The organism is Streptomyces sp. NPDC059957 (assembly GCF_042730015.1).
Taxonomy (GTDB): domain Bacteria; phylum Actinomycetota; class Actinomycetes; order Streptomycetales; family Streptomycetaceae; genus Streptomyces.
Genome location: NZ_JBHWMB010000003.1, coordinates 200167 through 241251, shown reverse-complemented (window position 1 = coordinate 241251; position 41085 = coordinate 200167). Strand labels below are relative to the sequence as shown.

The 41085-nt window shown below is 72.0% G+C and carries 36 protein-coding genes and 1 pseudogene (1 of these 37 only partly in view); 15 read left to right on the top strand and 22 right to left on the bottom strand.

The window, feature by feature from the left end; translation table 11 throughout:
• Positions 1-90 precede the first annotated feature (90 nt).
• On the top strand, positions 91-951 hold the full coding sequence (locus tag ACFWBW_RS03900) for a 3-hydroxybutyryl-CoA dehydrogenase (protein ID WP_385368066.1): 861 nt from the start codon (positions 91-93) through the stop codon (positions 949-951).
• A 132-nt stretch (positions 952-1083) separates the two neighbouring features.
• Positions 1084-1716 carry a TetR/AcrR family transcriptional regulator gene (locus ACFWBW_RS03895; RefSeq protein WP_385368064.1) on the top strand — a complete coding sequence of 211 codons (633 nt, stop codon included), beginning with the start codon at positions 1084-1086 and terminating at the stop codon, positions 1714-1716.
• Between the two features lie 70 nt (positions 1717-1786).
• Here the strand turns inward: ACFWBW_RS03895 and ACFWBW_RS03890 are convergent, their stop codons facing one another.
• The 11 genes from ACFWBW_RS03890 to ACFWBW_RS03840 form a co-directional block, all read right to left on the bottom strand.
• Positions 1787-3202 (bottom strand): ATP-binding protein, encoded by a 1416-nt coding sequence (locus ACFWBW_RS03890; RefSeq protein ID WP_385368062.1) that lies wholly within the window; start codon positions 3200-3202, stop codon positions 1787-1789.
• Positions 3199-3930, bottom strand: coding sequence for a response regulator transcription factor (locus ACFWBW_RS03885; protein WP_385368060.1), 732 nt, complete (start codon positions 3928-3930; stop codon positions 3199-3201). Before ACFWBW_RS03885 ends, ACFWBW_RS03890 begins: the two co-directional genes overlap by 4 nt.
• A 27-nt stretch (positions 3931-3957) precedes the next feature.
• On the bottom strand, positions 3958-4554 hold the full coding sequence (locus ACFWBW_RS03880; RefSeq protein WP_385368058.1) for a hypothetical protein: 597 nt from the start codon (positions 4552-4554) through the stop codon (positions 3958-3960).
• Positions 4555-4650: 96 nt separating this feature from the next.
• Positions 4651-5421 carry a cytochrome c biogenesis CcdA family protein gene (locus ACFWBW_RS03875; RefSeq protein ID WP_385368082.1) on the bottom strand — a complete coding sequence of 257 codons (771 nt, stop codon included), beginning with the start codon at positions 5419-5421 and terminating at the stop codon, positions 4651-4653.
• 50 nt (positions 5422-5471) lie between these two features.
• Positions 5472-6101, bottom strand: a complete 630-nt coding sequence (locus tag ACFWBW_RS03870) for a TlpA disulfide reductase family protein (protein ID WP_385368056.1) — start codon at positions 6099-6101, stop codon at positions 5472-5474.
• Positions 6098-6859: a thioredoxin family protein gene (locus tag ACFWBW_RS03865; RefSeq protein ID WP_385368054.1), complete on the bottom strand. Its 762-nt coding sequence runs from the start codon at positions 6857-6859 to the stop codon at positions 6098-6100. Before ACFWBW_RS03865 ends, ACFWBW_RS03870 begins: the two co-directional genes overlap by 4 nt.
• Before the next feature lie 331 nt (positions 6860-7190).
• The gene (locus tag ACFWBW_RS03860; protein WP_385368052.1) at positions 7191-7754 is read right to left on the bottom strand and encodes a hypothetical protein; all 564 of its coding nucleotides are present in this window, start codon (positions 7752-7754) and stop codon (positions 7191-7193) included.
• 248 nt (positions 7755-8002) lie between these two features.
• A complete protein-coding gene (locus ACFWBW_RS03855) occupies positions 8003-8884 on the bottom strand; it encodes a CAP domain-containing protein (RefSeq protein ID WP_385368051.1) in 882 nt (293 codons plus the stop codon).
• Between the two features lie 86 nt (positions 8885-8970).
• A complete protein-coding gene (locus ACFWBW_RS03850) occupies positions 8971-9513 on the bottom strand; it encodes an ATP/GTP-binding protein (RefSeq protein ID WP_385368049.1) in 543 nt (180 codons plus the stop codon).
• On the bottom strand, positions 9494-9931 hold the full coding sequence (locus ACFWBW_RS03845) for a DUF742 domain-containing protein (RefSeq protein ID WP_385368048.1): 438 nt from the start codon (positions 9929-9931) through the stop codon (positions 9494-9496). The genes ACFWBW_RS03850 and ACFWBW_RS03845 overlap by 20 nt, the downstream gene beginning before the upstream one ends.
• A gap of 70 nt (positions 9932-10001) precedes the next feature.
• Positions 10002-11516 carry a CehA/McbA family metallohydrolase gene (locus tag ACFWBW_RS03840; protein ID WP_385368046.1) on the bottom strand — a complete coding sequence of 505 codons (1515 nt, stop codon included), beginning with the start codon at positions 11514-11516 and terminating at the stop codon, positions 10002-10004.
• A 279-nt stretch (positions 11517-11795) separates the two neighbouring features.
• Between ACFWBW_RS03840 and ACFWBW_RS03835 the strand changes: the two genes are divergently transcribed.
• On the top strand, positions 11796-13826 hold the full coding sequence (locus ACFWBW_RS03835) for a glycosyl hydrolase family 8 (RefSeq protein ID WP_385368044.1): 2031 nt from the start codon (positions 11796-11798) through the stop codon (positions 13824-13826).
• A 231-nt stretch (positions 13827-14057) separates the two neighbouring features.
• Here ACFWBW_RS03835 and ACFWBW_RS03830 read toward each other — a convergent pair whose 3' ends face one another.
• Positions 14058-15158, bottom strand: a complete 1101-nt coding sequence (locus ACFWBW_RS03830; protein ID WP_385368042.1) for a serine hydrolase domain-containing protein — start codon at positions 15156-15158, stop codon at positions 14058-14060.
• 254 nt (positions 15159-15412) lie between these two features.
• Here ACFWBW_RS03830 and ACFWBW_RS03825 point away from each other — a divergent pair, with 254 nt between their 5' ends.
• The 11 genes and pseudogenes from ACFWBW_RS03825 to ACFWBW_RS03775 all read left to right on the top strand — a co-directional run bounded on the left by ACFWBW_RS03825 (position 15413) and on the right by ACFWBW_RS03775 (position 26092).
• Positions 15413-16963, top strand: a complete 1551-nt coding sequence (locus ACFWBW_RS03825) for an alpha/beta hydrolase (RefSeq protein ID WP_385368040.1) — start codon at positions 15413-15415, stop codon at positions 16961-16963.
• A gap of 12 nt (positions 16964-16975) precedes the next feature.
• Positions 16976-18580: an alpha/beta fold hydrolase gene (locus ACFWBW_RS03820; protein ID WP_385368038.1), complete on the top strand. Its 1605-nt coding sequence runs from the start codon at positions 16976-16978 to the stop codon at positions 18578-18580.
• A 42-nt stretch (positions 18581-18622) separates the two neighbouring features.
• Positions 18623-19507, top strand: coding sequence for a DUF4436 family protein (locus ACFWBW_RS03815; RefSeq protein ID WP_385368036.1), 885 nt, complete (start codon positions 18623-18625; stop codon positions 19505-19507).
• A 163-nt stretch (positions 19508-19670) separates the two neighbouring features.
• Entirely contained in the window at positions 19671-21302 is a 1632-nt protein-coding gene (locus ACFWBW_RS03810; protein WP_385368034.1) for a hypothetical protein, read from the top strand.
• 90 nt (positions 21303-21392) lie between these two features.
• The gene (locus tag ACFWBW_RS03805) at positions 21393-21575 is read left to right on the top strand and encodes a hypothetical protein (RefSeq protein WP_385368032.1); all 183 of its coding nucleotides are present in this window, start codon (positions 21393-21395) and stop codon (positions 21573-21575) included.
• 108 nt (positions 21576-21683) lie between these two features.
• Positions 21684-21866 (top strand): annotated as a pseudogene (locus ACFWBW_RS03800) (MerR family transcriptional regulator); the annotation flags it as partial.
• 218 nt (positions 21867-22084) lie between these two features.
• Positions 22085-22237 (top strand): hypothetical protein, encoded by a 153-nt coding sequence (locus tag ACFWBW_RS03795; protein WP_385368084.1) that lies wholly within the window; start codon positions 22085-22087, stop codon positions 22235-22237.
• A gap of 174 nt (positions 22238-22411) precedes the next feature.
• Positions 22412-22777 (top strand): SAV_915 family protein, encoded by a 366-nt coding sequence (locus tag ACFWBW_RS03790; protein ID WP_385368030.1) that lies wholly within the window; start codon positions 22412-22414, stop codon positions 22775-22777.
• Positions 22778-22790: 13 nt separating this feature from the next.
• Positions 22791-24125, top strand: a complete 1335-nt coding sequence (gene lysA, locus ACFWBW_RS03785; RefSeq protein WP_385368029.1) for a diaminopimelate decarboxylase — start codon at positions 22791-22793, stop codon at positions 24123-24125.
• Between the two features lie 477 nt (positions 24126-24602).
• Positions 24603-25205 (top strand): hypothetical protein, encoded by a 603-nt coding sequence (locus ACFWBW_RS03780; protein WP_385368027.1) that lies wholly within the window; start codon positions 24603-24605, stop codon positions 25203-25205.
• 218 nt (positions 25206-25423) lie between these two features.
• The gene (locus tag ACFWBW_RS03775) at positions 25424-26092 is read left to right on the top strand and encodes a hypothetical protein (RefSeq protein ID WP_385368025.1); all 669 of its coding nucleotides are present in this window, start codon (positions 25424-25426) and stop codon (positions 26090-26092) included.
• Positions 26093-26165: 73 nt separating this feature from the next.
• Here the strand turns inward: ACFWBW_RS03775 and ACFWBW_RS03770 are convergent, their stop codons facing one another.
• The 8 genes from ACFWBW_RS03770 to ACFWBW_RS03735 form a co-directional block, all read right to left on the bottom strand.
• Positions 26166-27203 carry an aldo/keto reductase gene (locus ACFWBW_RS03770; protein ID WP_385368023.1) on the bottom strand — a complete coding sequence of 346 codons (1038 nt, stop codon included), beginning with the start codon at positions 27201-27203 and terminating at the stop codon, positions 26166-26168.
• Positions 27200-31123 (bottom strand): ABC transporter ATP-binding protein, encoded by a 3924-nt coding sequence (locus tag ACFWBW_RS03765; RefSeq protein ID WP_385368021.1) that lies wholly within the window; start codon positions 31121-31123, stop codon positions 27200-27202. The genes ACFWBW_RS03770 and ACFWBW_RS03765 overlap by 4 nt, the downstream gene beginning before the upstream one ends.
• Complete coding sequence (locus ACFWBW_RS03760) at positions 31120-32505, bottom strand: LLM class flavin-dependent oxidoreductase (protein WP_385368019.1); 1386 nt, start codon at positions 32503-32505, stop codon at positions 31120-31122. Before ACFWBW_RS03760 ends, ACFWBW_RS03765 begins: the two co-directional genes overlap by 4 nt.
• The gene (locus tag ACFWBW_RS03755; protein WP_385368017.1) at positions 32489-33364 is read right to left on the bottom strand and encodes an ABC transporter ATP-binding protein; all 876 of its coding nucleotides are present in this window, start codon (positions 33362-33364) and stop codon (positions 32489-32491) included. Before ACFWBW_RS03755 ends, ACFWBW_RS03760 begins: the two co-directional genes overlap by 17 nt.
• A complete protein-coding gene (locus tag ACFWBW_RS03750) occupies positions 33340-34323 on the bottom strand; it encodes an ABC transporter permease (protein ID WP_385368016.1) in 984 nt (327 codons plus the stop codon). The genes ACFWBW_RS03755 and ACFWBW_RS03750 overlap by 25 nt, the downstream gene beginning before the upstream one ends.
• Positions 34320-35384, bottom strand: a complete 1065-nt coding sequence (locus ACFWBW_RS03745) for an ABC transporter substrate-binding protein (RefSeq protein WP_385368014.1) — start codon at positions 35382-35384, stop codon at positions 34320-34322. Before ACFWBW_RS03745 ends, ACFWBW_RS03750 begins: the two co-directional genes overlap by 4 nt.
• Before the next feature lie 44 nt (positions 35385-35428).
• Positions 35429-35935: a flavin reductase family protein gene (locus ACFWBW_RS03740; RefSeq protein WP_385368012.1), complete on the bottom strand. Its 507-nt coding sequence runs from the start codon at positions 35933-35935 to the stop codon at positions 35429-35431.
• A gap of 424 nt (positions 35936-36359) precedes the next feature.
• Positions 36360-37613 (bottom strand): ROK family protein, encoded by a 1254-nt coding sequence (locus ACFWBW_RS03735; protein WP_385368010.1) that lies wholly within the window; start codon positions 37611-37613, stop codon positions 36360-36362.
• 632 nt (positions 37614-38245) lie between these two features.
• Between ACFWBW_RS03735 and ACFWBW_RS03730 the strand changes: the two genes are divergently transcribed.
• Positions 38246-40309, top strand: coding sequence for a SpoIIE family protein phosphatase (locus ACFWBW_RS03730; RefSeq protein ID WP_385368008.1), 2064 nt, complete (start codon positions 38246-38248; stop codon positions 40307-40309).
• 61 nt (positions 40310-40370) lie between these two features.
• On the opposite strand, the gene ACFWBW_RS03725 is transcribed toward ACFWBW_RS03730, so the two are convergent.
• Both ACFWBW_RS03725 and ACFWBW_RS03720 read right to left on the bottom strand, forming a co-directional pair.
• On the bottom strand, positions 40371-40508 hold the full coding sequence (locus ACFWBW_RS03725; RefSeq protein WP_385368006.1) for a hypothetical protein: 138 nt from the start codon (positions 40506-40508) through the stop codon (positions 40371-40373).
• A 43-nt stretch (positions 40509-40551) separates the two neighbouring features.
• Positions 40552-41085 carry the 3' end of an extracellular solute-binding protein gene (locus tag ACFWBW_RS03720; protein ID WP_385368080.1) on the bottom strand. Its footprint extends 720 nt past the window's final position, so 534 of the gene's 1254 nt are visible here — the last part of the coding sequence; its start codon lies off the right edge, out of view; its stop codon occupies positions 40552-40554.

Here is a 41085-nt window from a genome sequence, read left to right as displayed (position 1 = left end):
CCGCGGCCCGGACCGCCGCCGCATCCGTCGATACGAGAACCGTCCGAGTCCCAACCCGAATCCGAGTCCGAGTCCGAAGAGGGAGAGCCGATGACCGATGTCGAACGCGTCGGGATCGTGGGGTGCGGCCTGATGGGATCCGGCATCGCCGAGGTCTGTGCCCGCGCCGGGCTGGACGTGGTGGTGGTGGAGACGAGCCGCGGTGCCGCGGACGCCGGCCGGGAGCGGATCGCCCGCTCCCTGGCCCGCGCCACGGCCTCCGGAAAGCTGACCGGCGCCGAACGCGACGCCGCTGTGGGCCGGATCGCGATGACCACGGACATGGACCGGATGGCCGACCGGGACCTCGTCGTCGAGGCGGTGGCCGAGGACGAGCGGGCGAAGCTGGAGGTCTTCGCCCGGATCGACCGGGCTGTCGGGCGCAGGGACGCGGTCCTCGCGACGAACACCTCCTCCATCCCGGTGATCCGGCTGGCGGCGGCCACGTCCCGGCCGGAGCAGGTCGTCGGCCTCCACTTCTTCAATCCCGTCCCGGTGCTGCCCCTGGTCGAGCTGGTGCCCTCCCTGCTCACCTCCGCGGAAACCGTCCGGCGCGCGCGGGAGTTCGCCTCCGGCGTGCTGGGCAAGCAGGTGGTCCACGCCGAGGACCGCGCCGGGTTCGTGGTGAACGCGCTCCTCGTCCCGTACCTGCTCGCCGCCGTGCGGATGGCCGCGTCGCGGACCGCGTCGGCCGAGGACATCGACCGGGGCATGACCTTGGGTTGCGCCCACCCGCTCGGGCCGCTGGCCCTGGCCGACCTCATCGGACTGGACACCGTCCAGGCGATCGCCCGGTCGATGTACGCGGAGTACCGGGAGCCGCTCTACGCACCGCCGCCCCTGCTGGCGCGGATGGTGGACGCGGGCCTGCTCGGCCGCAAGACCGGCCGGGGTTTCCACACCTATTCCTGACCGCGGTGCCCCGACGACCGCGGCCCGCAGGCCCCATGCGCGAGGATGGGGGTCCGGCGGGCGGGGCCGCCGGGGCCCTTCCACCCACCCACGCACCCCATCCGACGGGTGCCGACACGGGGAGCAGCCCACGTGACCAAGGCCGAGCGGGCACTAGAAACGCGTGAGCGGATCCTGACGGCCGCGTGCGAAGTGATCGCCGACATCGGTTTCGAGCACGTCAGCATGCGCAAGGTGGCCGAGGCCGCCGGTGTCTCGAAGGCCCTGCTGCACTACCACTTCGACACCCGCGAGAAGCTCTTCGCCGAGGCGATGACGCACTCCTTCGCCAAGACCGGTACGGACACCGGCAGCGAGGACGATTCGCTTCCGGCGGCCGCCGTCCTGGCCCGGATCGTACGGAGCATGCTGCCCACGGACGCCGAGCTGCGCCAGGACTGGAAGCTCTGGCAGGAGCTGTGGGTGCGGGCCCTGCGCGACGGCACGGCCCGGGACCTCGCCGTCGACCTGTACGACCAGCTGCACGCCTGGGTCGCCGGAGTCGTGGAACGGGGCATCGCTTCGGGCGAGTTCACCGAGTGCGACGTCGCCGAGGTCGGCACGCTGGTGCTGGCCCTGTGCGACGGGCTAGGCAACCGGCTGATGCTGGAGGATCCCCGGATCGACATCGCCACGGCCCAGTCGACGATCTGGCGGGCGATCGCGCCGGCCCTCGGGATCGCCCCCGTCTTCCCCGAGGTCGCGCCGGGGGTCCCGGCGGTCTGACGGCGCGGTGCGCCGCGGGGCTTCGCCTGTGGGCCGTCGCGGCGCTTCACCCGCGGGCCGCCGCGGGGCTTCACCGGCCGCGCGGCCAGCCCGTACGCCGCCGGGAGGCGCGCGGCCCGCGCCGGGACGGCAGGGGTGCCGCCAGGCCGAAGACCACGGTGATCCGTGCGCCTCCGCGGGGGCCGCGGGAGATGCGCACCGAGCCGCCCGTGACGGAGCCGGCCCTGCGGGCGATGTCGAGGCCCAGCCCCGAGGAGCCGGTGCTGCTTCCGCGGGAGAGGGCCTGGTCCGGTTCGGGGATGCCCGGACCGTCGTCCTCCACGACCAGTTCCACGGCCTGGGCGGTGCGGGCGACGCGCACGGCGAACGGGGTCCCGGGCGGGGTGTGCCGGAAGACGTTGCCGATGAGCGCGTCCACCACGGCTGCCACGTCGTCCTCGCAGAGGCCGACGGCCGCCGGCTCCTGGGTGAGGTCGAGGGAGCAGGGGCGGTTCTGCTGCTCCGCCAGGACGGCCCAGAAGGCGGTCCGGCCGCGTACGACGTCCGCCGCCTCACAGCGGGGTCCGGCCGGTCCGGGGCGCGCGGCCTGGTGTTCCGTACCGGCTTCCGTGCCGGTTTCCGGGCCGAGCATGCCCTGCCCCATCGGGCCCACGGCGAGCGGGGTGCGGGCCGCGGTGATGATGGCCCGGAGTTCCGTCTCCAGTGCGCACACGGCGGCCTCTACCCTGGCCGACTCCGGTGAGCCGGCCATGCGTTCCGTCGCCAGGTGCAGGGCCGTCAGCGGGGTGCGCAGCCGGTGGGACAGGTCGGCGACCAGTTCGCGTTCGACGGCGAGCAGTTCGGTCATGCGGTGGGCCATGGTGTTGAAGGCGATGCCCGCGTCGCGCAGTTCCCGTGGGCCCATGGGGTCCACACGGGCGTCCAGATTGCCCTGACCCAGGGCCTGGGAGGCGTGGGAGAGCCTCTTGGAGGACCGGACGACCTTCGCTCCGAGGCGGTCGGCGACCAGTACGGAGCCGCCGACCAGTCCGACGGCGAGGAGGAGCATGACCGCCCAGGAGGCCGTGACCCCGCGGGTCAGCTCCCGTTCGGGGACGAAGTTCTCGATGACGGCGACCTGGTCGCCGGGCAGTACCACCGGCTGCAGGCAGATCCAGCCGCCGGGAATCCGCTCGGATATGGACTCGCGGCCCTGCTCGGCCCGTTCGAGCAGCGCCGCGGGGGCCCGGGACGTGCCGAGGACGGGGGCGTCAGGCAGGTGGACGACCACGTACTCGGCCGCGTCCAGGCTGGCGGCGGACTCCCGCAGGGCGGACGGATCCGTGGTCAGTGTCAGTACGGGGGCCAGGGCGGCGGCCCGCTGCTCGGCGGCGGTGACGCTCTGCTCCTTGACGAGCGACATCACCAGGGCGGCCAGCGGTATGAGGAAGGAGAGGGCGACCATGGACGTGACGGCGAGCGCCACTCCGGCCAGGGAGCGTCTCACCGCGGCGCCACCAGCTTGATGCCGACGCCGCGGACGGTCAGCAGGTAGCGCGGGGCGGCCGCGCGTTCGCCGAGCTTGCGTCGCAGCGAGGACAGGTGCACGTCGACGGTCTGGTCGTCCACGTACGGCTCGCGCCAGACCTCGGTCAGCAGCCGGCGTTTGGAGACGACCTGGCCGGTGTGGTGGGCGAGGAAGGCCAGGAGGTCGAACTCGCGCCGGGTGAGCCGGAGCTCGCGGCCGGACAGGTGTGCGGTACGGGCGCCGGGATCCACCGCCAGCTCGCCCACGGTGGTGGGGCGCAGCGGTTCGGCCGCCGCTGCCGGGCGCGGCCCCCCGACCCCGTGCGCGGCGCGCACGGGCGGCAGGTGGCTGGTGCGCCGCAGGACGGCGGAGAGGCGGGCGATGAGCTGTCCCCCGGAGAAGGGCTTGACCAGGTAGTCGTCGGCGCCCGCGTTGAGGAGCCGGATGATTTCCGCCTCGTCGTCGCGTGCGGTGGCCACCAGCACCGGAACGGAGGAGATGCCCCGGATCATGCGCAATGCGTCTCCTCCGTCCAGATCGGGCAGTCCCAGGTCCAGGACCACCGCGTCGAAGGGCGACTGGGTGACCTCGCGCAGGGCACCGAACCCGTCGCCCGCGCTGCGTACGGCATACCCGTGCTCCGCCAGGACTTCGATCAGTGACTGGCGGATGCTGGGGTCGTCTTCGACGACCAGGACGCTCGGCATGGGCACACCTTAAGTGAACGTTCGTTCCTATCGGTCCGCGAAGGCCGGGCCCTCGTCTGTGACGTGCAGGTGGACGGGGCGGTCGGAGACCGGAATGGTGCAGCCCTCCTCGGAGCTGCAGCTCGCGTACCCGAGCAGGACGGTCGCGTCGCCGCCGGCGTTCCCGTCCCCGTTGCCCTTGCCCTTGCCCTTGCCCTCCAGGCGCACGGCCAGTGTGGTGGTGACGGGTCCGTCCGGGTAGACGGGGACCGGGGCGTCGACGCCGGGCACGCTGATCGTCCGTACGTCCGCCGCGGCCTTCAGCTTCCCGTCCGCCCGCAGGACGCCGGTGACGTCCATCGAGGTCGGCCGGCCCACGCCCTCGATTCCGGTGGCGGGCAGCTCGGTGCTGTAGAGGTGGAACCCCTTCTCCTCGGGGGTGAACACCGCGGTCAGGGTGGCCCGCGGCGGCTGCCAGTCCGAGACCGAGAGGGTGACGGTGACCCCGTTCTCGGTGAAGCTCGTCGTGGGCGCGGAGCCGGTCTTCGCGGGCTGCTCGCCGCAGGCCGTGAGCGCCGTCAGGGAGAGCAGGGCGGCCGCGAGGCGGGCCTTGCGGGAGTGGTGCGCGTACGGGGACACGTTCATGGCCGTGCTTTCGTCAGGGAAGGGGGAAGGGAGGGGCGAGGGAGGGCAAGAGGGGCTGAGGGAAGGGCAAGGGCGGCGGAAGGGCCGGGCCCGGCGCTAGACGGCCGTGGTGTACGCCGCGCTCCACAACTGGAGCCGGTACACCAGGTCGTTCCACACGCCCGTGGCCAGCAGGACGCCGACGAGCACGAGCATGCCGCCGCCGGTCCGCAGGACCCACTGGTAGTGCCGTTTGACCAGGCCGAAGGCGCCCAGGGCCCGGCGGAAGGCCAGGGCGGCGAGGATGAACGGGAGGCCCAGCCCGAGGCAGTAGGCCGCCATCAGCAGCGCTCCGCGGGCCGCGCTCGCCTCGCTCCAGGCGAGCGCCTGCACGGCGGCCAGCGTCGGGCCGATGCACGGGGTCCATCCGACCGCGAACACCGCCCCCAGCAGCGGCGCGCCCGCCAGACCGAGCACGGGCCGCCGGTGGCTGCGGAACTCCCGCTGGGTGAAGCCCGGCAGGAACCCCATGAAGGACAGTCCCATCAGCACGGTGAAGACGCCGAGCACCCGGGTGACCACCTCCTGGTGGGCCAGCAGGCTGCGTCCGGCGTACCCGAACAGGGCGCCTCCGGAGACCAGTACGGCCGTGAAGCCCAGGACGAAGAGCAGCGCGCCCGCCGCCATGCGGCCGCGCTGCCCGCCGCGGGCGTCCGCGAGGTCGGACACCGACAGGCTGGTCACGTAGCTCAGGTAGCCCGGCACGAGCGGCAGTACGCACGGCGAGAGGAAGGAGACGAGTCCCGCGAAGAACGCCACGGGGGCGGCGACGGCCGGCGTCCCGTGGAGGAGGGAGGGGGCGGCGTCCGCGGGGGCGAGCGCCACCATCTCCGCGACCGTGGCCATGCCGGTCAGCGCCGTCACGCCGGTGAGCGCCGTCATGACGCCTCCTGCGCGACGCGGGTGAGCAGGGGCCTCAGTTCCTCGTCGGTGACCGCTCCCCCGATGCTGACGGCGATCCGGCCGCGGCGGTCGATCACCAGCGTCGAGGGGATGGTCTGCGGGTTGAGGAGCGCGGGCGGAAAGCGGAGCAGGAGCTCGCCGGCGGGGTCGTGGAGGCTGGGGAATCCCAGGCCGTGCGCGCGGACGAAGGACTGCGCCGCCGCACGGTCCCGGTCGCGGGTGTTGATCCCGAGGAACCGGACTCCCTGCGTACGGGTCTCCCCGCTGAGCCGCTCCAGGTCGTCGGCCTCCGCGCGGCAGGGCCCGCACCACGATCCCCAGACGTTGAGGACGACGACCTGGCCCCGGAACCCGGCGAGGCCGACCGGCTTTCCGTCCAGGTCCGCGCCCGCCAGCGCGGGCGCCTGCGGCCGGGCGCCCGCATCGACGACCGCGGCCGCGGACATGGGCCTGACGGCGGCGCTCCCGGAGCCGGGCGGCCCCCCGCCGTCGCTGCCGTCACCTCCGTCGGAGGCGGCGCCCGCAGCGGCGTAGACGCATCCGGCGAGCGCCACCGCGAGGCCGGCGCCGGCCAGGGCGGTGGTGCGTGGGACCGCACGTCTCATGACGCCCACTTGCGGAGGAAGGAGCCGATGCCGTCCGAGGTCAGGGCGGGATTGCCGGTGACGTGCGTGTCGGTGCGCACGGTGCCGGACGGCGAGACCACGACCAGGACGGGCATCTTGTACGTCCCGCCGGAGGGGCTGTACTTGCGCAGGAGGGCGGAGTTGGCGGAGCTGTTGCCACCGATGTCCACCTTGACCAGGTGGTACGAGGCTCCGAGGATCGATGCCGTCTTCGGCTGGGCGAACACCTTGTCGGCGGCCTTGCAGTTGCCGCACCAGTTGGCGCCGAAGTCGAGCAGCACCATGCGCCCGTCGGCCTTGGCCGCGCGCAGCGCCGCGTCGATCAGCTTCTGCGCGTCGGCCGAACTGTCGTAGCCGGGGCCGGGGATCCGGGCCGCCGGGGCGGGCGCGGCGGAGGTGCGGGACGGCTTGGGGGCGGGCTTGGCGGGCTGTGCGCGCGAGGGGGTGGGCGAGGCGCCGGCCGAGGCCTTGGCCGACGCGGAGACCGATGCCGAGGGTGACGGCGTGGCGGACGCCGACGGGGACGCCTCTGCGGACGCGGAGGCGGACTCCGTCGTGGCCGAGAGGGTCTGCGACGACTGCCCGGCCGTCGCCGGGGCGGCGGCGCCGGTGGGCTGGGTGGACGGGCCGCACGCCGCGGTCAGCCCGGCGGCGAGCACGGCCGCGGTCACCAGGGCGGAGCGCGGGCGCGTCGTGCGGCGGGCTGCACGGACGGGTCGGAGTATGCGAGAAGTCATGGCGAAGACACCCCAAGGCACGGTTCGGAGGACGGGAAGCGCGAGACGCCTTCCGGATCGGTGATCCGGTGGATCCGGTGGATCCGGTGGCGTGACGGCTCGGTGGCGCGGCGGCTGGACGGAGTTGCCCGGGCAGCCGTGCCCGGGCGCCGAAGGCCGCTCGACTGACGCGAGCATAGGACCGCTGGGGGCCGCTGGAACGGGGTGAGCGCGATCTTGAGGTTCCCCTAAGGAACAGCTCACCTTCCGCTTCATGAAGCTCGGGCGATGAGCGTGCACAAGGGTGCGAAACCCGTAAAAGGGGATGAGGGGGTCGAGCGGCGCGGACCGGTCAGAAGGACGTCTCGCGCACGCTGGCCCTCGCCGACGGGGTGATCGTCGCCGTGATGACCGAACGGTGGTCCGAGCTGGAGAACGTGACGGTCAGGGTGTGGTCCGCGGTCTGCGAGGTGGCGGCCTTGTAGCCCCGGCTGGGCACCGCGGAGATCAGGCACACGCCGCGGCTGCCGTAGCGCACGGTGACCTTGCCGCCCTCCGAGGGGACGGTGTGCAGGCCCGGGCCGCCCTCGTCGCAGTCGACGCGTGGTTTGGGTGCCGGCGGTCGCGGCGTTCCCGTGGTGGCCTTCGGGGACGTGGGCGTCGAGGCCGGGGGTGACGTCCGCCCGGTCGCGGAGGGCGAAGCACCGGGGGTGGCGCTCGGGACCTGCGGGCTCGCGGACTGGCCCTGCGCCGCCTGCCAGGCCGGCGGGGTGTCGACGACCATGGGGGCGGACCGCGCGACGGGAGGCGTATGCCTGGTCGAACCGACCACGAACTGCACCGTGGCGAGCACGGCGGTCACGCTGGCGGCGGTGCACGACAGCCATATGAGCAAGTAGCGCGGAATTCGGGGCACGGCCCCATAGTGACCGACCCGCCGGCCCGCGCGTCACCGCCTCCCCCGTAAGAACGCGGCCGTCCGGCCCGCACCCCGGCCGGACCCCGATCCGGCCCGGAACGCACACGTCCTCCTGACCCGTGTTCGGGCCGGAGGACGTGTGCCGGGCCCCGCGGGGAGACGGGGGGTGTGCACGGCAGGTGAAAGCTGTGGGGGGGAGGGCGGGAAGGGTGGGGTGGGGCGGGGTGGGAGTCCCTGCTTCGGCGCTACCTCGGGGTTCCGAAGTTCTGGGTCCACCAGGGCCCGCCGTCGCCCTTGTGGAAACCTATGCCGATCTCCCGGAACCCGCAGTTGAGGATGTTGGCCTTGTGGCCGGGGCTGTTCATCCACGCTTTCATGACCGCGGCGGCGTCCGCCTGACCGCGGGCTATGTTCTCGCCCAGGCTGGACCAGCCGTATCCGGCGGCTTCCACGCGGCTGGTCATGGTGGAACCGTCGGGCCCGGTATGGGACATGACACCGCTGCGGGCCATGGTGTCGCTGTACGCCCGCGCCGCGGCGCTCAGCTTGGCGTTCGCGCTCAGCGCGCCGCAACCGGCAGCGGACCGCTCCTTGTTGACCAGGGACAGGACCGCGGACTCCACGCCGGACGCACCGGAGGAGCCACCGGAACCACCGGTGCCACCCGAACCGCCGGAACTGCCGGAACCGCCGGAACCGCCGGAACCGCCGGAACCGCCACCGGTGGTCGCGGCGGGCGTACGGGTGGGGGGCTTGGGCGGCTTGACGGCCGGGGTCGATGCCGCGGGGGCCGGGCGGCTCGCCGCCGACTTCGTGGGAGCGGCGGATCCGGTGGCGGCGGAGGAGGGCGTCGCGGACGGCAGCGCGCCCGACGCGGAAGCGGCGGCGGCGGCGGAGAGCGTGGGGGCGGCGGGCGTGGGGGTTGCCGCGGCCTCTTCGCTACCGGAGCCCGCCGCCCGGGAGTTCGGCCCGGTCGCACGGCCACCGTCGTCGGGGGCGGCCACCGCGACCCCGACCGCCACCGCCGCGGCCGCCGTCGTGAGGGACAGCACGATGCGCGTGCGCACCGTCTTCTTCCGTCGCGCCTCGACGCGGGACGGGGCTCCGGGGGTTCGGCTGCGGCTCATGCCTGTGGCACCTCTCGGCGAGAAGGAAGGACGGGTCCCTGAGCGTAGGCCGATGACCAGCGAAAATGGCGGGCCGGAGGCGTTCTTCAAGGTCCCTTAAGGAAGCCCGCAGACTCGGCACAGGTCGGCGCCGTCAACCGGGCCGGCTCGACCAGGCTGATGAGGACTTCCTTGCCCGACTCCCGCTCCCGCGCGCTGTAGTCGCGGGCATCGTCGAAGCAGTTGACGGCGACGACGAAGGGCAGGCCGCAGCGCTCGAAGTAGTCGACGGCGGGGAAGCAGTCCTCCAGTCGCCGGGTGTCCGCGAGGACCACCGCGCCCAGCGCGCCCCGCGCGAGTTCCTCCCAGAGGAACCAGAAGCGGTCCTGTCCGGGTGTACCGAAGAGGTAGAGCGCCAGGTCGTCGGCGACCGTGATGCGGCCGAAGTCCAGGGCGACCGTGGTGGTGCGCTTCCCGGCGACGCCGTCGAGGCTGTCCGTCGGCCGGCCCGCCTCGGTCAGGTCCTCCTCGGTGCTCAGCGGCCGGATCTCGCTGACCGAGCCGATCAGGGTGGTCTTGCCGGCCCCCAATCCGCCGGCCACCAGGATCCTCAGCGCGAGGAAGGGGATGTCAGAGGGCGCGGAGTCCATCGATCACTCTCCTGAGGATTCCCGGGTCGGGGAGTTGGGCGGCGGGAACGGGCGGGCTGACCCGGACCAGTCCGGCCTCGAGCAGGTTGCCGAGCAGGACCCGCACGACGACGAGCGGCAGGCCCGCGTCGGAGGCGATGTCGGCCACCGGACGTGGACGTGGCACGCAGAGTCGGTGGATCCGCCTCTCTTCGGGCGAGAGCGGCGTGACCGGTCCCGGGTGCGGCCTACCGTGGACGACGATCATCAGGTCCAGCGGCTCGCCGCCGACGGGCCGCGCCCGGCCCGAGGTCATCGCGTAGAGGCGCACCAACGGGCCCGCTTCCCACGAGGGCTGGATCTTCTTGATGCGGTGGCCGGTACTTGGGGCGTGGCCACCGTCGGCGACCGGGGCAAGTGGGTCTGGTTCCAGGTCCACGCCGCCTGAACCCGGCCGCCCCGCGGCCGACGGCACGGCGCAGCCGTCCGAGACGTACGCCGAGTCCTGATCAGGCGTCCAGCCAGATCGGATTGGTGAAGGCCGCGGGCGCGCCGGGCAGCGGTGGCGCCTGCGCCGGGTGGCGGACCTCCGCGCGGACGTACGCGGCCCGCGCGGGCGTCGTGCGCCACTCCAGGGAGGTCGCCCCCGGGGCGGTGAAGACCAGCCCCTGGTCCGTGACCAGCCGCAGGTCACACCCCTCGGCCCCGGTCACCGACAGCCGTACGAGGACCTCCGCGCCCGGGTCGGCGGACCGCAAGCGCTCCCCTGTGCCCGCGTGGGCGCCGCGCGGGCCGACAGCGGTGAAGTCGACGGAGACGGCGGAGGATTCCGCGGCGTAGGCACGGCCGGCGCGCAGGCCCGCCAGGATCGCCGTACGCGAAAGATCATCGGCCAGGACCACGGTCTGGGGTCCGCCCAGGCGGTCCGGCTCGCGGTGGTAGTCGCTGTGCGCCAGCGCGGGCAACCAGCGGTCGCCGTGAGCGCCGCGCAGGGTGGCGTCCCAGGAGGCCAGGGAGACCTCGTCGTCGGGGGTCCAGGCGCCGTTCCACACTTCCACGGCGTCGGCCTGGCCGAAGCCGAACTTCCAGGCGCAACCGATGCAGGTGGCGTGCGGGTGGGCGGGTACGACGAGTCCGCCGGCCTGCCGGACGGTGCGGGCGAAGCGCTCGAAGCGGCCGTCGCGGGAGCGGTAGCGCCAGTCGACGAACGTACCCGGATCGGTGCCGACGGCAAGGACGTGGCCGGTGCGGGTGGTGACCTCCTCCCCGGCCAGGACGAGCAGGCCCTGGCCGGCGGCGCCCGCCCAGGCGGTGTGGGAGCTGTGGGTGTTGTGTTCGGAGGTGTTGACGAAGTCCAGGCCCGCGGCCCGGGCCAGGCCGGTGATCTCGGCCGGGGTGCGGCGGCCGTCGGAGTGCACGGAGTGCACGTGGCAGTCCCCGCGGTACCAGGCCCGGCCGCGGCCGGGTATGCGCTCGGGAGGGTAGGCCACGGGTGCGGGGGCCGCCGGTTCGCCGTAGGTGAGGGCAACGTCGATCTCGTACGGCATGCCCTGGGGGGCCACGGTGTAGGGGCCGAGCGCGATGTGCCAGCGGCCGGGCTCCAACGGGCCGGGCAGGTAGCCGGGGGTGGCCTCGTCGGCGCGGAGGAAGAACTCGCTGCGGGCGCCTCCGGACCACCCGCGGAAGCCGCGGCCGCCGAGCGCGGTGCCGCGCTGGTCGAACAGCCCTATGTCGAGGGCGTTGCCCGGGGTACCGGGCGGGGTGGGCGGTTTGTCGTAGCGGTAGGAGACGCGCAACTCGCGTATGCCCGGAGGGATGTCCAGGGCAACGTACACGAAGTCCGGGGCGCCGGGCGGGATCGTGCCGCGCAAAGTCGTTGTGGTGGTGGGGGTGTTGGGGGTGGTGGTCGGGGTGGTCGTCGGCTCCGTGCCCGCGGCCGTGTCCGCGGTCGCGACGGAGGGGGTGGCGGCGATGGTGGCCGCCGCGGTCGCCTGTGCCAGCAGTGCTCGTCTACTGAGGGCCATGGTGCCGAGCCTTGCCGGTCAAGGTGAATCCGGCGTGAACGCCACCGCGTCCGGGGGCCGGGCGTCGCACGCTCCACCCCGAACCGGCCACCCCCGCAGGGACCTTCGGACGCATCTGTGGATGCACATCGCGCTGATGAATCAGGCCCGGGGTCTTGCGCGAAACCCTGTTCCGTTTCTACTCTCCCGGCCAATGGTTAGGAACTTTTCCTAACGATTGATCGATGCTCCGAGCCGACCGCTCCCCCCACTCGCGCCACACTCACCCGAGGACGCCCGATGTCACGAGCACTTCAGCAACGCTCCACACACAGAGACCGCCACCGCCCCCGCTGGCACCGCCCGCTGGCGGGCCTCGCCGCCGTCGCCGCCATGGCGGGCCTCACCGGCCTCGTCGTTCCGGCCGCGACGGCGGCCGGAACCAGCATCTCCGCCTCTGCCACCGCCGCCGGCGCGGCCGAGGCCGCCCCGGTGCTGGTGTCGACCGGAAAGCCCGCGACCGCGTCCTCGGTCGAGGCGAGCGGCTTCGAGGCGGGCAAGGCCGTGGACGCCAACGCCGCGACCCGCTGGGCCAGCGCCGAGGGCGTGGACCCGCAGTGGATCCGCATCGACCTCGGAGCGGCCCACACCATCAGCCGGGTGAAGCTCAACTGGGAGGCCGCGTACGGGAAGACGTACAAGATCCAGACCTCGAACGACGGGACGAGCTGGACCGACGTCTACTCCACCAGCACCGGCAACGGCGCGACCGACGACCTGACCGTCACCGGAACCGGACGCTACGTCCGCATGCACGGCACCGCGCGCGGCACCGCGTACGGCTACTCCCTCTGGGAGTTCGAGGTCTACGGCTCCCCCGTCTCCGGCGGCTCCGACACCACCCCGCCCAGCGTCCCGGGCAGCCTGCGCTCGACGGCCATCACCGCGAACAGCGTCTCGCTCGCCTGGAACGCCGCCACCGACAACGTCGGCGTCACCGGCTACGACGTGTACCGGGGAACCACGCGCGTCGCAGTGGCGACCGGGACCACGTACACGGACACCGGCCTCACGGCCTCCACCGGCTACGGCTACACGGTCAAGGCGCGGGACGCGGCGGGCAACGCCTCCGCGGCGAGCAACGCGCTCAGCGTCACCACCCAGCCCGCGAGCGGCTCCGGTCCGGCGGTCCCGTTCGGCAGCCACACCCGCCCCTACGCCTCCGGCACGCTGAAGCCGACCGGAGCCCAGGGCACTCTGGACCAGAAGACCATCGACTACTACACCAATTGGAAGTCCGCCTTCGTCCGCCAGAACTGCGGCAACGGCTGGTACCAGGTCATCTCCCCCGACGCCGACCACCCCTACGTGGCCGAGGCGCAGGGGTACGGCATGGTGATAGCCGCGACGATGGCCGGTGCCGACCCGGATGCGAAGAAGATCTTCGACGGTCTGACCAAGTGGATGATCGACCACCCTTCGGCGATCAACCCGGACCTGCTCGCCGCGGAGCAGGACACCGCCTGCCGGAGCGTCAACGGCGGTGACGGCGCGACCGACGGCGACATGGACGTCGCGTACGGGCTGCTGCTCGCCGACAAGCAGTGGGGCAGCACGGGCACGTACAACTACAAGGCGCTCGCGATCAAGCACATCAACGCGATCAAGAAGGACGAGCTCAACCCGTCCACCAACCTGCTGAAGCTGGGCGACTGGAGCAGCTCCGGGGACCAGTACTACTACATCTCCCGCACCTCGGACTGGATGGTCGACCACTTCCGGGCCTTCCGGACCGCGACCGGCGACGCGGCCTGGGACACCGTCCGCACGGCGCACCAGAACCAGATCACCGGCCTGCAGGGCTCCTACGCGCCGAACACCGGGCTCCTGCCCGACTTCGTCGTCAACACCAACACCACCCCCAGGCCCGCCCCCGGGCAGGTTCTCGAGGACCCGAACGACGGCGCCTACTGGTGGAACGCCTGCCGGACCCCGTGGCGCATCGCGGACGACGCGGTGACCAGCGGAGACGCCAAGTCCCTGGCCTCGGCCCGCAAGCTCAACAGCTGGATCAAGGCCAAGACCGGCGGTGACCCGAACAAGATCGCCATCGGCTACAAGCTCGACGGCACGCAGATCTCCTCCGGGAGCGAGGCGGCGTACTTCGCCCCGTTCGCACTGGCGGCCATGACCGACCCGGGCAGTCAGGCCTGGCTGGACGCGCTGTGGAACAAGATGCTGGCCGCCCCGATCGACACCAGCAGCTACTTCTCGGCGAGCATCCAGCTCCAGGTCATGATCACCGCCTCCGGCAACCACTGGGTCCCGTAGCCCGGGCCGGCTCGCGGCCGGGGAGTACCGGGGCGCCTTCGTGACCCGGCGGGCGCCTGACGAACGTTCCCGTCACTCCCTGACCCGCTCCTGCCTGCCCTGGGCCCTGTCCTGCCCTGCCCCGTCGGGCCGGGCAGGGCAGGCCCAGGGCTCATCTGATCCGGTGGCGCCGCAGCATCGCGGCGAGGGCTCGATCCGGACCACGTGGACGCCCGCTACGTCGGCGGCACCTCACCCTGTCCAGATGTCCAGCAGCTGATTTGCCGCGCGGAAGTGATCGGGCGAATCCACGTTGCACACGACGCTGACGGCGGTGTCACGGTCCGGACTCACCTTGAAGGTGCTGTGGAACCCCTCCCAGTCGCCTCGGTGTACCAGGCTCTTGTCGGGGAGAACGAGGATTCCGGCCCCGTACCGGCCTTCTTCGATCCCGCGCTGGCGCAGCACGTCGCCCACGCTCACCGATCCCTCCGTGACCCCGTCGAGCAGTTCTGTTCCACCGATCCGACCCGTGCGGTAATTGTCGGCCCAGCGGACGAACTCCCCGGGGGTGCTTTGGACGGACCCGTCTCCGTACTGCTTCCAGGGAGACGAAGTGGGAGTGAAGGAACCGTCCTTCTCTTCGTACGACTTCGCCTTGCCGGGAACGTCCACCGCCGGGGCCAGCGTCATGCGCAGGTTCAGCGGCGTGAAGAACTCCTGCTGGATGAAGGCCGGGAACGGCTTGCCGGTGACCCGTTCGACGACATGGGCCAGGAGGATGTAGTTGGAGTTGGAGTAGGAGAAGCGCTCGCCCGGCGGATCCTCCGGCTGTGAGGCGAGGACGGCCGCGATCGCTTCCTTCTGGCCGGCCGGATCCGTCAGCGCGATGCCCTTGTCCTCCAGCAGATCCTGGTAGTCGGCAATGCCGCTGGTGTGACGCATCAGGTCACCCAGGGTGACGTTCTTCATCCAGGCGGGCGGGTCTGCGAAGTAGTCGGACAGGGGGTCGGTCAAAGCGAGTTGATCCCGCCCGGCCAGCAAGAGGACCGCGTCCGCGGTGAATTGCTTGGAGTTGGAGGCCATGTCGAAGACCGTCTTCGAGGTGATGGCGCGCCCGCTCTCCAGATCGGCCTTCCCCCGCCCCGCCTCCCAGACGACGTTTCCCCGCTTGCCGACTGCTGCCGCACAGCCCGGGCCTTCGGGAGAGGGCACCAGCTGCTGGAGCACGTCCGCACTGCGCTTCTCGCGGTCATCCCCGGTCGCGTGCGCCTGCGCCGGGCTTGCGGCACCAGCCAGTACGACCATGACCACGGCGCCCCCGACCGCGCACAACGACACCTTCCGATTCATGGACACCACCGTCTTTCCGCCGGGCCGTCTACGCGCGGAATCGCCTGGGCGATCGAAGGGTTCGGCGATGCGGCGCCGTCGCAGACGGCCGTCACCGGGTCACGATCAACGCTACCGGGCGTCCCGAAGACGCGCATGCCTGCGGGTGCGCGCGCGTGTGCCCCGGCGTAGCGTGGAAGAGATGCGTTCCGCCCAAACCCCGCGGCCAGGCCCCGGAAGGGCCGCCGCCGATGTCGGCAGAGGAACGGGATCACATGCCGAAGCACACCCTCCCCGCGGTGACCGCCGCAGCTGCTCTGGCCTGCCTGGCAGCCTTCGGCCCCACACCCGGCAGCGCCGCGCCACGGACATCCCAGCCCGCCGGTCAGCCCGGCGCGGTGGCCCCGCGGTTCGTGCCCGGTGCCTGTCCGAAACCGCCCGAGCCGATCGAAGCGCTGAGTACCGCGCAGTGCGGCTACCTGGAGGTCCCCGAGAACCGCTCCGGCTCCGGCAGCCGCGCCATAAAGCTGGCCGTCGCGCGCATTCCGGCCGCCTCCGCGCAGCCCGAAGCGGACCCGGTGGTTTTCATGGCGGGCGGCCCCGGTGCCGACACCTTCGACGACATCCCCTTCCTCGTCGACTCCGGCCTCAACAAGGACCGCGAGCTGATCGTCATGGCCCAGCGCGGCAACCTCTACGACCAGCCGAACCTCGCCTGCCCGGAGGTCGACCGGTTCAACGCCCAGGCCGTGGGTCTGGGCTATGACGCGCAGCAGGCAGAACAGATCATGCTCAAGGCGGTGACGGACTGCCGGGCCCGTCTGGTGGCCGACGGCGTCGACCTGAGCGCCTACAACAGCACGGAGAACGCGGCCGACTTCGCCGACCTCCGCAAGGCGCTGGACATCCCCGAGTGGAACGTCTACGGGTACTCGTACGGCAGCAACCTGGCCCTCACGTACCTGCGCCTGCACCCCGAGGGGATCCGCGCAGTGGCGATCGACTCGGTCGCGCCCTCCCAGTTCGTGACCCTGCCGTGGACGTGGGGCAGCACCGCGGAGGGAATCCACAACATCTTCGAGGCGTGCGCGGCCCAGCCCGCCTGCAAGGACCGGTACCCGGACCTGCCGCGACTTCTGACGGAACAGGTCAACAAGCTGGAGGCGCGGCCCCTGACGCTGAACGTCACGCCGAAGGACGGAGGGGAGCCCGTCAAGACCGTCCTCGACGGGGGCGCCCTGCTGAACCTGATCGTCGCCTTCACCCCCCGGCCCAAGGACATGCCCGCAGCGCTGGACGAACTCGCCCGGGGGAACCCGGAGCGCTTCGCACAGGCCCGCGCGGCCGGTTCGGTCCAGAAGGTCGGCGAGTTCGCGCACGGCCTGACGAACTCGATCGCGTGCAGTGAGTGGGCACCGGGGTACTCGGAATCCGACGTGCTGAAGGCGGGACAGAAGGCCTACCCCGGGTGGCCGGACACGGTCCTGGCCCAGGCTCCGCAGCTGCCCTTCCAGTACCCGGTGTGCGGGGTCTGGGACGTTGCGGACCGCGCGTCCGTGCAGCGGGTGCCCACGTCCAGTTCGGTGCCCGCGCTCGTGGTCTCCGGCACGTTCGACGTGAAGACCGGGGCGAGCTGGGCGAAGGGCGTGGCCGACAACCTGTCGCGCTCGACCTCCGTTCTGGTCCCCGGAATCGGCCACTGGGTGGTCCCGCAGTCGCCTTGCGCGCAAAGCGTGCTCGCTTCGTTCCTCGCTCGCCCGACCGCGCCCGACACCAGCTGCGTGGACGACCTCGAGCCCCAGCCGTTCACGATCATCCCGAAATAGCCGGGAGTGCAGATGCCCTTCCACCGAGCGCCCCGTCGTCTGCGCACCCCACGACGACTCCTGGCCACATCGGCCGGCATGATGACCGGCCTCCTCGTCACCGGCCTGCTCACGGCCCCCGCCCAGGCACAGTCCCGTACCGAGACCAGCCCCGGAGGGCCCATCGGCACGGTCGCCCGTACGGCGGGCGACGCCGCCTTCGAACCGGGTCCCTGCCCGAGGACGACGGACCCGATCGAGGAGCTGGAGGGGGCCCGTTGTGGAACGCTCACCGTCCCCGAGAACCGCGCTCGCCCCACCGGCAAGACGATCAGACTCGGTGTCGCGATCGTGCCCGCCGTGGCGGACACACCGAAACCCGACCCCATCGTGTGGCTCGCGGGCGGCCCCGGGGACGACGCCGTGGGAGAGGCGAAGATGGCCGTGGACGGCGGTCTGAACCGCGACCGCGACGTGATCCTCATGTCCCAGCGCGGTACGTACTCGGCCGACCCGGAACTCCTCTGCCCCAACGTCGACGAGTTCAACGCACGCGTGGTCGGCCTCGTCTACGACGCCCCGTCCACCGAACGCCTGCACGTCGAGGCCACGAAGGCCTGCCGCGACAAGCTGGCGGCCCGCGGAATCGACCTGAGTGCCTACAACGACACCGAGAGCGCCGCCGACTACGCCGACCTGCGCACCGCGCTGGGCATCGAGCAGTGGAACCTGTACGGCATCTCGTACGGCACCCACCTGGCGCTGGTCTCCATGCGACTGCACCCCGAGGGTCTGCGCTCGGTGGGCATCGACGGCATCCTGCCGCCGTCCCGGTCCGGGTCCGCCTCGACCTGGAGCAGCTTCCGGCAGGGCATCGACGGCCTGTTCAAGGCCTGCGCGGACCAGCCGGCCTGCAACGACCGCTATCCGAACCTGCGCGGAACGTTCGAGAAGCTCGTCAGCGACCTCGAAGCCAAGCCGGTCACCACCACGGTCACCGTCCCCGGCAGCGACAAGCCGGTGAAGGTCGTGCTCGACGGCGGGACCCTGGTGAACTGGCTGACCTCGGCCACCCACACGGCGGAGGCCGTGCCCCTGTCCATCGACGAGCTGGCGAACGGCGACCCCCAGCGGATCGCCCAGCAGTGGGCGGGCTGGAGGACCAACCCCAAGGGCATCGGCGTGGTGTCGCACGGTCTCGCCTACGGCATCTTCTGCAGCGAGTGGACGCCGTTCGAGAGCAAGGACGCGGCGCTCCAGGGCGGACAGAAGGAGTTCCCGTCCTTCCCCGCCTCGGTGCAGGCCCAGGCTCCGCTGCTCACGTTCCTCCACCCCGACTGCGACGCCTGGAACGTCCCCGCGGCCGCACGCTCGATCCGGGACGTCACCACCAGTGACATCCCCACCCTCGCCCTGTCGGGTGCGTTCGACGCCCAGACCGGGGCGGACAACGGCCCGTACGTCGCCCGGACGCTGAGCAAGGCCGAGGTCGTCACGATCCCCTACGAGCCGCACGTGGTGATCGCCACGTCCAAGTGCGCCCAGGACATCGCCGTCTCCTTCTTCGAGAACCCGGACGCGCCGAAGACCGAATGCCTGAAGAGCCTTGAGGCACCCGAGTTCAAGACCGCGCCCTGAAACCGCTCCCCTGAGACCGCTCCCCACCTCGTCGGAGTCACCATGACCCCCACCTGGGACGCACGCCGACCACCCCGATCCGGGGCTTCGCTCCTGCCGGTCCTGCTTCCCCTCGCGGTCCTGATCCTGATGGCGGTGGCGTTGGGGTCGTGGCTGCAGTTCACCGAGCGGCAGACGCTCGACACGGTCCGCACGGTCGGATCCCAGGCCGCCGACCGGGTGGACGTGGAGGCCGACGTCCAGCGCGTCGACGCCACGGCCAGAGAGCTGGCACTGCGGGTCCGGGTCACCCCGCGCGGAACCCTCGGCGAGGAGGCCGGGACCGCCCCGGTGGCCGATCTGAGCCTCCAGACCTCCGCGCAGACCCTCGGCGACCTGGAGTTCACGGCGCACGAGCGGATCACGATCAGGGACGTGAAGGTCGCTCTGACGGACGGCTCGATCAGCGACTACCCGTTCGACACCTACAAGACGGACATAGCGTTCTGGGCCCAACTGGACGGGGAGCAGGTGCCGGTGCGGGTCCTCTTCTCCAACGACGACACGCTCTTCTCCGTCTCCGCGACACCCGCCCCGCCCGAGCAAGGGGCTGCGGGCGTGGCGCTGGGGCTGTCCCGATCGGGCAGCCTGCTCGTCTTCACGGTCTTCATGATGATCGTGATGTGGGCGCTGGCAGGGTCCGTGCTCATAGGGGCCTGGTACGTGACGACCCGCAGGGAGGGCCTGGTCTGGGCCGCCCTCGGCTGGATGGCCGCCACCCTGTTCGCCCTCTCGGCCTTCCGCAACAACGCCCCCGGCGCACCCCCGATCGGCTGCGTGATGGACTGGTACGCCTTCCTGTGGGCCGAGACGATCATCGCCCTCTGCCTCATCACCGTGGTCTTCACGGGCGTCCACACCGCCCTCCAGCACGACGACACCCCATAGCCCCCCAGCCGACCGTCCCGGAACCGGAGGTTCCGGGACATCGGCACATATCCCGTCCGGGTGTACGTGGTTGACCCACCGATCACCCTTGATTTTCTTGCAGGCCTCCTGAAAGCCTCCGTTCGAGAAGCTGTCGCAGCAGCAACCAACGGAGGCAATACGCATGTCCCCACGCACGTCCCCGCGCCCGTCACGCATTCGCATACGCAGGGCGTGGCTGACGGCCGCCACCTCGGTCGCGCTGGCCCTCGGCGGCCTGTCGGCCCCGGCCGGCGCCGAGGAGACCCCTCCCCCACTGCCCGAATCGTGGAACCAGGATCCCCAGACAACCACGGGTGAGGCGCCGCCTGTTGGGACTCGGGCATGGACCAGCCCCGGCGGCAAGGCCGATCCCGCCGACTTCACCCTGCAGGCCGGCGCGATGAACAGTACGACCGCCGGCCGCGTCGCCCGCCTCGACGGCGTACTGCCCAAGTCGGGCGTCTCGAAGCTCCTCGACGATGCCAACCGCACCGTCAACACCACGTCGTGCACCCGCGATCCGTTCGGCACGGCGCCCGCCCCGACCCTCAAGTGGTGCCTGGAGAGCGACGACTCCACCTCGCGCGAGTGGATCCCGCAGGCCATGACCGGCGTCTCGGACGCCGCGGCCGACGAGCAGTACGGCGTCGGCAACGACACGGACATCCAGCTCTACGCGTCCTACGACAACTGGGACCCTGGACGCGACAGCAACGGCAACGAGGTCGGGGACTGCAACCCCGATGAGCTGGAGGCGAACGACGCCTGCAACCAGAAGGGCGTGCGCGTCTCCTTCGTCCAGCGCCGCGCCGACGGGACGGTGAAGTACCGTCACGTACTGCTGGGCTGGGCGTACGAGAACAACTCCCACCACATCTCCTTCGACGGAGTGCACTCCGCCGAGGGTTCCACGAAGCCGGACCCGAACGTGGGCATGCAGAACGGCCTGCACGCCGGCGGCATGGTCTGGTACGGCCACTACCTCTACGTCGCCGACACCCGCAACGGCATCCGGATCTTCGACATGGAGAAGATCATGGACCTGGATCCCAACGGGGACGGCAAGGCCGGTGACGAGATGGGCGCGGACACCGACGGGGTGAAGACCACGTCCGACGTCCAGGACAAGACCAAGGTCGGCCGCCAGAACAACGTCTGGTACAGCTTCGGCTACCGCTACGTGATGCCGCAGGTGGCGGCCTGGAAGTTCAAGGCCGACCAGGCCAACCCCTCCGGTTCGTTCAAGTGCGTCAGCACCGGCGCCCCGAAAGCGTCCTACGTGTCGCTCGACCGCAGCAAGACCCCGGACCGGCTGATCATGGGCGAGTACTGCCGTCCGGAGAGCGGCTACCCGTCGCCCGGCCGGATCGCCTCGTTCCCCGTCAAGGACCTGGAGAAGCGCTCCGGTGAGGTGCCGGCCCAGGGCTGGGCCAATTACCTGCCGATGGCGAACGGCGGCGCCCAGGGCGCTCTGGCGATCGGCGACAACCTGTACGTCAACCAGAGCGCCGGGCACACCGCCCCGGGCAACCTGTGGCGCTACAAGTGGAGCAACGGCGTGCTGGTGTCCAACGGCGGTGCGATCAAGACCGCCACGGGCGCCGAGGACCTCTACTACGAACGCGGCGCGCAGCGGCTGTGGTCGGTCTCCGAGCACTACGGTCCGGCGGTGAACGCCGATGCCCTCGAGGACGGCAAGCCGGCGCCCTGCCTGGGCCTCGTGTGCGAGCGCGTTCTCTACGCGCACAGCAAGGCCCGACTGGACGCCCCGTAGTCCGGCTCCGGAGCGGTGTGAGTATCACGCGCAAGGAGACTGAGTAGGGGCACCGTGGCACCGCGCGCCGGGCGCCTGTTCACTGGAACCATGACCGAGACCAACTCCGCAGGTGCACAGGGCCCTTCGGCGCAGCGCACGAGGCCGTGCCAGTGGTGCGGACGCCCCGTACCCCAGCGCTTCCCGGTGGTGCCAAAGCTCCACTGCGACGCCGGGCACTGGATCAGCGATGTGCGCGCCAACTTCTGGCGCCGGTTCTGGGACAACCTCTGACCCCCCGCGGCGTTCTCGGGACGCCCCCTGACCCGTCTGCGGCCCGTCCCCGCAGCCTGGTTAGGGTGGTTCCCGTCGCCGACGCAGTTCGCGCGCCCGCAACCACCCATGACCCGAAGGTGCGTTGAGCCGATGGCACAGGGGCTCACGATCGGTCAGGCGGCGGCGTTCGTCGGCGTCACGATCAAGACCGTGCGGCACTACCATCGGCTCGGCCTGGTCGCCGAGCCGGAACGCGATGGTTCCGGCTACCGGCGTTACGGGTCGGCCGACCTCCTCCGGCTGGTCCAGGTCCGGACCCTGGCTGCGGCCGGCGTGCCGCTGGCTGAGGTTGGTGACCTGCTCGACGCCGATCCTGGGCGGTTCGCCGCTGCCCTGGACGACGTACATCGCCGGCTCACCGAACAGGTCGAGGACCTGATCGCGCGCCGGGACACGCTGCACCGGCTCGCGCACGGCGACCGTGCCCTGTTGCCCGACCGGGCCTGGCCGACCGCGCGCTGCTGGTCATGCCGGCCGGATCGCGGAACCAGTCCAACTCCTCCGCCCGGTACGGACTGGTCAACCACCACCGGGTGGAGCAGGCACCGTCCATCGCCCGGTTGAACACCCTGGTCGAGGCGAACCTGCGGGCCGCCGGCATCGACATCCCGCATCAGTGACGGCCCCCTGGGCCCGCCGTCAGTGATCCGTATGAAGTGGGCCGGTGGCCGTATGGGTCCCGTTAGGGGACGGGACCCGGGGCGCGGGTGCGGGGATAGCTTCGGTTGCACGTCCCGACCGCATCCCCGCACCGGGGACGGCACCCGCCATTCGTGGTTCCCGAGGAGGGCCCCATGTGCCTGTTCCAGTACGAAGAATCCGACTCCGAGCCTGAGGAACGGCGCCCGGCCGGGCCTCTGTACGTGCCCGCCCGGCCGGGAGGAGCGCACGTCCTCGTGCGGCTGTTCCGTACCCCGCTGGGGGCCCGTACCGCCGTCGGTTTCACCAGTCCGGAGCGGCTGGCCGCCACGCTCGGTACGGCCCAGCCCTGGATCCGGCTCTCCGAGGCCGCACTGCGCGCGATGGCCCGGCCGCTCGGCGCATCCCTGCTGACGATCGACCCGGCTCTCACCGCGCCCGCGGTTCCCGCGGCGGGTGCGGCCGGACCCGCCGCGGGCCCGTTCACGCGGGTGCCGCAGACCACGGCCCGCACCGCCTGAAGGGGAGCAGACAATGACCATCGCCGTTCTCCCGGAAATGTCCGCCGCCGCAGGCGAGCTGTCCGTTTGGCCCGCATCCGCAACACCGGTCCCGCACGGCGACCTGGCCGTCGGCGGAGTTCCCCTCGGTGAGATCGCCGACCGGTTCGACACGCCGGTCCACGTGCTGGACGAGGGCGAGGTGCGCGGGCGCTGCCGGACCTACCGCGCGGCCTTCCCCGACGCGGACGTGCTGTACGCGGCCAAGGCCTTCCTCTCCCGCGCCGTGGTCCGCTGGGTGCGGGAGGAGGGGCTGGGCCTGGACGTGTGCTCGGCCGGGGAGCTGGAACTCGCCGTCACGGCCGGCTTCCCACCGGAACGGATCGTGCTGCACGGCAATGCGAAGTCTCCCCACGACCTGGAGGCCGCCCTGCGCCTCGGTGTGGGACGGATCGTCATCGACAGCCCGTCCGAGATAGCACGCATCGCTGCCGCCGTCGGTCCGTCCGGCCGCCAGAAGGTCATGCTGCGGGTGGTCCCGGGCGTCTCGGCCGGCGGCCACGACAAGATCCGCACCGGTACGGACGACCAGAAGTTCGGGCTCTCCCTCACCGACGGCGGCGCTCAGCACGCCGTCACCCGGACCCTGGGCCGGCCACAGCTCGAACTCACGGGGCTGCACTGCCACATCGGCTCCCAGATCACCGAGGTGAAGCCCTACCTGGTCGCCCTGCGCCGCATGATCGGGCTGATGGCCCGCATCCGTGACACGCACGGCCCCGTCCTGCCCGAGCTGAACATGGGCGGTGGCCACGGCATCGCCTACCGGCCCGGTGAACCCGCCCTCGAACTCACCGCGCTCGCCCGGCGGATGCGTACGGAACTCGTCGACGGTTGCGCTGCCGCGGGACTGCCCGTACCCCGCCTCGCCGTCGAACCCGGGCGGGCCGTCGTGGGCCCCGCGGGAGTGGCGCTCTACCGGGTGCTCGCCGTCAAGCACACCGGTGGGAAGGTGTTCGTCGCCGTGGACGGCGGCATGAGCGACAACCCGCGCCCCGCCCTGTACGGAGTGCGGTACGCGCCACGGCTCGTCGGCCGTCACTCGACGGCTGAGCCCCGTACGGCCACGGTCGTCGGCCGGCATTGCGAGGCGGGCGACATCCTCGCCTCCGGCGTCACACTGCCGGGCGACGTCCACCCCGGCGACCTGCTCGCCGTACCGGTGGCCGGCGCGTACCAGCTGTCCATGGCCTCCGGCTACAACCTGGTCGGCCGCCCCGCCGTCGTCGCGGTCCACGAAGGCACGGCCCGGCTCCTCGTCCGGCACGAGACCCTGGAGGACTACCGGAGCCGGGACATCGGCGCCTGAGGCCACGGCGGAGGCCCGGCGGGCCGCCGAGTTCACTCGCCCGGTCCGGTCGACCGGCGTCCGGGCCCCGACCGGCGCGGTGGCCCGAAACGGGTACGTCCACGTTTCTGCGCCGCACGGTCGGGGGAGGGCTCGGGCGTCGTGCCGTTCTCGCCGCCCGGGGGATCAACGGGGTCGGCGGGTACGTCCGGCGCCGTTTCAGTCCGAGAAGACAGGGGAGATCTTCTTGTTACCCGTGGTGGTTTCCGCGATGTTATCCGTGATGGTGATGGCGCCTTCCGCGCCTTCCGCACCCTCCGGCGTCGCCGTCTCGATGTACGAACTGCCGCTCCTGGCAGGCCATTCCACTAGTTCCGCCCAGGCGATGAACGACGCCGGGGACGTCGTGGGGCTCTCGCTGGACGAGAACGAGGACGGCGCTGGAGCCCGGACGGCCGGGCGACCTTGCTGCGCCTGCCCCCGAAGGCGGAGGGGGGCGTGGCCACCGGGATCAACGAACGGGGGGAGATCGCCGGCCACGTGTTCGTGCCGGGCGAGAAGACCCGGGCCGTACGGTGGGACACCGCGGGCCGTGTCCACGATCTCGGCTCGCTCGGGGGCTCGTACAGCGAGCCGGTCGCGATCAACGACCGCGGCACGGTGATCGGCCGGGCGACCGACGGGGCCGGGGCGTGGAGGGCCGTCCGTGCCCCGCGCGGGGAGAAGTTCAAGGCACTGCCGTCGCAGGGGATCGGCGCGCGGTCCGTGAGCGTCAACAACGCCGACGTCGTCGTCGGGAACGTCAAGGACCACGCCGTGAGGTGGGACGGAAACGACATCACCGAACTCGCGGTGCTGCCCGGCACGGGCCGGGTCTTCGTCAACGGGATCAACGACGCGGGGACCGGCGTCGGCACCTCCGACGAGCGTGCCGTGACATGGGACCCGCTGGGGCGGGTCACCGCCCTCCCCCTTCCCGCCGGCACCGACACGACCCGGCCGCTCGCGATCAACGCGGCCGGGAGCGTCGCGGGCGACGTGGGCGACGTGGGCAGTTCGAGGAGCTGGCCGGTCCGCTGGCGCGCCGTCGTCTGGCGCTGACCGCGGCGGCCGGAGCGGCGCCCGCCCCCCTGCTGGTACCCGCCCCCGGCCGGGTCCGGCCCCGGCGGGCGCTTCTTGACGATCACATGAACGTTCACGCCCTTCCCGACGCGTGCGGGACCGATCGGGTTCTCCTGGCCCGAGGTGACACGGACCTCCGTCCGTCACCGGTACACCACCGGTGCACCATCACGGTTTCCCGGAAAGGGAGTTGGATCATGAGGCAGCGGTATGTGCGGGTCCTGGTAGCGGTCGGGGTCCTCGCGCTGGGATCGGCCGGCACGGGGACCGCACAGGCGGGCCCGGCCTCGCCCCGGGACTGCCCGGCGACGGCGGAGATCTTCGCCACCGACAACACGGCGATCATCACGGACCCGGCGGACCCCCGGCTGCGGACCCGCCTGCACCGCTTCGAGCAGGAGGTGCGCGGCATCATCCGGTCCCACGGCGCGAAGCCCGGCCCCTCGACCCTGCTGGACGGAGTCTTCTGGTCCGGCGAGCTGAAGCAGACCACGTACGAGCGCTCGCGCGAGTTCGACGTCGACCGGGTCGGCCCCGAGGGGCTGCGCCACATCGCAGACGTCATCCGCAAGCAGTACCACCAGGAGTCGGTGCTGACGTTCCGCTGCCTGCCGCGGAGCTCGCCGGACACCGACGCCGTGGAGATCCAGGCCCCGGGGGTGAGCGCGACCCGCCTCCACGACGCCCTCCTCGCCGACCCCGAGGCCCGCGAACGCCTCGGTGGGGGCTCCGTCACCCTCGACGGCCGCCTGATCCTCATCGCTCCGCTGGCGGACCTCCCCCTCGCCCGGAAGCTCACGGCCGACCTCGGCGTCGACTGGAACACCGCGGAAGTACGCTACGGGGACCAGGAGTTCGTGGGCTGACGGTGCGTTGCGGCTGCGGTGCGGTGCGCGCCGCGGCGGGCCGCCGCCCCCATCGGGGGGGCGGCCCGGCCGGTCAGACGCGCGGGCGGCGGCGCAGCTGCGGGTCGGACAGCGCGGGCGGCACGTATCCGGCGTCCCGGGTGGACAGGTTCGTGCCCGGCGGCACGATCTTGTCGATGCGGTCGAGGACGTCCGCGCTCAGCCGTACCCGGTCGGCGCCCAGCTGGCTCTCCAACTGCTCGAAGGTGCGCGGCCCGATGATGGCCGAGGTGACGGCGGGGTGCTCCAGAACGAAGGCCAGGGCGAGCTGTACCAGGGTCAGCCCCGCCTCCTGCGCCAGCTGGGCCAGAGCCTCGGCGGCGTCCAGTTTGGCCGCGTTCCCGGTGTCGGCGATGTCGAAGCGCTCGGCCTGCCGGTCGATCCGGCTGGAGGTGGGCTGGTCGGCGCCCTTGCGGTAGCGGCCGGACAGCCAGCCGCCGGCGAGCGGGCTCCAGCTGAGCACGCCCAGCCCGTACTGCTGGGCGACGGGCAGGACTTCACGCTCGATGCCCCGCGCGAGGAGCGAGTACGGAGGCTGCTCGGTCACCACCCGTTCGCGGCCGCGGCGTTCGGCGAGCCACTGGCCCTCGACGATCGCGGAGGGCTCGAAGGTGGACGTGCCGATGTAGCGGATCTTGCCCTGGTGGACGAGGTCGCTGAGCGCGCCCAGCGTCTCGTCGAAGTCGGTCCCGGGCTCGGGCCGGTGCACCTGGTAGAGGTCGATCCAGTCGGTACCGAGCCGGCGCAGACTGTTCTCCACTTCACGGATGATCCAACGGCGGCTGTTTCCCTGTTCGTTGGGGTCGGAGCCGAGGCTGCCGTGGAATTTGGTGGCCAGCACCACGCCGTCCCGCCGGCCTCCGGCGAGCGCCTTGCCCACGATGGTCTCCGACTCCCCCGCCGAGTACACGTCGGCCGTGTCGACGAAGTTGATGCCCGAGTCGAGGGCCCGGTGGATGATGCGGACGCTGTCGTCGTGGTCGGTGTTGCCGCGGGCCCCGAACATCATGGTGCCCAGGGCGAGCGGGCTCACCTTGACTCCGGTGCGTCCGAGCAGGCGGTATTCGGTCATCGTGCACTCCCGTTGACGAGTTGATCGGTATGGGTGCCGGCTTGATCGGCAGGGGTGTCGGCCGGAACCCGAGGCGGAGCCGGCGGACGGACGTCCTCGCCCCCCGGCCGGTAGGCGTCCCACAGGCGCCGGTACGGCCCCTGTGCGGCCAGTAGTTGGCTGTGCGTGCCCGTCTCCACGACGGTCCCGGCGTCGAGCACCACCACGCGGTCCGCGCGGGCGGCCGTGGTGAGGCGGTGCGCCACGACCACGGTGGTGCGGCGCCGGGTGAGGGCCTCGACGGCGGCGGTGACCCGCCGTTCGGTGGCGAGGTCGAGCGATGCGGTCGCCTCGTCGAGCAACAGGATGTCGGGGTCGACCAGTTCGGCCCTGGCGAGGGCGAGCAGCTGGCGCTGGCCCGAGGACAGGCCCCGGCCGCGTTCCCCGATCTGCGTGAGGTACCCGTGCGCGAGCGTGGCCACCATCTCGTGGGCTCCGACGGCCCGGGCCGCGGCCTCCACCTCCGCGTCGGTCGCCTCCGGCCGTCCGTAGGCGATGGCGTCGCGGACGCTGCCGCCGAAGAGGTGCGGCTCCTGCGGGACGATGCCCAGTCGGCGCCGGTAGCCCGTCAGGTCGAGTTCGCGCAGGTCGTGGCCGTCGACGCGGACGGCCCCGGAGGCCGGATCGTAGAAGCGGGCCAGCAGCTTGACCACCGTCGACTTGCCCGCGCCCGTGGTCCCGACGAGGGCGACGGTCTCGCCCGGGGCGATGCGCAGCCCGATGCCGTGCAGTACGTCGCCGTCCGGTCCACCCGCGTAGTGGAAGGAGACGTCGTCGAACTCGATCTCCCCCCGCAGCGCCCCGACGGGCCGCGGGGCGGCCGCCGGGGGCGTGCCGGCGGGTGTGCGCATCAGGCCGCGCAGCCGGTTCATGCCGATGACCGCCTGCTGGTACCCGTCGAAGACCGGGGACAGCTGCTGGATCGGGGCGAAGAACAGCTCGACGCACAGCAGGAACGCGATCAGGGTGCCGGCGGTCAGCCCGCCGGAGACGACCTGGCCTGCTCCGACGGCGAGTACGGCGGCCGTGGACAGCGTGCCGAGGAACTCGACGAAGGGGAAGAAGGTGCCCATGTACCGCTGCGCCCGCAGCCGGGACGTGCTGAACGCCCTGGCGAGGGCCGCGAAGTCCTCGGCGTTGCGCTGTTCCCGGCGGAAGGCCTGGGTGATCCGCAGGGCTCCGACGTTCTCCTGGAGGTAGGCGTTGACCGTGCTGATCTGCTCGCGGGCCTCCAGGTAGGCGGGGACGGAGTAGTGCCGGAAGAGGGCGGTGGCGACGATCAGCGGTGGCAGCGCGGCCAGCAGGACCAGCGCGAGCTGCGCGTCGATGACCAGCAGGGACACCAGGACCCCGAGGACCGTCAGCAGGCTGACGACCGCCGTGATGAGGCCCGTCTGGAGGAAGTTCGACACGGCGTCCACGTCGGTGGTCATCCGGGTCATGATCCGGCCGGCCGGTTCCCGCTCGTAGTAGTCGAGGCCGAGTCGCTGCAGCTGGGCGTACGTCTTGACCCGCAGGGTGTAAAGGAGCCGCTCGCCGGTCCGCCCCGTGGTGCGGACCTGGGCTATGCCGAGCAGCCAGTTGGCGGCGACGACCACCGCCGCGGCCGCGGCGGCCCCCAGCAGGACCCCCCGCGCCTGGCCGGTGACTCCGCTGTCCACGCCGTGCCGGACGAGTACGGGTACGGCGATCTGCGCGAGCGCGTCCACGGCGACCAGCAGGAGCCCGCCGAGCAGCGGGATCCGGAAGGGGCGCAGCAGGGAGCCGAGGCGGAAGGCGGGGTCTCCCGCCACGGCCTGGGCGAGCGGGACGCCGGGCTCGGCGGCGGGCATCGGGGTCTTCGCGAGGGCGGCGAGCAGCTCGGGGGACGGTGGGGCGGAGCCGAGCACTCCGCTGCCGGGTCCGCCCCGGCCGGGGCCGGAGGCCGCGGCTGCGGCGAGGGCGTTCGCGGCGCGGACCGCGGTGGCCTCGTGGCGTACGGGGCCCTGTCCCTCCGGCCGTCGCCACAGCTCCCCGGTGACGCCGCCGACCGGTACGCCGAGCGCGCGGGCGCTCCGGTCCCCCGTGTCGGGGGCATCGGTGTCGTCGGGACGGGGCGAGGTGGACAGCAGGGACCGGAAGAGGGCCGAGCGGGCGCGCAGCTCGTCCGGCGTGCCGATGTCGGTGATCCGGCCGCCGTCCATCAGCGCGACGCGGTCCGCGAGCTCCAGGGTCGACTCCCGGTGGGCCACGATGAGCGTGGTGCGCCGGCGTCCGGCCTCTCCCAGGGCGGTGTGGATCTCCGCTTCGACCCGGGCGTCCAGGGCCGAGGTGGCGTCGTCCAGGACGAGCACGGCGGGGTCGATGAGCAGGGCCCGGGCGAGCGCGACCCGCTGGCGCTGGCCGCCGGAGAGCGTCAGCCCCTGTTCGCCGACGGCCGTGTCGTATCCGTCGGGGAGCCGGTCGATGAACTCGTCGGCCCGGGCGAGCCGGGCCGCCTCGCGGATCTGCGCGTCGGTCGCGTCCGGGTTCCCGTACGCGATGTTGGCGCGGATGGAGTCCGACAGGAGGAGGCTCTCCTCGAAGACGAAGCCGATCCGGGACCGCAGGGAGGCCAGGGTGAGGTCCCGTACGTCGTGGCCGCCGACGGACACGGCGCCCTGCCGGGTGTCGTAGAACCGGGGCAGGAGCGCGGCGACCGTCGACTTGCCGCATCCGGCCGGGCCGACGAGTGCGAGCGTCTCCCCCGGCCGTACGTCCAGGCTGAAGCCGGACAGCAGTGGCGCGGCCTCGCCGTAGCCGAAGGTCACCCCGCGCCAGGACAGGGCCGGGGCGGCGGGTCCGAGGTGGTGTGCGCCGGGTGCGTCGTCGATCGCGGGTGCTTCGTCGATGATCTCCAGGACGCGTTCGGCGCCCGCCCGGGCCTGCTGCCAGACGGTGAGGAGGGTGGCGACCTGGCGCACCGGTGTGACGAGGGATCCGAGGTAGGCGGTGAAGGCGAGGAACGTGCCCAGGGACAGCCGGCCGTCGATGGCGAGCCAGCCGCCGAGGGCGAGCACCGCCACTTGGCCCAGGGCGGGTACGGCTTGCAGCGCGGGGTTGTAGCGGCTGGTGAAGGCGACCACGCGCAGCCGGGAGGCGAAGAGCGCGCGGACCCGTTCCTCGAGCCCGCGCAGTTCGCGGTGCTCCTGGCCGAAGCCCTTGACGACGCGCACCCCGGTGACGGTGGCCTCGACGGTGGACGCCACCTCGGCGGCCTCCTGCTGGGCGTGCCAGTTGGCCGGGAAGAGGGTGCGGCGGCTGTGCAGGGCGATCATCCACAGGGCCGGTCCGACGATCAGGGCGACCACGGTGAGGAGCGGTGAGAGCCAGGCCATGAAGACGAGGGAGACGCAGAACATCATCGCGTTGCCCGTGAGGTTGGGCAGGAACTGGAGCAGGGTCTGGATGAGGGTGATGTCCGAGATGGACCTGCTCACGACCTCCCCGGTGCGCAGGCCGTCCTGCTGGGGCCCGCCGAACCGCAGCAGGGAGGCGAAGGCGTCGCCCCGCAGGTCGTACTGGACTGCGAGGGAGAGCCGCCCCGAGCGGTAGCGGCGTACGAAGGACGCCCCGAAGCGGACCGCGCCGAGGGAGCCGAGGAGCACGATCCAGGGGGCCAGGGCTCCGCCGTCCGCGGCGGCGACCTCGTCGACCACGTGGCGCAGTACGAGCGGCAGGCAGGCGGCGGCGACGGCCGCCACCGCGGCGGCTCCGAAGGCCAGCAGGACGTCGGTGCGGTGCCGCAGGCAGTAGCCGACGAGCCGCCGGGCCCAGCTTTCGGCCGGTGGTCCGCCCGCGGGACCGGCCGCCGCGTCGTGCGCGGCGGCCGGCTGCGTGGTGGCGGTGGGACAGCCCGTCACCGGGCCTCCACCAGGCCGGTGCCGGGGTGGCCGGCGGGCGCGGCGGAGCGGTCGGACGGGTGTCCCGCGGGGCGCGGGAGGCCGTAGTGCTCGCGCAGGGTCGTGCCGGTGTACTCGGTGCGGAACAGGCCGCGTTCCTGGAGGATCGGGACCACCTGGTCCACGAAGCGCTCCAGCCCGGAGGGCAGCACCGCCGGCATGATGTTGAAGCCGTCGGCGGCTCCGCTGTCGTACCAGTGCTCGATGGTGTCGGCGACCTGCTCGGCGGTGCCCGCGAAGGTGCGGTGCCCGCGGCCTCCGCCGAGGCGTCCGATCAGCTGCCGTACGGTCAGCCGTTCGCGGCGGGCCAGTTCGACGACGAGGGTGTAGCGGCTCTTGGCCCCCTCGATCTCGTCCTCGGTGGGGATGTCCGCCGGCAGTTCCGAGTCCAGGTCCAGGGCCTCCGGGGCGATGCCGATCCGCAGGGCCAGCTGCCGCTTGGCGTACTCGGGGACGATGAGCCGGTCCAGTTCGGCGTCCAGTTCGCGGGCCTCGGCCTCGGTGTCCGCGATGACGGGGACGATGCCCGGAAGGATCTTGATGCCGTCCGGGTCCCGGCCGAGGGCCAGGGCGCGCCGCTTGACGTCCTTGTAGAAGGCCGTCGCCTCTTCGAGGGTCTGCTGCGCGGTGAACACCGCCTCCGCGTAGCGTGCCGCGAAGTCCTTGCCGTCCTCGCTGGAGCCGGCCTGTACGAGGAGGGGGTGCCCCTGGGGGGAGCGCTCCACGTTGAGCGGGCCGTCGACGCGGAAGAACTCGCCTCGGTGCCCGATGGGGCGGACCCGGTCGGCCAGGGTGTGGACGCCGGCTTCCTTGTCCGCCACGACGGCGTCGTCGGACCAGCTGTCCCAGAGCTTCGTCGCGACGTCGACGAACTCGGCGGCGCGCCGGTAGCGCTCGTGGTGCAGCGGGGTGTCGTCGAGGCCGAAGTTGCGTGCGGCCTCGGCGCCTGCCGTGGTGACGATGTTCCACCCGGCACGGCCGTTCGATACGTGGTCGAGGGAGGCGAACCTCCGCGCCAGGTTGAAGGGTTCGTTGTAGCTGGTGGAGGCGGTGGCGATCAGACCGATCCGGCTGGTGACCGCGGCCAGGGCGGTCAGCAGGATGGTCGGTTCCAGCTTGCTGGAGGGCCGGCGCCCGGGGTCGCCCTGCAGGACGGGGCTGTCGGCGAGGAACACCGAGTCGAGCAGGCCGCGTTCGGCGATGCGGGCGAGGTTCTGGTAATGCGCGATGCCGGTGCCGCCGTCGGCGGGGCTCTCGGGGAGCCGCCACGACGCCTCGTGGTGGCCCACCGACATCAGGAAGGCGTTGAGGTGGAGGGGTTTGCGCTCAGGTGTTCGCGACATCGGGGTCGCCCTTCTGGTGATGGTCGGCGGCCGCGGCGGGCGCGGTCGGCGCTGTCGGCGCGGTGGGCACGCTGGCCGCGGTGGCCGCGGTGGGCGTCGGGTGCTCCGATACGCCGAGGGCGGCCAGCAGGGTGTCCCGGTACTCCTGGAAACCGGGGTGGCGCCGGCTCCGGGGGGTGGGCAGGTCGACGGCGAGGTCGAGGCAGATGCGGCCCTCGTCCAGGACGAGCACGCGGTCGGCGAGCTCCACCGCCTCGTCCACGTCGTGGGTGACGAGGAGCACGGCGGGACGGTGGCGTTCGTAGAGTTCGCGCAGCAGTCCGTGCATGCGGATGCGGGTCAGGGCGTCGAGGGCGCCGAACGGCTCGTCGGCCAGGAGCAGTTCGGGGTCGCTGACCAGGGCGCGGGCCAGGGCGGCGCGCTGCTGTTCGCCGCCGGACAGTTCGTGGGACCAGGCGCGCTCCCGGCCTGCGAGTCCGACCTCGGCCAGGGCCCGGACTCCGCGTTCGCGGACGCCGGGTCCGCGCAGTCCGAGGGTGACGTTGTCCAGCACCCGCAGCCAGGGCAGCAGGCGGGAGTCCTGGAAGGAGAGGGAGACCCGGTCGGGGACGGTCAGCTCGCCCGCTCCCTCGACCTCGTGGTCGAGGCCGGCCACGGCGCGCAGCAGGGTCGACTTGCCGGAGCCGCTGCGGCCCAGGAGCGCCGTGAACTCGCCCGCGCCGAGGGTGAGATCGAGTTCCGAGAGGATGATCCGGTCACCGAAGCGGCGGACCAGCCCGCGGGTGCGCACCGCGGGCGGGGCGAGTTCCCGTACCCGGGTACCCGACTCGGCGGTCAGCCCGCCAGCGTGCGCCGCCATGACAGGGCCCTCCGTTCGATGGCGCGGACCAGTGCGTCGGAGGAGAAGCCGAAGATCCCGTAGGCCACCAGGCCGACGATGATCACGTCGGACTGCGCGTACTGCTGGGCCTGGAACATCATGTAGCCGATGCCGCTGGTGGCGTTGATCTGCTCGACGACGATCAGGCCCAGCCAGGCCGAGGTGACGCCGAGCCGCAGTCCGACGAAGAATCCGGGCAGGGAGCCCGGGAGGACCACCTTGCGCAGGAACCGCCACCGGCTCAGCCCCAGCACCTCGGCGAGTTCGACGTGGCGGTTGTCGATGCTGGTGAGCGACGCGTAGGTGTTGATGTACATGTTCACCGCGACGCCGAGGGCGATGACGGTGACCTTCATCTGTTCGCCGATGCCGAGCCAGAGGATGAGCAGGGGCAGCATCGCCAGTGACGGGATGGCGCGCTTGATCTGGAGCGGCCCGTCCACGAGGTACTCACCGGTGCGGCTGAGTCCGGCGATCACGGCGGCCGCGACCCCCACGAGGACTCCGAACAGCAGCCCGAGGCCTGCGCGTTGGAGCGAGATGAGGACGTTGCCCTGCAGCCGGCCGTTCGCCACGAGATCGCCCGCGGTGGCGATCACGGTGCCGGGGCCGGAGAGGATGCGGGGGTCGAGGAAGCCCGCGGCGGACGCCGTCCACCAGACGGCGATGAGCAGCGCGGGACCCAGCAGCCGGCCGAAGGGGACGCCGCGACCGGGCCCCAGCCGCCGGGCCTTGCGCCCGACGGGGCGCCGTCGTCCGGGGCGCGTACCCGCAGGCTCCGCCACGGCGCCGGCCGGGTCGGCACCGGCAGCGGTCCTGCCGATGACGGTGCCGGTCTCGCCGGCCCCTCCGGTCTCCGCCTTCACCGGCCCGGGATGGTCCGCCAGGGCCCCGGGGTCCGGTGTCTGCACGCGCAGGTCCGTCAGTGCCTCGCTCATGCCCCCTCCCGGAATCCGGCCGGGACGGCCGCGGCCGCGAGGCCCTCGAACCGCCGGTCGAACAGGGACTTGGCGTCGATCTTCGGTACGAAGCCGCCCTCCGCCATCAGGTCCGCCGTCTCCTGCTCCCACCGGATGGCGTTGTCCCAGTTCGCCGGGAACCGGGGCTTCGCGAGGGAGTCGACGATGCGCCGTCCGTCGGCCGCGCTGACGCCCTGGTCCTTGACGTAGTACGCGTCGATCCACTGGCCGGAGTTGTCCCACGCCCAGGCCACGCCCTGCGCCCAGAGCGCGACGTAGCTGCGTATGGCGGCCGCCTTCGCCGGGTCGCCCAGTACTTCCAGCGGCGCCCACAGGACGGTGAGCAGGTCGACGACCTCGGTCGGTATGCCGCGGGCGCCGTCCTTCCCGTACTGCGTCAGGTACTTGGTCAGGGTCGGCTCGCCCAGGGGCGCGACATCGACCTGCTTCGACTGGAGCGCGGTGAGGAACTGCGTGCTCGGCAGCGCCACGAGCTGGACGTCGGAATGGGCGAGTCCGGCCTTCTTCAGGGCCCGCAGGACGACCACGCCCTGAGCCTGCCCCTGGGAGAAGGCGATCTTCTTGCCCTTGAAGTCCTCTGCGGCCCTGATGGACGAACCGGGCGCGGTGGCGAACGTGTAGGTGGGCTTGGGGCGTTCCTGCACGGCGACGATCCGGGCCTTCACGCCGATCGCTTCGGCCTGGATCGGCGGAATTCCCGCATTGCTCGCGATGTCGATCGAGCGTGCCCGGAATCCCTGGATGATGTCGGGGCCCGCGTTGAGATTGACCCACGAGGAGACTTTGAAGGGAAGGTTCTTGTCGAGTCCGGACGTGGCCAGTTGGATCTGCGAGGTCCGCACGGCCACGGCCAGGGAGGTTCCGGCGGGCGGCGGTCCGGTGGGCAGCTCGCCCACGGGTCCGGAATGGGCTGCGTTCGTGGTCTGGGGGGCGCATCCGGCGGCGGCCAGAAAGGCGCTGCCGGCGAGCGTGAGGAATCCTCTGCGCCCCACTGGGGACGAGGAAGTGCGGGAGGGCATGGACGTTCCTGTTCTCATGACGGGGATTCGCCGGTCGCCGGGGTTCACAGCGATTGGTAGGAGCCGTTGTGGAAGAGCAGGGGCCGGCCCGCATCGGCCTGCCAGGCCTCGACGACGCGCGCCACGACGATGTGCGCGTCTCCTGCCGGTACGAGCTGTTCGACCGCGAGGCGGAGCCAGCCCGCGACCCCGTCGAGGACCGGTTCGCCCTCGGGCAGCCGCTGCCATCGGGTCGGGGCGGCGAAGCGGTCGATGCCGCTGGTCGCGAAGCGCCTGGCCAGTCCCTCCTGGGCGGAGTCGAGGAAGTTGACCACGACCGATTCGGCCCGCTCCAGGTGCGGCCACGACGAGGAGCTCTTCGCGATGCCGAAGGAGACGAGGGGCGGGTCGAGGGACACCGAGGCCAGGGACGTGGCCGTGAAACCGACCGGGCCCGCCCCGGAGTCGGCCGTGACCACCACGACACCGCCCGGGTAGGCGCGGAAGGCCTGCTTGAAACGGGCGGGCTCGACCAGGCCCGCCACCGGATGCGAGGACAAGGAAATGCTCAAGGTTCCCCCAAGGTGAATGGTGCCGTGCGCGTGTCGCTGCCGTTGCGCGGCGGCCGCCGGAAACGGCGGTGCGGAAAAGGACGGCAGGAACCGGGTCACGGAAGAATTGGGCGCGGCAGAGCACGGACCGGCGAAGTGCCGGTCAAGCTCGGGAATGCCGCGGAAGGGCGTACGCGAAAGGAAAGGTGCAGCGCGTCATGACGGCAGTGGAAGCGCCGCCGGCTCTCGTGTCAACAACAACAGGAGCGGTGCGCGTACCGTCGGTTCCTCTGCGGGCTGTTCATGAATCCAGTCTCTCTTTCGGGAGACGACCGGGTCAACAATGCAACTTTCTGAATTAAGTCGCTTTCCGGAGGCGAGCGGCACGGCACCGCGACCGCGCCGCGACAGCGCGACGACGGCTCGACGACGGCACCGCGACCGGTCAGGACACGGCGGGCAACGCGGGCCACGGACCGAGCGGGTCGTCGTGCAGGGCGCCCAGGGCGACGGCCGCGCCCGCCGTCGCGAGCACCGAACCCGTGAAGCTGCTCGGTACGACGGACCGGGCGGCGTCGTCGCACACCAGGGACCGCGCCTCCACCTCCGCCCGCAACTCCTCCATGCACGAAGGCAGTCGGCCCGTTCCCGGTTCGACCACGACCAGCACCTCGGGGTCGAACATGTCCAGCAGGACCGCGGCCGCCCGGCCCGTGAGCCGGGCCCGCTGCCGGAACAGCTCGGCCGCCACGGGGTCGCCCCCGACGGCGAGGTCCAGCAGCTCGGCGAACCTCGTGACGGGCAGGCCCCGTTCGACGGCCCGTCGCACCATGGCCGGCTCCGAGACCTCGGACTGGAGGCAGCCGGCCGTGCCACAGGTACAGCAGGCGCCGGCGGAGGCGGTGCCCACCGGCAGGTGCGCCACGTTGCCCGCACCGAAGCGGGGTCCCTGGTGCACGGCGCCCGCGGTGACGAACGCCGCGTCGACGACGTTGCCGACGAACAGCACGACGGCGCTGCCGCGGGTGCCCACGTCACCGAAGAGCTGCTCGGCCCGCGCGAGGGCCCGCGAATGACTGTCGAGGTGCACGGGCACGCCGGTCGCCCTGGCCAGCTCGTCCCGTACGGGAACGCCCCGCCAGCCCAGTTGGGGGTGGTGCACCACGGTGCCGGCTTCGGGATCGACCCAGTGCCCGGTGGCGACGCCCAGGGCCAGTGCCGTCCTCCCGGCCCCGTGCGCGGCCAGCAGCCGGGGCAGTCCGGCCGCCACCCGGGCGAGCACCCGCCCGGGTTCGGTGCCCTCGTGGGGTCGGCGCTCCTCCGCGACGATCCGCCCGGTCAGGTCCATCAGGGAGAGCGTCACGTGGGGAACCGCGATGTGCGCCCCGGCGACGAGGAAGCGGCTGGTGTCGATCTCCACCGGGATGAAAGGGCGGCCCAGCCCCCGGGGTCCCGCGGTCTCGGGGCCTTCCCTGACCAGCCCCCGGTCCAGCAGCGCCCCGCAGTGCCCGCTGACCGACGCGGGCGAGAGCCCGGTGAGCCGGGCGATGGTGCTGCGGGCGACGGGACCGTGGTCGAGGACGGCGCCCAGCACCGCTCCGGTGCCGGAGGCCCTGCGCAGCGGGTTCGCACCGGCCGGTGGGATGTCGGAACGACGCAGCGGAGCGAGGCGGGCGGCTGAGGTCTTCGATCTGTCCACGGGGGCCTTCCAGGTCCTGTGCGGTGGCACGCGACGCCCGGACGCCGGGACCGGCTCGCGACGGGCGGCCGGCTCCGGGCAGGGGCGTGTACGGGAAGCTCCAAGGAGGGAGCGCTGTTCACCAGAACGCGGGGACACTGCGGGAGCTCAGGCTCCGGGCCCGCCTGCGGGCAGGACGAAGACGAGGGATCCGCGCGGTCGCCGTACGGTCAGGACCACTGACACGCGGCGGAGCAGACACGCTTCAGGTCGACGTGACCTCGTGTCGTCAGAAGCGCGGATCGGTACATGGCGCGCAACATAGCCGGGGCGGCGCGAGCCGGTCAATCGGCCGCCCGCACCGTGGACGGCGCTGCACCGGGTCCCGTCCGCAACCGCGAGGGCGGGAATCCGCGGCGAACACCGGGTGACGAGCCGCCCCGCCGACCGGCCGCCGGGGCGCCGCCCGGGGCCGGCCGACACGACATCGGCATCAGCTGTACATGTTCTTCTCGTCGTACGAGGCACCGCGGTGGCGCCCCGGGCCAGTACATCGGCAGGCACTACTGGAGAACAGCTGACCTCGCCCCCACCGCGCGCCCGCCGCCGGGGCCCGCATAATGGTGGGTACGGCGGGTGGAAGGGGACATCTCGTGCCATCGGCTCTGCCGGGGGGCGAGGACGCTCACGGCCCGTTCTGGTCCGAGCCGGGGGCGATGCTGGAGCACGTGCCCGTGGCCGTCTTCGGTGTCGATGACGGCGACCGCGTCTGCTACTGGGGGCCCGGTGCGCGGGACCTCTTCGGGTACGAATCCACCGCCGTCCTGTCCAGGCCCGGCGCCGTGCTCTTCGCCGACGGGCCCCGGAGCGCCTCCGATGCTTGCGCCCGGCTCACGGAACGGGGCCGGACCCTCGGGTACTGGAGGGGCCGGCTGACGGCACGGCATCGTGACGCCACGCACTTCGAGTGCGGTTTCCGGGCCTTCTCCGTAAAGGGAGCCGGAGGGCGTTCGGTGGTGATGGCCCTGGCGAGCCGCAGCGACGAGCTCGACCGGGTCAAGACAAACCTCGCCTTCCTCGACGCCCTCTTCGAGACCTGCCCCATCGGCCTGGTCATGCTCGACCCGGACCTCCGGTACGTCCACCTCAACCAGGCGCTCGCCGACATGGACGGCCTCCCGATCGCGTCGCACCTCGGGCGGCCCATGGACGAAATCATGATCATGTCCGACGGCGGCGAGTACCAGAGCATGCTCCGGACCGTCGCCCTGGGCGGGCCACCGGTCGTGGGGACGCTGGTGGGCATGCGCCCGCGCGGGCATCCGGACCGTGACCAGGTACGGTCGGTGAGCTTCTTCCCCCTGACCCAGGCAGTCGGCTCGCGCCCCGGGGTGGGCGGGCTGATGGTGGACGTGACCGACCGGGAACATGCCATCCTCGAAGCCACCGCCAGCCGTCGAAGGCTGGCGCTGCTCGATGGGGCCTCCACCCGCATCGGAACCACCCTGGACGTGAACCTCACGGCCCAGGAGCTGGTCGACGCGTCGATGCCGGACTTCTGCGACGGCGCAGTCGTCGAACTCGTGGAGTGGATGGACGAGGCAGCGGACTTTGATCCGGCGCGGCCGCTGATCACCCGCCGGATCGCATCCGGGACGATCCTGCCCCCTCCCGCCACCGAGCTCGTGAGCGGGGTGGCGACGGTGCGGTATCCGCCCGGCTCCGTCATCCACGACATGCTGCGGACGGGTCGTGCCATCTCAGCCGTGGTGAACGAGGAGTTCCTGGCCCGGACGGTCCTCATCGAGTCACGCGCCCGGCTCTTCGCCGAGAGCGGGTTGGCCTGCGTCCTCGTCGCCCCGCTCATCGCCAGGGGCACCGTCCAGGGGATCGCCATGTTCGGCCGGTCCGTGGACCGGCCGGTCTTCACCAAGGACGACGTCAGCCTTGCGAGTGAGCTCGCCTCACGTGCTGCCATCTGTCTGGACAACGCCCGTCTGTACAGCCGTGTCCAGGACATCGCCCTCACACTGCAGCGGGCCTTGCTGCCCAGCGCGTTGGCGACCAGCCCGTACGTGGACGTGGCCCACCGGTACGTACCCGGCAGCCGAATCACCGAGGTCGGAGGCGACTGGTACGACGTGATCAACCTCCCTGACGGCCGGGTCGTCCTCGTGGTGGGCGACGTGATGGGCCACGGAGTGTCGGCCGCCGCCGCCATGGGCCGCCTCCGCATCACCACCAAGGCCCTGGCCAGGCACGACAGCGAGCCCGCCGACCTGCTCACCGAACTCGACGCGTGCGCCCAGGAGGCGGGCATCGAGCTGGCGACGTGCCTGTACATCGTCTACGACCCGAAGACCGGACGCGCCCGCATCGCCAGCGCCGGCCATCCCCCGCCCCTGTTGCTCCGGCCGGACGGCACAGTGGAGAGCATCGACGAGGTCCTGGGAGTTCCTCTCGGCGTCGGTGGCTTCCCCTTCCGAACGACCGCGATCGAACTCCCCGAGAACGCGACCCTCGCCCTGTACACCGACGGCCTCATCGAGGCGCGCGGCCGGGACATCGATGCCGGCCTGGAAGCATTGAGCGTCGAACTACGAAGATCCCCAAGGCCCTTGGAAGCAATGGCGGACCACATCCTCGCGAGCCTGCTGCCCACCCCGCCGACCGACGACACCGTTCTCGTCCTCGCCCGCGTCCACCGCGCTCCGTAGGGGACTCACCGGGCGCGACTCCCGGTGTACCGACGGCAGGACAGCAGGACAGCAGGTCTGCCTACTCCTCCACCTGGTCGGCGCACGCCGACCGGATGCCCTCCAGCAGCTCTGGGCAGCGCTCGCCGTACGTGTTCACCGCGTCCCACACCGCGTCCAGTGCCGCCTGCAGCGGATCGGGATCGGCGGCGGCGAGCACCGTGCGGCCGTCCCCCAGCCGGTGACTCCGCGTCGCGTCGGCCTCAGCCCTGTTCGCCGGCCTGCTTCGCCTTCGCCGCGATCTCTTCGAGTACGCGCTTCGGGTCTCCGCCCGGTTCCACGGCGCGGCCGATGTTGCGCTTGATCGTGTCGCTGACCACCATCCAGGACGGGTCGTTCACCGGATAGAGCCGGGCGCTCTCCAGAGCGGTCAGGAACTCGTTGTCGGTCTTGTCCATGCCCTCGCTGCCGGCCAGGGCGCGTGAGGCGGAGACCGTGGAGGGCAACAGGTGGTAGCGGCCGGCGAAGTCCGAGAGGTTCTTGTCCTGGTAGACGAACTCCAGGAACTTGCCGATCTCCGTCCGCTTGCCGTTCTGCTTGAACGCCATCATCCAGTCGGCCACGCCCACCGTGGGCGGGGCCTCCCCGGATCCGAGGGTGCCCGAGACCGGCATCGCCACGGTCCCGACGTCCATGCCCTTGGCGCGCGCCTGGTGGTACAGCGAGGGGTACCCGTTGAGCATGCCGACCTCGCCCCGCAGGAAGGCGGCGAAGGCCTCGGCGCGGTTGAGCTTCGA

Excerpts from the sequence above, each read along its gene's own strand:
- ACFWBW_RS03820 (WP_385368038.1), top strand. The coding sequence starts at position 16,976 with ATGCCCTTCCACCGAGCGCCCCGTCGTCTGCGCACCCCACGACGACTC.
- ACFWBW_RS03850 (WP_385368049.1), bottom strand. The coding sequence starts at position 9,513 with ATGGACTCCGCGCCCTCTGACATCCCCTTCCTCGCGCTGAGGATCCTG.
- ACFWBW_RS03790 (WP_385368030.1), top strand. The coding sequence starts at position 22,412 with ATGTGCCTGTTCCAGTACGAAGAATCCGACTCCGAGCCTGAGGAACGG.
- ACFWBW_RS03835 (WP_385368044.1), top strand. The coding sequence starts at position 11,796 with ATGTCACGAGCACTTCAGCAACGCTCCACACACAGAGACCGCCACCGC.
- ACFWBW_RS03795 (WP_385368084.1), top strand. The coding sequence starts at position 22,085 with ATGCCGGCCGGATCGCGGAACCAGTCCAACTCCTCCGCCCGGTACGGA.
- ACFWBW_RS03855 (WP_385368051.1), bottom strand. The coding sequence starts at position 8,884 with ATGAGCCGCAGCCGAACCCCCGGAGCCCCGTCCCGCGTCGAGGCGCGA.
- ACFWBW_RS03745 (WP_385368014.1), bottom strand. The coding sequence starts at position 35,384 with ATGCCCTCCCGCACTTCCTCGTCCCCAGTGGGGCGCAGAGGATTCCTC.
- ACFWBW_RS03830 (WP_385368042.1), bottom strand. The coding sequence starts at position 15,158 with ATGAATCGGAAGGTGTCGTTGTGCGCGGTCGGGGGCGCCGTGGTCATG.
- ACFWBW_RS03880 (WP_385368058.1), bottom strand. The coding sequence starts at position 4,554 with ATGAACGTGTCCCCGTACGCGCACCACTCCCGCAAGGCCCGCCTCGCG.
- ACFWBW_RS03875 (WP_385368082.1), bottom strand. The coding sequence starts at position 5,421 with ATGGTGGCGCTCGCCCCCGCGGACGCCGCCCCCTCCCTCCTCCACGGG.
- ACFWBW_RS03750 (WP_385368016.1), bottom strand. The coding sequence starts at position 34,323 with ATGAGCGAGGCACTGACGGACCTGCGCGTGCAGACACCGGACCCCGGG.
- ACFWBW_RS03810 (WP_385368034.1), top strand. The coding sequence starts at position 19,671 with ATGTCCCCACGCACGTCCCCGCGCCCGTCACGCATTCGCATACGCAGG.
- lysA (WP_385368029.1), top strand. The coding sequence starts at position 22,791 with ATGACCATCGCCGTTCTCCCGGAAATGTCCGCCGCCGCAGGCGAGCTG.
- ACFWBW_RS03805 (WP_385368032.1), top strand. The coding sequence starts at position 21,393 with ATGACCGAGACCAACTCCGCAGGTGCACAGGGCCCTTCGGCGCAGCGC.
- ACFWBW_RS03815 (WP_385368036.1), top strand. The coding sequence starts at position 18,623 with ATGACCCCCACCTGGGACGCACGCCGACCACCCCGATCCGGGGCTTCG.
- ACFWBW_RS03760 (WP_385368019.1), bottom strand. The coding sequence starts at position 32,505 with ATGTCGCGAACACCTGAGCGCAAACCCCTCCACCTCAACGCCTTCCTG.
- ACFWBW_RS03775 (WP_385368025.1), top strand. The coding sequence starts at position 25,424 with ATGAGGCAGCGGTATGTGCGGGTCCTGGTAGCGGTCGGGGTCCTCGCG.
- ACFWBW_RS03865 (WP_385368054.1), bottom strand. The coding sequence starts at position 6,859 with ATGACTTCTCGCATACTCCGACCCGTCCGTGCAGCCCGCCGCACGACG.
- ACFWBW_RS03825 (WP_385368040.1), top strand. The coding sequence starts at position 15,413 with ATGCCGAAGCACACCCTCCCCGCGGTGACCGCCGCAGCTGCTCTGGCC.
- ACFWBW_RS03885 (WP_385368060.1), bottom strand. The coding sequence starts at position 3,930 with ATGCCGAGCGTCCTGGTCGTCGAAGACGACCCCAGCATCCGCCAGTCA.
- ACFWBW_RS03770 (WP_385368023.1), bottom strand. The coding sequence starts at position 27,203 with ATGACCGAATACCGCCTGCTCGGACGCACCGGAGTCAAGGTGAGCCCG.
- ACFWBW_RS03870 (WP_385368056.1), bottom strand. The coding sequence starts at position 6,101 with ATGAGACGTGCGGTCCCACGCACCACCGCCCTGGCCGGCGCCGGCCTC.
- ACFWBW_RS03840 (WP_385368046.1), bottom strand. The coding sequence starts at position 11,516 with ATGGCCCTCAGTAGACGAGCACTGCTGGCACAGGCGACCGCGGCGGCC.
- ACFWBW_RS03900 (WP_385368066.1), top strand. The coding sequence starts at position 91 with ATGACCGATGTCGAACGCGTCGGGATCGTGGGGTGCGGCCTGATGGGA.
- ACFWBW_RS03755 (WP_385368017.1), bottom strand. The coding sequence starts at position 33,364 with ATGGCGGCGCACGCTGGCGGGCTGACCGCCGAGTCGGGTACCCGGGTA.